This is a genomic window from Microbacterium sp. 1154, assembly GCF_031455375.1.
Classification (GTDB): Bacteria; Actinomycetota; Actinomycetes; order Actinomycetales; family Microbacteriaceae; genus Microbacterium.
Map to the genome: position 1 here is coordinate 230075 of NZ_JAVDSN010000001.1, position 54917 is coordinate 284991.

General features: G+C 70.7%; 58 protein-coding genes and 2 riboswitches (2 of these 60 running past the window's edge). Of the genes, 34 read left to right on the forward strand and 24 right to left on the reverse strand.

The features are described from left to right. A protein-coding gene (locus J2X55_RS00925) for a cell wall metabolism sensor histidine kinase WalK (protein ID WP_115916924.1) crosses the window boundary here: on the forward strand, positions 1 to 488 show its 3' end. 1195 nt of this gene lie to the left of the window's left edge; the window shows 488 of its 1683 coding nt (coding positions 1196–1683); its start codon lies beyond the left edge, outside the window; its stop codon occupies positions 486 to 488. Positions 489 to 539: 51 nt separating this feature from the next. On the opposite strand, the gene rlmN is transcribed toward J2X55_RS00925, so the two are convergent. Beyond that, the gene (gene rlmN / locus J2X55_RS00930; protein WP_309821523.1) at positions 540 to 1823 is read right to left on the reverse strand and encodes a 23S rRNA (adenine(2503)-C(2))-methyltransferase RlmN; all 1284 of its coding nucleotides are present in this window, start codon (positions 1821 to 1823) and stop codon (positions 540 to 542) included. Positions 1824 to 1996: 173 nt separating this feature from the next. Between rlmN and J2X55_RS00935 the strand changes: the two genes are divergently transcribed. From J2X55_RS00935 to J2X55_RS00950, 4 genes are all read left to right on the forward strand, one after another. Further along, positions 1997 to 2905: a PRD domain-containing protein gene (locus tag J2X55_RS00935; protein WP_307457571.1), complete on the forward strand. Its 909-nt coding sequence runs from the start codon at positions 1997 to 1999 to the stop codon at positions 2903 to 2905. 191 nt (positions 2906 to 3096) lie between these two features. Then, on the forward strand, positions 3097 to 4953 hold the full coding sequence (locus J2X55_RS00940) for a beta-glucoside-specific PTS transporter subunit IIABC (RefSeq protein WP_309821524.1): 1857 nt from the start codon (positions 3097 to 3099) through the stop codon (positions 4951 to 4953). 18 nt (positions 4954 to 4971) lie between these two features. Next, entirely contained in the window at positions 4972 to 6387 is a 1416-nt protein-coding gene (locus J2X55_RS00945) for a glycoside hydrolase family 1 protein (protein WP_115916918.1), read from the forward strand. 60 nt (positions 6388 to 6447) lie between these two features. After that, positions 6448 to 7305, forward strand: coding sequence for a Cof-type HAD-IIB family hydrolase (locus J2X55_RS00950; protein WP_115916916.1), 858 nt, complete (start codon positions 6448 to 6450; stop codon positions 7303 to 7305). 137 nt (positions 7306 to 7442) lie between these two features. Here the strand turns inward: J2X55_RS00950 and J2X55_RS00955 are convergent, their stop codons facing one another. From J2X55_RS00955 to J2X55_RS00970, 4 genes are read right to left on the reverse strand one after another with little or no spacing between them, the layout of a single operon-like run. After that, the gene (locus J2X55_RS00955; protein WP_309821525.1) at positions 7443 to 8294 is read right to left on the reverse strand and encodes an NAD(P)-dependent oxidoreductase; all 852 of its coding nucleotides are present in this window, start codon (positions 8292 to 8294) and stop codon (positions 7443 to 7445) included. Continuing rightward, positions 8291 to 9067 (reverse strand): enoyl-CoA hydratase/isomerase family protein, encoded by a 777-nt coding sequence (locus tag J2X55_RS00960; RefSeq protein WP_309821526.1) that lies wholly within the window; start codon positions 9065 to 9067, stop codon positions 8291 to 8293. The genes J2X55_RS00955 and J2X55_RS00960 overlap by 4 nt, the downstream gene beginning before the upstream one ends. Then, positions 9064 to 9825, reverse strand: coding sequence for an SDR family NAD(P)-dependent oxidoreductase (locus J2X55_RS00965; protein WP_309821527.1), 762 nt, complete (start codon positions 9823 to 9825; stop codon positions 9064 to 9066). The genes J2X55_RS00960 and J2X55_RS00965 overlap by 4 nt, the downstream gene beginning before the upstream one ends. 45 nt (positions 9826 to 9870) lie before the next feature. Next, positions 9871 to 10782 carry a hypothetical protein gene (locus tag J2X55_RS00970; RefSeq protein WP_309821528.1) on the reverse strand — a complete coding sequence of 304 codons (912 nt, stop codon included), beginning with the start codon at positions 10780 to 10782 and terminating at the stop codon, positions 9871 to 9873. A 192-nt stretch (positions 10783 to 10974) separates the two neighbouring features. Between J2X55_RS00970 and J2X55_RS00975 the strand changes: the two genes are divergently transcribed. Next, positions 10975 to 11469, forward strand: a complete 495-nt coding sequence (locus tag J2X55_RS00975) for a GNAT family N-acetyltransferase (RefSeq protein WP_309821529.1) — start codon at positions 10975 to 10977, stop codon at positions 11467 to 11469. 82 nt (positions 11470 to 11551) lie between these two features. Here the strand turns inward: J2X55_RS00975 and J2X55_RS00980 are convergent, their stop codons facing one another. From J2X55_RS00980 to J2X55_RS00990, 3 genes are all read right to left on the reverse strand, one after another. Beyond that, on the reverse strand, positions 11552 to 12337 hold the full coding sequence (locus J2X55_RS00980; protein WP_210111414.1) for an energy-coupling factor transporter transmembrane protein EcfT: 786 nt from the start codon (positions 12335 to 12337) through the stop codon (positions 11552 to 11554). Continuing rightward, a complete protein-coding gene (locus tag J2X55_RS00985; RefSeq protein ID WP_309821530.1) occupies positions 12334 to 13782 on the reverse strand; it encodes an ABC transporter ATP-binding protein in 1449 nt (482 codons plus the stop codon). The genes J2X55_RS00980 and J2X55_RS00985 overlap by 4 nt, the downstream gene beginning before the upstream one ends. Further along, positions 13782 to 14417, reverse strand: coding sequence for an ECF transporter S component (locus J2X55_RS00990; protein ID WP_309821531.1), 636 nt, complete (start codon positions 14415 to 14417; stop codon positions 13782 to 13784). Before J2X55_RS00990 ends, J2X55_RS00985 begins: the two co-directional genes overlap by 1 nt. Beyond that, positions 14409 to 14519, reverse strand: a riboswitch (TPP riboswitch). Its footprint overlaps the gene before it by 9 nt. 37 nt (positions 14520 to 14556) lie before the next feature. Here J2X55_RS00990 and J2X55_RS00995 point away from each other — a divergent pair. The 10 genes from J2X55_RS00995 to thiD all read left to right on the forward strand — a co-directional run bounded on the left by J2X55_RS00995 (position 14557) and on the right by thiD (position 25795). Beyond that, a complete protein-coding gene (locus J2X55_RS00995) occupies positions 14557 to 16374 on the forward strand; it encodes a D-alanyl-D-alanine carboxypeptidase (RefSeq protein ID WP_309821532.1) in 1818 nt (605 codons plus the stop codon). 3 nt (positions 16375 to 16377) lie between these two features. Then, positions 16378 to 16734 (forward strand): GntR family transcriptional regulator, encoded by a 357-nt coding sequence (locus J2X55_RS01000; RefSeq protein WP_115916897.1) that lies wholly within the window; start codon positions 16378 to 16380, stop codon positions 16732 to 16734. Between the two features lie 482 nt (positions 16735 to 17216). After that, positions 17217 to 18557: a DUF222 domain-containing protein gene (locus tag J2X55_RS01005; RefSeq protein ID WP_309821533.1), complete on the forward strand. Its 1341-nt coding sequence runs from the start codon at positions 17217 to 17219 to the stop codon at positions 18555 to 18557. Positions 18558 to 18629: 72 nt separating this feature from the next. Then, positions 18630 to 19295 (forward strand): SDR family oxidoreductase, encoded by a 666-nt coding sequence (locus J2X55_RS01010; RefSeq protein WP_309821534.1) that lies wholly within the window; start codon positions 18630 to 18632, stop codon positions 19293 to 19295. 353 nt (positions 19296 to 19648) lie between these two features. Then, a complete protein-coding gene (locus J2X55_RS01015; RefSeq protein ID WP_309821535.1) occupies positions 19649 to 20050 on the forward strand; it encodes a hypothetical protein in 402 nt (133 codons plus the stop codon). Positions 20051 to 20073: 23 nt separating this feature from the next. Then, positions 20074 to 21381 carry a S8 family serine peptidase gene (locus J2X55_RS01020; RefSeq protein ID WP_309821536.1) on the forward strand — a complete coding sequence of 436 codons (1308 nt, stop codon included), beginning with the start codon at positions 20074 to 20076 and terminating at the stop codon, positions 21379 to 21381. Further along, complete coding sequence (locus J2X55_RS01025) at positions 21378 to 22748, forward strand: hypothetical protein (RefSeq protein WP_309821537.1); 1371 nt, start codon at positions 21378 to 21380, stop codon at positions 22746 to 22748. Before J2X55_RS01020 ends, J2X55_RS01025 begins: the two co-directional genes overlap by 4 nt. Before the next feature lie 53 nt (positions 22749 to 22801). Next, a riboswitch (TPP riboswitch) is annotated at positions 22802 to 22893 on the forward strand. Beyond that, on the forward strand, positions 22885 to 23688 hold the full coding sequence (thiM, locus tag J2X55_RS01030; protein WP_309821538.1) for a hydroxyethylthiazole kinase: 804 nt from the start codon (positions 22885 to 22887) through the stop codon (positions 23686 to 23688). (Overlaps the previous riboswitch by 9 nt.) After that, positions 23685 to 24362: a thiamine phosphate synthase gene (locus tag J2X55_RS01035; RefSeq protein ID WP_115916883.1), complete on the forward strand. Its 678-nt coding sequence runs from the start codon at positions 23685 to 23687 to the stop codon at positions 24360 to 24362. The genes thiM and J2X55_RS01035 overlap by 4 nt, the downstream gene beginning before the upstream one ends. Continuing rightward, positions 24359 to 25795, forward strand: a complete 1437-nt coding sequence (gene thiD, locus J2X55_RS01040; RefSeq protein WP_309821539.1) for a bifunctional hydroxymethylpyrimidine kinase/phosphomethylpyrimidine kinase — start codon at positions 24359 to 24361, stop codon at positions 25793 to 25795. The genes J2X55_RS01035 and thiD overlap by 4 nt, the downstream gene beginning before the upstream one ends. A 63-nt stretch (positions 25796 to 25858) precedes the next feature. On the opposite strand, the gene J2X55_RS01045 is transcribed toward thiD, so the two are convergent. From J2X55_RS01045 to J2X55_RS01055, 3 genes are all read right to left on the reverse strand, one after another. Further along, complete coding sequence (locus tag J2X55_RS01045; RefSeq protein ID WP_115916880.1) at positions 25859 to 26041, reverse strand: DUF5302 domain-containing protein; 183 nt, start codon at positions 26039 to 26041, stop codon at positions 25859 to 25861. Between the two features lie 38 nt (positions 26042 to 26079). Next, complete coding sequence (locus J2X55_RS01050) at positions 26080 to 27006, reverse strand: DnaJ domain-containing protein (protein WP_309821540.1); 927 nt, start codon at positions 27004 to 27006, stop codon at positions 26080 to 26082. A gap of 91 nt (positions 27007 to 27097) precedes the next feature. Further along, positions 27098 to 28186 carry an enoyl-CoA hydratase/isomerase family protein gene (locus tag J2X55_RS01055; protein WP_309821541.1) on the reverse strand — a complete coding sequence of 363 codons (1089 nt, stop codon included), beginning with the start codon at positions 28184 to 28186 and terminating at the stop codon, positions 27098 to 27100. Between the two features lie 109 nt (positions 28187 to 28295). On the opposite strand from J2X55_RS01055, the gene J2X55_RS01060 reads away from it, so the two are divergent. From J2X55_RS01060 to J2X55_RS01070, 3 genes are all read left to right on the forward strand, one after another. Then, positions 28296 to 29561 carry an ATP-binding cassette domain-containing protein gene (locus tag J2X55_RS01060; RefSeq protein ID WP_309821542.1) on the forward strand — a complete coding sequence of 422 codons (1266 nt, stop codon included), beginning with the start codon at positions 28296 to 28298 and terminating at the stop codon, positions 29559 to 29561. Continuing rightward, the gene (locus J2X55_RS01065) at positions 29558 to 30376 is read left to right on the forward strand and encodes an ABC transporter permease subunit (RefSeq protein ID WP_115916874.1); all 819 of its coding nucleotides are present in this window, start codon (positions 29558 to 29560) and stop codon (positions 30374 to 30376) included. Before J2X55_RS01060 ends, J2X55_RS01065 begins: the two co-directional genes overlap by 4 nt. Before the next feature lie 76 nt (positions 30377 to 30452). Then, positions 30453 to 31271 (forward strand): TSUP family transporter, encoded by an 819-nt coding sequence (locus tag J2X55_RS01070; protein WP_309821543.1) that lies wholly within the window; start codon positions 30453 to 30455, stop codon positions 31269 to 31271. Positions 31272 to 31437: 166 nt separating this feature from the next. On the opposite strand, the gene J2X55_RS01075 is transcribed toward J2X55_RS01070, so the two are convergent. Then, entirely contained in the window at positions 31438 to 31827 is a 390-nt protein-coding gene (locus J2X55_RS01075; protein ID WP_115916870.1) for a hypothetical protein, read from the reverse strand. A gap of 120 nt (positions 31828 to 31947) precedes the next feature. On the opposite strand from J2X55_RS01075, the gene cofG reads away from it, so the two are divergent. The 6 genes from cofG (at position 31948) to J2X55_RS01105 (ending at position 39814) form a co-directional block, all read left to right on the forward strand. Further along, complete coding sequence (cofG, locus tag J2X55_RS01080) at positions 31948 to 34443, forward strand: 7,8-didemethyl-8-hydroxy-5-deazariboflavin synthase CofG (RefSeq protein WP_309821544.1); 2496 nt, start codon at positions 31948 to 31950, stop codon at positions 34441 to 34443. Beyond that, on the forward strand, positions 34440 to 35909 hold the full coding sequence (locus tag J2X55_RS01085; protein WP_115916866.1) for an NAD(P)/FAD-dependent oxidoreductase: 1470 nt from the start codon (positions 34440 to 34442) through the stop codon (positions 35907 to 35909). Before cofG ends, J2X55_RS01085 begins: the two co-directional genes overlap by 4 nt. A gap of 18 nt (positions 35910 to 35927) precedes the next feature. Then, the gene (gene fgd / locus J2X55_RS01090; protein WP_309821545.1) at positions 35928 to 36938 is read left to right on the forward strand and encodes a glucose-6-phosphate dehydrogenase (coenzyme-F420); all 1011 of its coding nucleotides are present in this window, start codon (positions 35928 to 35930) and stop codon (positions 36936 to 36938) included. Between the two features lie 191 nt (positions 36939 to 37129). Continuing rightward, entirely contained in the window at positions 37130 to 37765 is a 636-nt protein-coding gene (cofC, locus tag J2X55_RS01095; protein WP_115917514.1) for a 2-phospho-L-lactate guanylyltransferase, read from the forward strand. A gap of 401 nt (positions 37766 to 38166) precedes the next feature. Next, positions 38167 to 38748 carry an RNA polymerase sigma factor gene (locus J2X55_RS01100; protein WP_309821546.1) on the forward strand — a complete coding sequence of 194 codons (582 nt, stop codon included), beginning with the start codon at positions 38167 to 38169 and terminating at the stop codon, positions 38746 to 38748. Further along, a complete protein-coding gene (locus tag J2X55_RS01105; protein WP_309821547.1) occupies positions 38741 to 39814 on the forward strand; it encodes a CU044_5270 family protein in 1074 nt (357 codons plus the stop codon). The genes J2X55_RS01100 and J2X55_RS01105 overlap by 8 nt, the downstream gene beginning before the upstream one ends. A gap of 58 nt (positions 39815 to 39872) precedes the next feature. On the opposite strand, the gene cofD is transcribed toward J2X55_RS01105, so the two are convergent. Beyond that, positions 39873 to 40838 (reverse strand): 2-phospho-L-lactate transferase, encoded by a 966-nt coding sequence (cofD, locus tag J2X55_RS01110; protein ID WP_309821548.1) that lies wholly within the window; start codon positions 40836 to 40838, stop codon positions 39873 to 39875. Between the two features lie 91 nt (positions 40839 to 40929). Here cofD and J2X55_RS01115 point away from each other — a divergent pair, with 91 nt between their 5' ends. The 8 genes from J2X55_RS01115 to J2X55_RS01150 all read left to right on the forward strand — a co-directional run bounded on the left by J2X55_RS01115 (position 40930) and on the right by J2X55_RS01150 (position 45588). After that, a complete protein-coding gene (locus J2X55_RS01115) occupies positions 40930 to 41136 on the forward strand; it encodes a hypothetical protein (RefSeq protein ID WP_309821549.1) in 207 nt (68 codons plus the stop codon). A gap of 97 nt (positions 41137 to 41233) precedes the next feature. After that, a complete protein-coding gene (locus J2X55_RS01120) occupies positions 41234 to 41635 on the forward strand; it encodes a YbaB/EbfC family nucleoid-associated protein (RefSeq protein ID WP_181904632.1) in 402 nt (133 codons plus the stop codon). Positions 41636 to 41640: 5 nt separating this feature from the next. Beyond that, a complete protein-coding gene (locus J2X55_RS01125; RefSeq protein ID WP_056224595.1) occupies positions 41641 to 41955 on the forward strand; it encodes a hypothetical protein in 315 nt (104 codons plus the stop codon). Next, positions 41952 to 43280, forward strand: coding sequence for a hypothetical protein (locus J2X55_RS01130; RefSeq protein WP_309821550.1), 1329 nt, complete (start codon positions 41952 to 41954; stop codon positions 43278 to 43280). Before J2X55_RS01125 ends, J2X55_RS01130 begins: the two co-directional genes overlap by 4 nt. 70 nt (positions 43281 to 43350) lie before the next feature. Next, the gene (locus J2X55_RS01135; protein WP_115916856.1) at positions 43351 to 43716 is read left to right on the forward strand and encodes an SseB family protein; all 366 of its coding nucleotides are present in this window, start codon (positions 43351 to 43353) and stop codon (positions 43714 to 43716) included. Between the two features lie 55 nt (positions 43717 to 43771). Continuing rightward, the gene (locus tag J2X55_RS01140; protein WP_115916854.1) at positions 43772 to 44254 is read left to right on the forward strand and encodes a hypothetical protein; all 483 of its coding nucleotides are present in this window, start codon (positions 43772 to 43774) and stop codon (positions 44252 to 44254) included. Between the two features lie 457 nt (positions 44255 to 44711). Then, entirely contained in the window at positions 44712 to 45233 is a 522-nt protein-coding gene (locus tag J2X55_RS01145; protein WP_309821551.1) for a hypothetical protein, read from the forward strand. 82 nt (positions 45234 to 45315) lie between these two features. Then, positions 45316 to 45588, forward strand: coding sequence for a hypothetical protein (locus tag J2X55_RS01150; protein ID WP_210075910.1), 273 nt, complete (start codon positions 45316 to 45318; stop codon positions 45586 to 45588). On the opposite strand, the gene J2X55_RS01155 is transcribed toward J2X55_RS01150, so the two are convergent. From J2X55_RS01155 to hemQ, 6 genes are all read right to left on the reverse strand, one after another. Beyond that, positions 45589 to 45720, reverse strand: a complete 132-nt coding sequence (locus tag J2X55_RS01155) for a hypothetical protein (RefSeq protein ID WP_309821552.1) — start codon at positions 45718 to 45720, stop codon at positions 45589 to 45591. Between the two features lie 76 nt (positions 45721 to 45796). Further along, the gene (gene hemL / locus J2X55_RS01160) at positions 45797 to 47137 is read right to left on the reverse strand and encodes a glutamate-1-semialdehyde 2,1-aminomutase (RefSeq protein WP_309821553.1); all 1341 of its coding nucleotides are present in this window, start codon (positions 47135 to 47137) and stop codon (positions 45797 to 45799) included. Positions 47138 to 47244: 107 nt separating this feature from the next. Further along, positions 47245 to 48228, reverse strand: coding sequence for a porphobilinogen synthase (gene hemB, locus J2X55_RS01165; RefSeq protein ID WP_309821554.1), 984 nt, complete (start codon positions 48226 to 48228; stop codon positions 47245 to 47247). Beyond that, the gene (locus tag J2X55_RS01170) at positions 48225 to 49040 is read right to left on the reverse strand and encodes a uroporphyrinogen-III synthase (RefSeq protein ID WP_309821555.1); all 816 of its coding nucleotides are present in this window, start codon (positions 49038 to 49040) and stop codon (positions 48225 to 48227) included. The genes hemB and J2X55_RS01170 overlap by 4 nt, the downstream gene beginning before the upstream one ends. Continuing rightward, on the reverse strand, positions 49037 to 50038 hold the full coding sequence (hemC, locus tag J2X55_RS01175) for a hydroxymethylbilane synthase (protein ID WP_309821556.1): 1002 nt from the start codon (positions 50036 to 50038) through the stop codon (positions 49037 to 49039). The genes J2X55_RS01170 and hemC overlap by 4 nt, the downstream gene beginning before the upstream one ends. Beyond that, positions 50035 to 50706, reverse strand: coding sequence for a hydrogen peroxide-dependent heme synthase (hemQ, locus tag J2X55_RS01180; RefSeq protein WP_309821557.1), 672 nt, complete (start codon positions 50704 to 50706; stop codon positions 50035 to 50037). The genes hemC and hemQ overlap by 4 nt, the downstream gene beginning before the upstream one ends. 137 nt (positions 50707 to 50843) lie before the next feature. On the opposite strand from hemQ, the gene J2X55_RS01185 reads away from it, so the two are divergent. Then, positions 50844 to 51632 carry a DUF4239 domain-containing protein gene (locus tag J2X55_RS01185; RefSeq protein ID WP_103208060.1) on the forward strand — a complete coding sequence of 263 codons (789 nt, stop codon included), beginning with the start codon at positions 50844 to 50846 and terminating at the stop codon, positions 51630 to 51632. A 188-nt stretch (positions 51633 to 51820) separates the two neighbouring features. Here J2X55_RS01185 and J2X55_RS01190 read toward each other — a convergent pair whose 3' ends face one another. The 5 genes from J2X55_RS01190 to hemE all read right to left on the reverse strand — a co-directional run. Next, a complete protein-coding gene (locus tag J2X55_RS01190) occupies positions 51821 to 52099 on the reverse strand; it encodes a hypothetical protein (protein ID WP_115916837.1) in 279 nt (92 codons plus the stop codon). Next, a complete protein-coding gene (locus J2X55_RS01195; RefSeq protein ID WP_309821558.1) occupies positions 52089 to 52499 on the reverse strand; it encodes a phage holin family protein in 411 nt (136 codons plus the stop codon). Before J2X55_RS01195 ends, J2X55_RS01190 begins: the two co-directional genes overlap by 11 nt. A 3-nt stretch (positions 52500 to 52502) precedes the next feature. Next, positions 52503 to 52904: a hypothetical protein gene (locus tag J2X55_RS01200; RefSeq protein WP_181906402.1), complete on the reverse strand. Its 402-nt coding sequence runs from the start codon at positions 52902 to 52904 to the stop codon at positions 52503 to 52505. 112 nt (positions 52905 to 53016) lie between these two features. Then, the gene (gene hemG / locus J2X55_RS01205) at positions 53017 to 54525 is read right to left on the reverse strand and encodes a protoporphyrinogen oxidase (RefSeq protein WP_309821559.1); all 1509 of its coding nucleotides are present in this window, start codon (positions 54523 to 54525) and stop codon (positions 53017 to 53019) included. Continuing rightward, positions 54522 to 54917 carry the 3' end of a uroporphyrinogen decarboxylase gene (gene hemE, locus J2X55_RS01210; protein ID WP_115917510.1) on the reverse strand. Its footprint extends 642 nt past the window's final position, so the window shows 396 of its 1038 coding nt (coding positions 643–1038); its start codon lies off the right edge, out of view — the gene reads right to left on this strand; it ends in the stop codon at positions 54522 to 54524. Before hemE ends, hemG begins: the two co-directional genes overlap by 4 nt.

Sequence of the window (54917 nt, forward strand, 5' to 3'; positions counted from 1 at the left end):
GAGACGTCCTGCGTCTCGCGGTCGAGCAGTTCACCGTGGTCGCCGAGCGGACCGGCATCACCCTCGACGCACGCGCGGGGGCGGATCTCTCCGCCGAGGTCGATCCGCGGCGCCTCGGGCAGGCCATCGAGAACCTGGTGGGCAACGCCCTCAAATTCACCGGTCGAGGAGGAACGGTGACGGTTCGCGTGGAGCGGCAGGACGGCGACACGATCTGCATCTCGGTGGCCGATACCGGTATCGGAATGACCCCCGACGAACAACGGCGCATCTTCGACAGGTTCTACCGGGCCCAAGCGGTCCGGGAGAACGCCATCCAGGGCATCGGGGTGGGCTTGTCCATCGTGAAGACCATCGTCGACGCGCACGGCGGAGAGATCACCCTCGTCAGCGCACCCGGCGTCGGCACCACCGTCCGGGTCGAGCTCCCCGTCCGCCCCGCTGTCGCGCCCTCATCCGCGCTCGCCGCGGCGACCACGCCGTACTGAGGCGACGAACGCCCCCGCCCTGAGGGGTCGGGGGCGTTCGCAGGAAGGGTTTCAGCCGACCGGCGTCGCCTCTGCGGCGGCCTCGTCCGCTTCGGTCGCGACGAGCTGGCCGCACGCGCCGTCGATCTCTTTCCCGCGGGTGTCGCGGAGGGTCGTCGGGATGCCGGCGTCATTGAGGCGTCGCACGAACTCGTTCTGCACGGGCACCTCGGATGCCGTCCAGATCGAGCCCGGCGTCGGGTTCAGCGGGATGGGGTTCACGTGCACCCAGCCGCGTCCGCGGGCGTTGAGCTTCTCGGCCAGCAGGTCGGCACGCCAGGCGTGGTCGTTCATGTCCTTGATGAGCGCGTACTCGATCGAGACACGGCGGCCGGTCTTGTCGAAGTAGGCGCGGGCGGCATCCAGCGCCTCGTCGACCTTCCAGCGGGAGTTCACCGGGATGAGTTCGTCGCGCAGGTGGTCGTCGGGGGCGTGCAGAGAGAGGGCGAAGGTCACCGGGATGTCCTCGTCGGCGAGCTTCTTGATCGCGGGGACGAGTCCGACGGTCGACACCGTGATGCCGCGGGCGCTCATGCCGAGGCCGTGCTCTTTGTCGACCATCACCCGCACGGCCTGCATGACGCGCGCGTAGTTGGCGAGCGGCTCGCCCATGCCCATGAACACGATGTTCGACACGCGGTCGAGCGAGTGGTCGGAGCTCTTCTTGCCGCCCAGTCCCCCGGCGGCGATGAGGGCGTTGGCGCGCACGATCTGCTCGATGATCTCGGCCGCCGACATGTTGCGGGTCAGCCCCGCCTGGCCGGTGGCGCAGAACGGGCAGTTCATGCCGCAGCCGGCCTGGCTCGACACGCACAGCGTGATGCGGCCGGGGTAGCGCATGAGCACCGACTCGACGAGCGCGCCGTCGTGCAGCTTCCAGAGGAACTTGATCGTGTCGCCGCGGTCGGTCTCGAGCCGGCGCACCTCGGTGAGCAGCGGCGGCAGCATTCCCGCGACGAGCTCTTCGCGGCCGGATGCCGGGAGGTCGGTCATGTCGGCGGCATCCGACGTGTAATGCGTGAAGTAGTGCTTCTCGAGCTGCTTCGCGCGGAAACCCGGGAGGCCGAGCTCCTTGAGCGTGGCGACGCGCTCGTCGTGCGTGAGGTCGGCGAGGTGCACCGGCGGCTTGCCGCGCTTGGGGCTGGCGAACTGCAGCAGCGGGCGACCGGTCTCGTCCTTGGCCTGCTGCCATCCTTCGGTCTTCGGTCGCACCTGGCGGATGCCGGTGTTCGCCGGGGCCCCCTCGGGGCGCACCGGGCGGTGCGTCGTCGTGCGCACGGGGGGCTGGTCAGTCATGGTTTCCAGGGTACCGGGGCTCGCCTGCGTCGCGGCTGGGCGCATCCTCCCCGCGCGTGGGGTCGATTTCTGTCGCCTGGGGCTACCCGAAGCGACAGTTTGTCGGCCCCTCCGGCGCGGACGCATGCAGAACAGCACCGCTCCGGCAGATCCGCCACCCTAAACTGCATCCCATGCCCGGTGCCGGTGACGTCTCCCTCCCGCCCGGCGGCGTGCAGAAGCTTCTGAACAACAACGTCGTCGTGGCGATCGACGGCGACGGCCGCGAGCGCGTGCTCATGGGTCGGGGAATCGGCTTCCAGCTCAAGCACGAGGGCCGCGTCGATCCCGCGAAGGTCGAGAAGACGTTCGTCCTCGAGCAGGGCAGCGACACCGCTCACGCCCAGAAGCTCCTCACCGACGCGCCGTACGCGCTCGTCGAGGCGGTCCTGCACGCCGTCGACCAGGCCGAGCGCGACCTCGGTCGCGACCTGGGGCGCCGGCTACCGCTCGCGGTCATCGACCACATCACCTATGTGATCGAACGCCTCGATCAGGGCATCCGCATCCCCGGCACATCCATGCCCGAGCTACGGATCCTCCACCCCGACGAATCACGCGCCGCGGAGCGCATGGCGACCTCGATCGCGGCATCCCTCGACCGTGAGCTCCCGCCCGAAGAGGGCGTGTTCCTGACGATGCACCTGCTCAACGCCACGCGCGACGAGCCCAACGGCACCGCGGCCCTGCTGTTCCGTCGGGTGCAGCACGTCGTGCGCACCGTCGAGACCGGCCTCGGCGTCGCGCTCGACACCGAGAGCCCCGACTACGCGCGGTTCATCCTGCATGTGCGCTTCCTGCTGCAGCGGCTCGTGAACCGCGCGATGCTCGCGAGCGGCGACTCGTCGTTCTTCGAGTTCGCCAAGCACCGTTATCCCCGGGCCTTCGGCATCGCCGAGGCCGTGAAGGCCTACGTGCTCGCGGCGACCGGGTCGACCCTCACCGACGAAGAGGTGCTCTACCTCACGGTGCATGTCGAGCGCCTCGCGACGAGCCTGGGTCGCGCCGACGACAGTGGCGGCCCCGACGCCCCGGTGCTATAGTCACCGTCGCAGGCGTCATAGCCTGCCGACGATTTCCGGATTGTTACCGCGCGAGCGGGCAAGACCTGAATCCACATCGCTGACGAGCGATGAACGGATTCGGGTCTTTTTTATTGCCCGAAACACCCGGCAGCGTCGCCACAGAACATTCGAACAGGCCGCATCGATGCGGCGAAAGGCAGGCGGTTCCGATGGCGGATCACGCGAAGACGGCGGCGGGGGTCCTCGCCGGTGTCGGTGGAGAGAGCAACGTCCAATCCCTCGTGCACTGTGCGACGAGGCTCCGGTTCGTGTTGAAAGACGAGGGCAAGGCGGATGCCGCGGCGATCCGCGCCACGCCTGGCGTCATCACCACGGCCCAGGCGGGCGGTCAGTACCAGGTGGTAATCGGCAACGACGTGCCCGACGTGTACGCCGCGATCCAGTCGCAGACCAAGCTCGGCGGCGACGCCGAGGGAGGCGAGAGCGGGGCGAAGGGTAACCTCTTCAACCGGTTCATCACGATGATCTCGTCGATCTTCACGCCGATCCTCTGGGCCCTCGCGGGCACGGGTCTGCTGAAGGCGTTCGTCGCCGCCGCCGTCACCTTCGGATGGCTGGATGCCACGAGCACGACCTACACGATCCTCAACGCGCTGTCCGATGCGTTGATCAACTTCCTGCCGCTGGCGCTGGCCATCACCGCGGCCCGCTACTTCAAGGCGTCGGAGTTCACCTCCTTCGCCATCGCCGGCGCTCTGGTGTACCCGACCATCACGGCGCTGAACGGTCAGCCCGACATCACCTTCTTCGGCATCCCGGTCACGATGGTCAGCTACGTCTCGAGTGTCATCCCGGTGATCATCATCGTGTGGCTGCAGAGCTACGCCGAGCGCTTCCTGCTCAAGGTCCTGCCCGGCGCGGTGCGCCGCTTCCTGACCCCGATGATCGTCGTGCTCGTCGCCGTGCCGCTCGTCTTCCTCGTGATCGGCCCGATCTCGAGCCTCGTCGGCGGCGGCCTCGCGGCCGGCATCGGCTGGGTCTTCGAGACCCTCCCGTGGCTGGGCGGCGCGATCATGGGCGGGCTGTGGCAGGTCTTCGTGATCTTCGGTCTGCACTGGGGTCTCGTGCCGCTGTTCCAGCTCGAATACCAGACCACCGGGCAGATTCTGCTCCTCGGCCCCGTGTTCGCCGCCGTGCTCGCCCAGGCGGCCGCCGTCGCCGGCGTGCTGGTGCGCACCCGCAACAAGAACCTGCGCTCGCTCGCCGCTCCGGCCACACTGTCGGGCTTCCTCGCCGGCATCACCGAGCCCGCGATCTACGGCATCAACCTCCCCCTCAAGCGCCCCTTCGCCTTCGGCGTCGTCGGCGGTGCGCTCGGCGGCGCGCTCATCGCGATGGGCGGGGTGTTCTCGAAGGCGTTCGTCGTGCCCTCCGGTCTGGCTCTTCCCGCCCTGCTCGGTAACGGCAACATGATCATGCTCGGCATCGGTCTGCTCGTGGCCATCGTCGTCCCGTTCGTGCTGGTCGTGGTGTTCGGCTTCACGGACCCGGTCGACGCGGCCGCCCCCGCCACCCCGGCGGCCACCACCGACACGGTGGTTCTCAGCCCCGTCGACGGCACCGTCGTGCCGCTCACCGAGGTTCCGGATGCCGCCTTCGCCGACGGCTCGCTCGGCAAGGGCGTCGCGATCCGTCCGACCTCGGGCGCGGTCTACGCCCCCTTCGACGGCACCGTCGTCGCGGCCTTCCCGACCGGCCACGCGGTGGGCCTGCGCGGAGCGGACGGCGTCGAACTGCTCATCCACGTGGGTCTCGACACCGTCAAGCTCGGCGGAGAGCACTTCACGCTGAAGGTGCAGTCCGGCACCGAGGTGAAGGCGGGCGACCTGCTCGTCGAGTTCGACGGCGACGCGATCGAGAAGGCCGGCTACGACCTGATCACGCCGGTCATCGTCACGAACGGCGATCTCTACCCCGACATCGCCGACACGGCATCCGGTCCTCTCTCGCACGGCGAGACGCTGTTCCGCGCCGTCTCCGTCGATTCCCTCACCCCCGCCCGCTGACCCCTGGAGGCACAGAACATGACGAACACCCCCTTCCCCGACGGGTTCCTCTGGGGCGGTGCCACCGCCGCCAACCAGATCGAGGGCGCATACGACGCGGACGGCAAGGGCCTGTCCGTGCAGGACGTGATGCCTCGCGGCATCTCGGGCCCGCGCTCCGAGACCCCCACCGCCGACAACCTCAAGCTCGTCGGCATCGACCACTACCACCGCTACGCGGAGGACATCGCGCTCTTCGCCGAGATGGGGTTCGGCGTCTACCGCTTCTCGATCGCGTGGAGCCGCATCTTCCCGAAGGGCGACGAGACCGAGCCCAACGAAGCGGGCCTGGCGTTCTACGACCGGATCCTCGACGAACTCGACAAACACGGCATCGAGCCGCTCGTGACGATCTCGCACTACGAGACGCCACTGCACCTCGCCGAGCAGTACGGCGGTTGGACCAACCGCGAGCTCATCGGGTTCTACGAGCGGTACGCCCGCACGCTGTTCGAACGGTTCGGCGGCCGGGTGAAGTACTGGCTGACCTTCAACGAGATCAACTCGCTGCTGCACGCGCCCTTCATGAGCGGCGGCATCCCGATCCCCGAGGGCGGCGTCCCCGAGCAGCAGCTGTACCAGGCGATGCACCACGAGCTCGTGGCATCCGCCCGCGCCACCCGGATCGCCCGAGAGGTCGCTCCCGAGGCGAAGGTCGGCTGCATGGTGCTGTCGATGCCGATCTACCCGCTGACGCCGTCGCCCGACGACGCCGTCGCCGTCATGGAGGCCGACCACGGCAACCTCGTCTACGGCGACGTGCACACCCGCGGCGCCTACCCCGGCTACTTCCTGCGGACGCTCCGCGAGAAGGGCATCGAGCTCGACATCACCGACCAGGACCGCGACGACCTGACCCACACGGTCGACTTCGTCTCGTTCAGCTACTACATGTCGATCGCCGAGACCGCCGACCCCGCGAAGAAGGTCGCCGGCGAGGGCAACATCATGGGCGGCGTCTCGAACCCGACGCTCGAGGCGAGCGAGTGGGGGTGGCAGATCGACCCCGTGGGCCTGCGCCTGGTGCTGAACCAGTTCTGGGACCGGTGGCAGAAGCCGCTGTTCATCGTCGAGAACGGTCTGGGCGCGCGCGATCAGCTCGTCGAGGTCGACGGCGAGAAGACGGTCGTCGACGACTACCGCATCGCGTACCTCAACGACCACCTCGTGCAGGTCGGCGAGGCGTTGGAAGACGGCGTCGACGTGCTCGGCTACACCTCGTGGGGCTGCATCGACATCGTCAGCGCCAGCACGGCCCAGCTGAGCAAGCGATACGGTTTCATCTACGTCGACCGCAACGACGACGGCAGCGGAACCCTGCAGCGGTACCGCAAGAAGTCGTTCGGCTGGTATGCCGACGTCATCCGATCCAACGGCGCCTCCCTCACGCGCTGACCCCCGTTCGGATCGGCCCCGGGTTCCACGCCCCGGGGCCGATCCCCTTTTGGAGTGCACATGACCCGCATCGCCTTCCTCGACGTCGACGGCACGATCCTCGAACACGGCTCGGTCATGGCGCCTTCGACCGCGACCGCCATCCACAAGGCACGAGCGAACGGTCACCTCGTGTGGCTCAGCACCGGTCGTTCCGCCGGCGACATCCACCCCGACGTCCTCGCCATCGGCTTCGACGGCGCGATCACCAACGGCGGGGCCTACGCGACGCGGGCTGCCGGCCCCGACGCGGTCGAGACGCTGGTGGAGCGCCCGATGCCCCGAGCCGACGTCGACACGCTCGAGCGGTACTTCGAGGCCCACGGCATCCACTACTTCCTCCAGACCCACGGCGGGGTGTACGCCAGCGCCGGCATGGGCGCGGTGATGGGCGAGTATCGGCGCGAGCGCCACGAGCGGCGTGCCGCGGAGCTCGAGGCCCAGGGCCTTCCGCCCGAGCAGCCGCTGTGGCGCGAGCCCCGACCGGTGTCCGAGGTCGACCGCGCCGCCGTCGCCAAGGCCGTGTTCGTCAGCCCTTCCACCGACACCGTCGTCCACGCAGCCGCAGCCCTCGGCGACGGCTTCCACGTCATCCCCGGCTCGATCCCCCTGCCCGGCGGATCGAACGGCGAGATCGGTCAGGCCGGGGTCACCAAAGGTTCCGCGATCGTCGAGGTGCTCGCGGAGCTCGGCATCGAAGCGGCGGATGCCATCGGCATCGGCGACAGCTGGAACGACGTCGAGATGTTCGAGGTAGTGGGCACGCCCGTCGCGATGGGCAACGCCGAGCCCGAGCTGCAGAAGCTCGCCGGTCGCGTGACGACCGCCGTTCTCGACGACGGCGTGCACAACGCGTTCGCGGAGCTGGGTCTGATCTGAGGCGCGACCTCGCCCGTCGACACAGACCCACCGCGACCCGGCGCCCCTCCCACGCATAAACGCGATTCGCACGCATAAACGCGAGCACCGCGCGTTTATGCGTGCGAGAGGCGTTTGTGCGCGGAAAGCCCCGGCGCTCAGTCGAGGAAGATGTCCGGGTACATCGCGGCGTCCGGGGTTCCCGGCACGGCGGCGTAGCCCGAGAGGTCGGTCACCCCGGCTCGCTCGAGCACGTCCTCGACGATCAGGGTCTGCCCGGTCAGCTCGCGCGACGGGGCGGTGAGCACCTCGTACGCGGCATCCGCGTAGATCTCCGGCGTGCGCGACACGGCCATGAGCCGGTCGCCGCCGATGACGTTCTGCACGGCGGCGGTCGCGATGGTCGTGCGCGGCCAGAGCGTATTGGCGGCGATGCCGGCGTCGGCGAATTCCGACGCCAGGCCGAGCGTGGCCATCGTCATGCCGAACTTCGCGAGGCTGTACCCGGTATGCGCACCGAGCCACTTCGGCGTGACGTTCAGCGGCGGCGACAGCGAGAGGATGTGCGGGTTGGCCGCGTCGCGAAGCTGCGGCACGGCGGCGCGCGACAGCAGGAAGGTGCCGCGGACGTTGACGTCCTGCATGAGGTCGTACTTCTTCGACGCGAGCTCGAGGGAGCCGGACAGGTCGATGACGCTGGCGTTGTTCACGACGATGTCGATGCCGCCGAACTCCCCCACCGTTCGCAGCACGGCTTCGGTGATCGATTCCTCGTCGCGGACGTCGCCGACGATCGGCAGCGCCTGCCCACCGGCCGCGCGGATCTCCTCGGCGGCGGTGTGCACGGTGCCGGGAAGCTTCGGGTGCGGGGTGTCGGTCTTGGCGAGCATCGCGATGTTCGCACCGTCGCGGGCCGCGCGCAGCGCGATCGCGAGGCCGATGCCACGACTGCCACCCGACATGAGGAGGGTCTTGCCGGCCAGCGGAGCGCCGGACGAGGGCGTGCTCATGAGCGTCCTTTCGCGGAGACGGCGGCGAACGCGGCGACACGCGCCTTCGCCTCGGGGGTGTCGAAAGAGGCACCGATCGTGGCGGCCTCGTCGGCGAGGTTCTCGGCGAAGGTGCGTCCCGCGCCCATCCGGACGAGGCGCGTGGCCTGACCGAACGCGGCCGTCGCTCCGTCGAGCCAGAACCGCGCGATCTGCTCGACGCGCGTGACCAGATCTGCGGATGCCACGACCTCGGCCACGAGACCCCAGTCCAGCGCCTCCGCGGCGGTGAGCATGCGGTCCTGCAGCAGCAGCTGGAGGGCCCGCCGCTGACCGATCGCCGCGGGCAGCAGGGTCGAGACGCCCAGGTCGGGCGTCAGTCCGATGTTGGCGTACCGGCTGACGAAGCGCGCGTTGTCGCTCGCGACGATGTAGTCGGCCGTGAGCATGAGCCCGAGCCCACCGCCCGCGACCGCGCCCTGGACGGCCGCGACCATCGGCAGCGGTGCCTCGGCGAAGGTGCGGATGCCGTCGTGGATCGCTTCCGCCGTCTCGGTCACCTCGGCGCCCGAGGAGCCGGTCGTCGCCATGGCCACCACGTCGCCGCCCGCGCAGAAGGCGGGGCCGTTGGCATCCAGGATCACCGCGTGCACGGAGGAGTCGGAGGTGACGTCGTGCGCGACCGCGCGCCAGCGGCGCGCCATCGGGAAGTCCATCGCGTTCAGCGAGGCGGGGCGATCGAAGGTGACGCGGGCGAGTCCGTCCTCGATGCGGAGCAGGATGCCGTCGGTCATTTCGGCGCCATTCGGATCGCGCCGTCGAGGCGGATCGTCTCGCCGTTCAGGTAGCCGTTGTCGACGATCGCGAGCACCAGGCGCGCGTACTCGTCGGGCGCGCCGAGGCGCGAGGGATACGGCACCTGTTGGCCGAGCGAATCCTGCGCCGCTTGCGGCAGGCCCTTGAGCATCGGCGTCTCCATGATGCCCGGGGCGATGGTGACGACGCGGATGCCGTGGCGAGCGAGCTCGCGCGCGATGGGCAGGGTCATGGCGTGCACGCCGCCCTTGCTCGCGGAGTACGCGGGCTGGCCGATCTGCCCGTCGAAGGCGGCGACGCTCGCCGTGTTGACGATGACCCCGCGGTCACCGTCCGCGGTCGGATCGGTCTTCGCCATGACCGCGGAGGCCTGCGCGATGACGTTGTACGTACCGACGAGGTTGACGCGCACGACCCGCTCGAAATCCTGAAGCGAAGCGGGGGTGCCGTCGCGGTCGAGCACCTTGGCGGGCGGGGCGATCCCCGCGCAGTTCACGACGACGCGCAACGGTCCCGCCTCTGCGGCGAGAACGGACGCGGCGGCGATCTGCTCGGCGTCGGTGACGTCGGCCCCGGCGAAGGACCCGCCCAGCTCCTCGGCGACGGTGGCGCCGTTCGACGACGGCAGATCGACGATGGTGACACGGGCTCCGGCCTCGGCGAGTCGGCGCGCGGTGGCGAGGCCGAGGCCCGAGGCTCCCCCGGTGACGAGGGCCGATGCTCCTGCGATGTCCATGCATTCTCCTTCGAAGCTGAAACCGAGTACCACTTTAGTCGAGACTCAGGACCGCGCCGAGCCCCTCTTCCTCTTCGCTCGGCGCCCCGGCTGCGTACGGACGGCCGCGGTGGTTGCGCCATCGACGAGCAGGATCGTCTGCTCGGCCTCCCAGCCGTACGCGGTCTGCAGACGGGCACCGAGCGTAGAGACCGCGTCGGGCACGACCGTCTCGGCGCCGCGGGGCACGTCGGCCGCGCCGGGGTCGAGATCCCGGGCCGCGGCGCGCAGGTCCGCCACGAGACCCCGCAGACGGTCGGGCCCGTAGGCGGCGGATGCCAGGTCCCAGTCACCCACGACCACCGCTGCCCCCGAGGGATACGGCACGGACTCCCTCTCGCTGCGCGGCCCGAAGCGCAGGCGCACGACCGCCGCGCCGATCGCGATCACCGCGAGCGCACCGAGGATCGTCGCGGGGGCGAACGAGAAGGCGGAGAGGTACAGCGCCGAATCCCACCCGACGACGGCCCCCACGACGGCGCGCAGCAGCGAATAGACGGCGAAGACACCGTTCGTGAGGGCGATAGCACGGAGCGGACCGAAGGGCTCGATGCGAGAGTGGCTCGCCACCCACGCGCACGCGCCGCAGGTCGCGGCGAGAGCGACGGCCTTCACCGCGAGAGAGCCGGGAAGCGGAACGGTGGCGGTCACCACGGCGACGACGAGCGCCAGAGCCAGAGTCACGATCGACGTCTTCCGCGCGGGCCGTTCGTCGAGGGCTCTGAGCGCAATGATGAGCAGAGCGGGCGCGAGCACCATCCCCACGTCCCCGAGGACGAGGGTCAGGATGCCACCGCCCGCGCCGTAGATGAAGTACATCGCACTGGAGCCCGCGGCCGTCACCCCCGCGACGGCGGCGAACCGCAGGAAGAGCGTCATGGGGCCCGGGGTTCCGAGGCGCGGGAGGGCGACGAACATCACCGCACCCGCAACGGAAACACTGACCGCGAGTATTCCGAACGACAAGCCCATGGCATCCCCCGTGCTCATTCTGCCGCCGTCCGCACCGAACGTCCCCCGCGCGCAATGCGTGCGGACACGACCCGCAGACGCCGGCGTCGACGGCACCACCCGCGGGGCGTCCGCGCGTCGGCCACCTAGGCTCGACGAGTGACTCCCCCCGGTTTCCGCATCGAGAAGGTCGACGTCGACGACCCCCGTGCCGTCGAACTCCGCAGCGTCTTGGACGCCGACCTCGACGAGCGGTACCGAGACGCCGACGCCGACGACACCCCCGCGATCGCCGCGAAGCGCGCCGAGGCACTTGCCGTGCACCCCGAACAGGTCGTCGCGACGCTGTTGGCGCTCGACACCGACGACACCCCTCTGGGGCACGTCATCCTCCGCCGCCTCGGCGAGGAGTGGGAGCTCAAGCGGCTCGTCGTGGTGCCCGCGGGCCGTCGGCGCGGCATCGGCTCGGCGCTCACCGCCGAGGTCGTCGACCTCGCGCGGCGCGGGGGCGCCCGACGCGTGATCTTGCAGAGCGGCCGCATGCAGCCCGAATCGCTGCGCGTGTACGCCGTCGCCGGGTTCACACCGATGGCCGTGTACGAGCCGTACCTCGAGACCATGCCGCGCTCGCTCTGCTTCGAGTACGTGTTCTGACGAGCCCCGCTGCGTCGAGTGTCCACGACACGCCGCACCGTCTCGTGCCTTCGCGGCGTGCTCCGGACACTCGACGCCGGGCTCACGTCCCCACCACGCGGAACGCCCCCGACAGCACCGCCGCGGCGAGCGCCACGACGATGAGCGCGACCGCGGCGCCGAGGGCCACGGCATCCCGAGACGACAGCGTCGACGGACGCGCCCACGTCCGTTCGATGTCGGAGCCGAACCCGCGGGCCTCCATCGCCGTGGCCAGCTTCGTGCCACGGCGCACGGCGAAGACCAGCAGCACGAACGCCATCGAGAAGAAGCGGCGGAGCGCCCCGCGATCGCCCAGGCCCCGGGCGCGACGGGCCAGGCTCATCGTGCGCCAATCGTCGACGAACAGCCCGACCGTTCGCGCTCCCGCGAGCACGCCCAGCACGAACCGGCTGGGCAGCCTCGCCACCTGCGCGAGGGCGTCGGCGAGCTCGGTGGGGTCGGTGCGGGCGAAGAGCAGGATGATCGGCATGGCCAGGGCCACGACGCGAACCAGCACGGCCAGAGACAGGGCGATCGAGGCGTCGCTCACCGTGGCGAAGAGGAAAGTGCCGTAGACGGTTCCTCCCGGCCGGGCGTAGAGCAGCATGCTCACCGCGGCGACGGGGGCGAACACGATCACGGGCACGAGGCGCTTCAGGACGGTGGCGTACGCCACCCCCGTCAGCGGTACGCACAGCAGCTCGAGGATGAGGGCCGTTCCCGCGCTGACCGCGTCGATCGACACGAGCAGGGGAACCGCGAGCACGAGGACCATCACGACCTTCGTCACGGGGTTCACCCCGTCGAGCCAGGCCGTCCGGGGGCTGTCGTCGACGAGGGCCGTCATGCGGCATCGCCCAGCCGGATGCGGTGCTGTCCGAGGTGACGCACCACGTCGGCGTCGTGCGTGACGGCGACGACCGTGCGCCCGCGCTCGACCTCCCGCTGGAGCAGGGCGACGAGCTCGATCCATCCGCGGCGGTCCTGGCCGAACGTCGGCTCGTCGAGCACGATGACGGCGGGCGAGGCGGCGAGCACCGTCGCGACCGACAGGCGTCTCTTCTGCCCTCCCGACAGCGTGAAGGGATTGGCCAGGGCGAGGGATGCCAGATCCAGACGCTCCAGCAGCTCGTCGACGGTGCGGTCGACCTCCGCCGGCGGCCGGCGCAGGGCACGGGGTCCGACGGCGAGCTCGTCGCGGAGGGTCGAGGCGAGGAACTGGTGCTCGGGCTCCTGGAAGACGGTGCCGATGCGGGTGAGCAACTCGGTCGACCTCCAGCGCGAGGGACGCCGGACTCCGCGCGCCGCGAGCTCCTCCGCGGCGGCGACCTCGCCCGCGAGCTCGGGGAGCAACCCGGCGAGGGTGAGCGCGAGGGTGGACTTGCCGGCGCCGTTCGGCCCCGTGATCACGGTGCCGGCGCCGCGCGGCAGTTCGACGTCGAGCCCCGAGGCGACGACCGTGCTCTTCTCGCGCCCGATCGACAGTGCGGACGCCCGCAGAACGGCATCCGGTGTCCGAACGGGCTCGAGCACGGGCAGCTCGACCGCGCGCCCGGGCACCCACACCCCCGCCGCGGCGAGCGCATCACCGTGCTGCGCGAAGACGCGCTCGGGTGGACCATCGGCGAGGACGCCGCCTCCGGGCGCGAGCACGACGACACGGGTCATCAGGTCGGCCCAGACCGCCGTCCGATGCTCGATGAGCACGACCGTGGTGCCCTCTCGCGCGACGACCCGCTCCACGGCGCGACGGACCTCGGCGACGCCCTCGGGGTCGAGGTTGGCCGTGGGTTCGTCGAGCAGCAGGAGTCCCGGTCGCATCGCCAGCACGCCCGCGAGGGCGAGGCGCTGCTTCTGCCCGCCCGACAGCGCCTTCGTGGGGCGATCGAGGGGGACGGCGAGACCGACGGATGCCACGGCCTCGGCCACGCGCGCCGGGATCTCGTCCGCGGGGACGCCGAGGTTCTCGCATCCGAACGCGACGTCGTCGCCCACCTTCGACAGCACGATGCCCGCCTCGGGGTCCTGCAGCACGAGGCCGATGCGTCCGCGCTGCACCTCGGGCGCCTCGCCGTCGACGAGGATCCGCCCGTTCGCCTCGCCCTCGTCGCTCCCGCCGAGCAGGCCCGCCAATCCCGCGAGCAGGGTCGACTTGCCGGCACCCGAGGCGCCGAGCAGCAGCACGCGCTCCCCGGGTTCGATGACGAGGTCGACCTCGCGCGTGGCGGGGAGCTTACGGCCGGCGTAGCGCCAGCCCCAGCCCTCGACGTCGACGCGTGCGGGGCCCGCCATCAGACGTCGCGGCGCGCTTCCCGGCCCGCGGCGAAGCGGCTGAGCGCTCCGGTGGCGGCGAGAGCACGAACCAGCAGCCAGCCGACGAGACCGGCCAGCAGAGCGCCCGAGACGGCGAGCGTGCCGAGGTAGATGAGGTTGAACTCGAGCGACTTCTCGATGTTGGGGGTGAGGAACAGCTCCAGCACCCAGGCCCCGACACCGGCGCCGACACCCGCGAGCATCGCGACCGGGAGCGTGAACCGCAGGTACAGGAAGGCCAGGAAGATCAGCTCGGCACCCAGGCCCTGCGCCAGGCCCGAGAAGATCGTCGTGATGCCCCACACGTTGCCGATCAGGGCCGACACGATCGCCGCGATCAGCTCGACGAGCAGTGCCGCGCCGGGCTTGCGGATCACGAGGCCGCCGATGACGCCGCCGATCAGCCAGATGCCGACCGCGATTCCGCCGAGGCCCGGGGTGACGCCGTCCATCGCGGTGAACCAGAGGCCGCCGACGGTGTTCCAGCCCCAGAAGAGCAAGCCGATCGCGACACCCAGGACGGCGGCGACGACGATGTCGACGACGCGCCACGAGAAGCGGTCGGCGGTGGCGACCGATGAGCGGTTCGCGAGGGCAGACGGGGACGTGTGCATTTCTCTCCTCCCTGCGCCGGCATGATCCGGATCAGGTTCGACGGTCGAAGCGTGGATTCGCTTCCTCTCAGCCCGGCTCACCGGACTCCCGTGGTTGTCGTGATGAGTATAGGGGGGTGTCGCGGGGTAGCGTGGGCGGGTGCACGAGCAGACCCCGGCCTCACGGCGTGCGCTGCGTGCACAGGATCCTTCGCCTCGCGCGGCGACCTTCGGCGACCATCGACCCGCGCTGTCCACGACGGTCGATCTCGGCCCGGCCCTGTCGACGCCGGATGCCGCGTCCCCGGCGATCCGGTCCGAGGGGCCGGAGCACGGCGGCGTGGTGAGCGGCGGAGTCTCCTCCGGTGGGGCGGCTGGCGCGGCGACGGGGTTCGGGACGACCGAGCCCGCGGCATCCGATGCCCCCACCGGGGACTCCCCTTCTGTGTCCACCCAGGGCGCGACGGCAGGCGGCTCCCCCGCCGCAACCGGAACCGGGACCACCGGGCCCACGGCATCCGATGCCCCCGTGGCCACCCAGGGGACGACGGCAGGCGACTCCCCGGGCGCAACCGGACCTGGGACGACCGAGCCCGCGGCATCCGATGCCCCCGTCGGCGGCGCACCCGCCGGGCCTCTCCCGGTCGCGCTCGGCGCGCTGCTCTGGGTCGATCCCGACGATGCGGCAGCGCCCCGACCCGCCCCGACCTTCGTCGTCTCAGGTGCCACCGCGCGCTCGGCCGATCTGCTCGCCGGCGCGCGGCGACCGATCCTGCGGCCCGGGACCGTCATCCCGACGCTCCTCTTCGTGTTGATCATCGCCGCCTACGCCGCGACGACCCTGCTCTGGCCGCTCAACGCCGTCATGCCGACGACCCGGCCGGTCGCCGTGCAGCCCATCGCGGCCGCAACTGCCGTTCCGGCGTGGCCCGCCGAGGGCGAAGCGGCGATCGCGCTCGACGGGGTCCCCGACACCCTGTCCTCGTCGGCCAGCGCACCCGAGTCCATCGCGAGCATCACCAAGGTCGTCACGGCGCTCGTCGTTCTCGATCGGTTGCCGCTGGCCCCGGGCGAGCAGGGCAAGACGTACACCTTCACGCAGGCCGACAGCGCCGACTACTGGCAGTACCGTGCGCGCGGAGAGTCCTCGCTCGACGTCCCCGTCGACGGAAGCCTGACCCAGCTGCAGATGCTGCAGGGCATGCTCATCGCGTCCGCCAACAACTACGCGCAGCGCCTCTCGACAGACCTCTTCGGGTCGGATGCCGAGTTCGCGGCCGCCGCGACCCAGTACCTCTCGCAGCGGGGCATCGAGGGCATCACGATCGTGAACCCCACCGGCATCGAAGCCGGCAACACGGCGACCCCGGCCGCACTCATCGCGCTGGCCGAGCGGGCGCTCGCCAATCCCGTGATCGCCGAGATCGTCCGGACGCCCGAGCTGACCCTGCCCGGTGCCGGCTCGTTCAAGAACGGAAACGCGCTGCTCTCCGACCCCGGCGTGATCGGAGTGAAGACGGGCACGCTCGATGCCTGGAACCTGCTGACCGCGAAGGACATCACCGTCGGCACGGCGACCGTGCGCGCGTACGCCGCCGTGCTCGGTCAACCCGGTCCCGACAGCCGCAACCAGGCGGCCCGAGACCTCTTCGCCCGCATCGAGCAGGAGCTGCAGCCGCGGCCGTCGGTCCCGGCCGGCACGCTCGTGGGCAAGGCCCAGACGCTGTGGGGTCCCGACATCGATCTCGTGACGGCGTCCGACGCCACCGTCGTGCTGTGGAACGGTGGAACGGCGCAGACGTCCACGTCCTTCACCCTCGGCGACACCACCGAGGCCGGCCAGACCGTCGGGACGCTCACCGCGACCGGTCCGGTCGACGCCGACACCGTCGACGTGAAGCTCACCGAAGAGATCGAGCCGCCGAGCCCCTGGTGGCGCCTCACGCACCCACTCGACCTCCTCGGTCTGAACGACTGAGCCATGGATCTCTCCGTGGATGCCACCTCCTCGACGCCGCCGTTCGAGCAGGTGCGGGCGCAGGTCATCGCGCAGATCGAGGCCGGTGAACTCGTGGCCGGGACGCGGCTCCCGCCCGTCCGTGCGCTCGCCACCGACCTCGGCCTGGCCGCCAACACCGTGGCGCGCACCTACAAGGAGCTCGAAGAAGCGGGATACGTCGAAACGCGCGGTCGCGCCGGCACGTTCGTGAAGGGTGCCGACGCGGCATCCGCTCGGGCCGCCGTCGCGGCACGCACGTACGTCGAGGCGGTGCGACGCCTCGGGGTGTCGCCCGATGACGCGGTCGAGCTCGTGCGGGCGGCGCTGCGGGATCGCTGACGCGGGCGATGGGCCGCGATGCGCGGCGGGTGGGCCGCGGTGCGCGGGCCGCGGCGCGGGGCGATGGGCCCCGGTGCGCGGGCACGGCGGGCGGGCCGCGGTGCGCGGGCACGGTGGGTGGGCCGCGGTGCGCGGGGCGGTGGGCTGCGCGTGAGCGGCCGGTCGGCATGGTGCGCGGTGGCCGAGAGTTCGAGAGTCGTCGGGCCGGCGAGCGCGAGGCTGCCAGTGACCGGCTCGCTCGACCGTTCTCGCATCGGGTGGGCGACTCTCGTAGCTGCCGCTCATCGCGACGGGACAAGGTAGGCCGGCCAGCTCGGGCCGCGGCCGAGGATCCGTCGCTCCTCGATGGCGTCACCTGTTCGAGCCATCCCGTCCGCCCTCCCGGCCGCACCGTTTCTCCCCAGGCCGACGCCCTGAGAAGTTATCCCCACCTGGGATTTTCTGATCAATCGAATGTCGGAGGTCACCGCTAATCTGCACACATGCACGACGAACCCTCCCCGACGAACTCCGACGGGCCTCGCCTGCTGTCGGCGCTCGTCGACGAGGTCCGCCGCGCCAGCACCGCCCTCGCCGCTGCCGAAGCCTCCCGTACCCGCGCCCTCGCCGAGGCCGGCCATCTCGCCCTCGAGGTCATGGCGGGGCTCTGCGCGTCCTCCCGAGCCGCCGAACTCGCGCTCCGCGAGGTCGCGGCCGAGATCGCCGCGGCCGAGAGCATCTCGGACCGTACGGTGCAGACCCAGATCGGTCGCGCCATGGCCCTTGTCGACGATTACCCCGAGACCCTCGCCGCCTGGGAAGAGGGAAAGCTGACCCGCGCCCACGTGGGAGTGATCCTCGACATCGGCTCCCCGCTTCCGGTCGAGGTCCGCGGTGAGTTCGACGAGGTCGCCGTGACCACCGCCGAGGGTCTCAGCCCCGGGCGGTTGCGCTCTCGCCTCGCCGCACTCGCCGAACGCCTGCACCCCACCACTCTCACCGAGCGCCACCACCGCGGCCGCGACACCCGCTGCGTGCGCATCACCACCGGTCCCGACGGAATGTCGGACCTCGTCGCCACCCTCCCCACCGTCCTCGCGGTGGGGATCTACGACCGCCTCACCCACCAAGCCCGTACTCTCATCGACACCCGCCTTGACGACCCCATCGCCTCCACCGACGAACGCACGACGGCGCAGCTGCGGGCCGACATCCTCGCGGACCTGCTGCTCACCGGCTCCCCCGAAGCCGATCCCACACGCACCGATGACGGGCCCGGCACCCTCGGCGCCATCCGCGCGCGCGTTCAGGTCGTCGTCCCCGCCCTCACCGTCCTGGACCGCGACGGTGAGAACACCGACCCCGCCGAACTCATCGGCCACGGCCCCATCGATGCCACCACCGCCCGCGCCCTAGCCGAGGCCACCACGCTCCCCTGGGACCGGGTCGTCACGCACCCCATCACCGGGGCGGTCCTGCACACCGACACCTACCAGCGCACCACCGCCATCGACCGACACCTCCGCGCTCGCGACCGCCACTGCCGATGGCCCGGCTGCACCGTCCCCGCCATCCGCTGCGAAGTCGACCACACCCACGACTACGCCCTCGGCGGGTCCACCGACGTCGCCAACCTCGCCCACCTGTGCCAGCGCCACCACACCCAGAAGCAGTTCACCCGCTGGGCCGTGAAGCAGCTCCCGGGCGGAACCCTGCAATGGACCAGCCCCACCGGCCGGACCTACACCGACGAGCCCCTCCCCTACTCCCCCGCCGTCCGGTTCCTTCCCGACGACCCACCCCCGCCCGACCCCGACGATGACGGATCATCGCCGCCTTTCTGATGCGCGATCGCGCTTTCCGCGGGCTGCGTCTTCGCGCGCGCCTGGGCCTGCCGGGCCGTTACGCTCGGCCCCATGCCTCTCGCCTTGGTAACCGGAGCAGCGCGCGCTGACAGCATCGCCGCGGGTATCGTTCCGCGTCTCAGAAGCGACGGCTGGGACGTGGTGACGAGCGACCTCGTCGACGGCGACTACCCCTGCGATCTCGCAAGTGCCTCGGGCCCCACGCGTCTCGTGGAGCGCGTATCGAGCGACCGCGGGCCGATACAGGCGCTGGTGTTGAGCCACGCACACGACATCGAGTCCGGAATCCTCGACACCACCGCCGAGAGTTTCGATCGCCACACAGCCGTGAACGCCCGTGCATCTCTCCTGATGATCGCCGCATTCGCCCGGCAGGTCGACGCCACCGGTGGCGCGATCGTCGCCTTCACGAGCGACCACACCACCGGCAACCTGCCGTACGGAGCCTCGAAAGGAGCTCTCGATCGGATCGTCATCTCGGCTGCACGCGAACTCGGTCCGCGCCGCATCTCCGCCAACGTCGTCAATCCGGGCCCCATAGACACCGGATGGATGGACGACACCACGCGCGATGCAATGCCCGCCTACCATCCCCTGGGTCGACTCGGGACGCCCCGGGACATCGCGGGCATCACGGCCTTCCTCCTCTCCGACGAGGGGCGCTGGATCAGCGGCCAGCTGCTGCACGCGGACGGCGGGTTCTCCGCGCGCTATTGACCGCGTCCGGTAGCCCGCTCCCGAGGCTGACCGCGTCGGGTAGCCCGCTCCCGAGGCTGACCGCGTCGGGTAGCCCGCTCCCGAGGCTGACCGCGTCGGATAGCCCGCTCCCGAGGCGCGGCTTGCACGGCGGAACCGCTGCTCTCTGGGGAGCAGGTCGGGCGAGACCGCAGATACCGGGGTCGAAGCTGACGCCCGGCTAGACCGGGCCCCGCGAGGGCGTCGGCGGTTGTGGATAACCGACTTGCACGTTCCGGCGGATACGCGATTATGGAGTCGCAAGCGAAACCGGGGGGCGACGCTCTCGCCAGTGGTCGGGCCCCGTTCGTGCCACGCGCGAGAGGAACCTGGACATGGTCGGAATGATCCGAGTCGACGACGGAGTGAGCGACTATCACGTCTCACGGATCCGACAGGCGAGCGACGACCTGCCCAACGATGCGGCGATCACCGTCGTTCACGGCAACCGCGAAGAGGACGCTCCCGAGGCGTATACGAAGAAGCTGGAGAGCGTCGCTGAGGAGATCGCTGCACGAGTGCAGGAGGTCCGTGAGTTCGCCCTGCGCAATGCCGACGCGCTCGCGCAGGCAGTCTCCCTGCTCCGCGAGCGAGATCAGATCAGTGCCGGTGAAGCTCGAAGCGCGGCTGCGCTCATCGACGACATCGCCAACGGAACGACTCCGGCGGTCTCGTCGACACCAGCACCCGCTCCTTCCGGCGACGCCGCTGCCGCGCGGTCAGGGTTCGGCGGATGAAGCGCCACGGGAGAACTCGAGCGATGGCGAGCCTCGGCGTCGCCGCTGTGGCGATGCTCCTCACCTCAGTTCCCGCGGAGCCCGCGACCGCAGCGGATGCCGGTGAATGGTGGTACGACGCGTACGGTGTTGCAGCCATCCACAACGAGGGATGGACGGGCGCCGGCGTGAAGATCGCGGTGATCGACAGCAACATCAACCCCGACCTCCCCGTCTTCGCAGGTCGCAATCTGAAGGTCGACCCTCGCCCGCTCTGCGCCGAGGTTTCTTCACCGACCACGACAGAACGCACCGTGGGGGCCGGACACGGCGCGACCGTGGTTGCGCAGATCATCGGTAGCGGACAAGGACCCGGCGGCATTCGCGGAATCGCGCCGGATGCCGAGGTGACGTTCTACAGCCTCGGAACCCAGACGGACGAAGAGCCCTGCACGGCCGCCGAGTACGGAGACCAGCTCACCGCCGTCGCGCTCGGCGTTCAGCGCGCCCTCGACGACGGCGCAGATATCATCACGACCTCGGTTGCCGGGGGGAAGGAGCCAGGGGACTCAGACGTGATAGCGAACGCCATCGCAAAAGGCGTCATCGTGGTCGCATCGGGCCCCAACCCCACCACGCGAGACCTTGCCGGACTCCGCGAGTATCAAGGCGTGATCGTCGCGTCGGCGGTCGATGAGGCGGGCCAGCTGAACACCTACGACGACGGCCGCTCGCTGGTCTATCCGCGCACCGCCGTAGTCGCCCCCGGGGTGGGTCTCACCACAGTGGGCAGCGCGAGCGGCGGCTGGGACAGCGCCGGGCGAGGATCAGGATCATCCTTCGCCGCGCCTCTCGTCGCGGGAACTCTCGCCCTGGCAGAGCAGCGCTCGCCTCAAGCCACGTCCAACCAATTGGTTCAGGCGTTGCTCCGCAATACCGGCAGAGAACCGCATGAATTGTCGGATGACCGGAGCAGTGGTTACGGCTTCGGCTTGGTGTGGCCGGCCAATATCGTCGGAGTGGATGCCACGACATACCCCGACGACAACCTGCTGGTCGGACGAGTCGAGGCGGCTCCGACCGCCGCGCAGATCGAGGAGGCTGCCGCACGGGGCTCCGCATATCCCCCGGTGGCCGAACCCTCCGTGACCTCTCCGACAGACGTCCGTCCCCGTTCCGACGACGATCCGAAGAGTAGTCCGGCGGAACCGGACATCATGCTGATTGCCGTCTTGAGCGCGCTCGGCCTGATCGTCATCGCAGCCGGGGCGGTAGTTGCCATCACCGTGACTCGGAGGAATCGGACGAGACGTGTCGCGCAGGACACCCGAGAGAGAGTTGAGCAGCCGTGACCGGTCGGTACGAGCAGGCGTTGATCAATCTCGCCGAAGGTGGAGCACCATTCGACGTGCCCGCGACGCGAGACCTCATCGAAAAGTTGAGCTCGCTCCGGAAGGTCGTCTCGGGCGCCGCTGAGCTGCCGGGCATCGAAGGCGAGGCCGCCGGGGCAGCGAAAGCAAAGTTCGACGCGGCGGCGGAGACGATCGGGCAGCAGATCGCGTATCTCGAGGGAACGCTCGACGATGCCCTCCGCCTGGCGAACGGACTGCGGGACGCAGCCCGCGAGAAGCTTTCGGCGTTGCCAGCCGGGAGCTTGTCGGGCGGCCAGGAGACCGTCGTCCGTTCTGCCGCGGTCGGAACGACGCTGTTTCTCGGGCCTATCTCGCTGCTGGCTGGAGAGGGAGCGGTGCAGGCCTTCAACGCCTACCTCGCGCAACAACGCGAGCAACAGGCGCAAGGTGACTTCACCACCATCAGCCAAACTCTGAACGGGATGTCGCCACCGGTGCCGCCGCCGGCCGCGCTTTCCAGCGAGGGCGGGCGATCGGTCGAGCTTGAGGATGGCCCTGCCGATCCGGGCACGAACGATCCCGGCCAGCGGCCAATCGGCGGCGGTGACCGAAGTGGAAACCAGAGTGTCCCCGTCCCTCGTGGCCCCGCGCCCGTCGGAGACGCTGCCACGCCCGTCCCCCCGCCGGCGCATCTCGTCCCCTCTCCCGACGCCCCCCGTGGCCCCGGTATCGACCTCGGACAGGTCCCCCCGCACTACACCCCGCCCACGCCGGACGGCTCCATCTCCGGCATCGGTACCCTGCCCGGACACATCTCCGGCCCCGGCTCGATCGGCGGTTCCTTCCCCGGTGGTGGCATCTCCGGCGGAGGCGCAGGCCTCGGTTCGGGCCTCTCGGCGGGACTGATCGCAGGGGGCGGTGGCGCCGCCGCGCTGAGCCGGTTGAGCTCTGGAAGGGGCGCGAGCACCGCGGCTGCCGGACGCCCGATCAGCGGCAGCGGGGGCCTCCTGGGCAAGAGCGGCGCCTCGGCCACCGGTGCCGGACTCAGCGCACGCTCGGGCACCGGCTCCCTGGTCGGCGGTGCCACAGGCGGCACGGGTACGTCCGGAACCGGCGCGAACGCCGCCGCGGCGGGCAGCCGCGGAGCCGGAACCTCGGCCTCCACCGGTGGAGCCGGCGGCACGGCGGGCGGCGGCACGGCCGGCGCCGCCGGCAGCCGAGGCGCCGGGGGCATGGGATCGGGCTCACGCTCCGACCGCCGCGACGAGCGACGCGGCCTCGGCGGCCCCATCGCACCGCGTCTCGAGGACGACGACGAGACCGCACCGCGTTCCGAGAACGCCGCCGCGGGCTCACGCGACGACTGAAGCGCGGCGAACGAACCACGGCATCCGGAGGCCGACGACCTGCTAGCGTGCCAGGCAGTGACACGGGGTGCCCACCAGGGCTGAGAACACACCCGTCGAACCTGATCTAGTTCGTACTAGCGAAGGGATGTCGCGAATGGTCGTTCGCACGTCGTCGTCTCTGTCCACCCCCGCCGAAGCGCTCCGCGCGCTCCGCGAAGCCACTCCGCTCACGCAGTGCATCACGAACGCGGTGGTGACGAACTTCACCGCCAACGCGCTCCTGGCCCTCGGCGCTTCGCCCGCGATGTGCGACATCCCGGGCGAAGCCGGCCTGTTCGCCGGCATCTCCGGCGGAGTGCTCGTCAACCTGGGCACCCCCACGAGCGAGCAGAGGGATGCCGCCCGCGAGGCCGTCGCCGCCGGAACGCCCTGGGTCCTCGACCCGGTCGCCGTCGGCGCCCTGCCCGTGCGCACCGCCCTCGCGCGGGAGCTCCTCGATGCGCACCCGGCGATCATCCGCGGGAACGCGTCCGAGATCCTCGCCCTCGCGGGAACCGGCGCCGGCGGACGCGGCGTCGACGCCACCGACTCCCCCGAGAACGCACTCGACGCCGCCCGCTCCCTGGCGCTCCGCACCGGCGGTACCGTCGCCGTCTCGGGAGAGACCGACATCATCGTGGATGCCGACCGCACCGCGCGCGTGAGCGGAGGCAGCGCCCTGCTGACCAAGGTCACCGGCGGAGGCTGCGCCCTCGGCGCCGCGATGGCGAGTCTGCTCGCCGTGGCCACCGCCTTCGACGCGGCGACCGCCGCGAGCGCGATCTGGGCCGTGGCGTCGGAGCGGGCGGCATCCCGAACGAGAGGGCCCGGATCCTTCGCGGTGGCATTCCTCGACGAACTGGCGGCCCTGCAGCCCGCCAACCTCGAGGGCCGCGTCGACGACGAGGTCGCCCGATGACCGACGATCTGTCCCTGCATCTCGTCACCGATCACCGTGTCCCGTTCGCACGCCTGCGCGACCTCGTCGACGCGGCGGTCTCGGCCGGCGTCACTGTTGTCCAACTGCGCGACAAGGTCGCCGGCGGCAGCGAACTCCTCGCGCGCACGCTCGACCTCGCCGACGTCGTCGCCGGACGCTGCGCCTTCGTCGTCGACGACCGCCTCGACGTCGTCCTCGCCGCGCGCGAACGCCTGGGCCGTACAGACGGCTCCGGCCGAAACGGCGCGCGGGTCGACGGCATCCACCTCGGCCAGAGCGACATCCCCGTCGACGCGGCGCGCGCCCTGCTCGGCCCGGATGCCCTCGTCGGGTGGACGGCGAACACCCCGGCGCACCTCGCGACGGCCGAGGCGTTCCCCCACGGAACCATCGACTACCTCGGCGTCGGCGTCATCCGGGCGACGTCGACGAAGCCCGACCACCCGCGTCCGCTGGGCATCGACGGGTTCGGCGCGCTCGCGGCATCCACTCCCCTCCCGTGCGTCGCGATCGGCGGAATCGGCCTCGACGACGTCGCCGCCCTCCGCCGGGCCGGCGCCGCGGGAGTCGCGGTCGTGTCGCTGGTGAGCGAAGCCGACGATCCGGCAGCGACCGTCCACGACCTGCGCTCCGCGTGGGAGGGCGGAGCATGATCCCCCGCGTCCTCAGCATCGCCGGCACCGACCCCACCGGCGGGGCGGGCATCCACGCCGACCTGAAGTCGATCGCCGCGTTCGGCGGGTACGGCATGGCGGTCGTCACCGCCCTCGTCGCCCAGAACACCCTCGGCGTCCGGTCGGTCCACGTGCCGCCGACGACCTTCCTCGACGAGCAACTGCGTGCCGTCAGCGACGACGTCACGATCGACGCGGTGAAGATCGGCATGCTCGGCTCGACCGAGGTCATATCGACCGTCGACCACTGGCTCACCGCGACGCGACCGCCGATCGTCGTCCTCGATCCCGTCATGGTGGCCACGAGCGGCGACCGCCTGCTCGACGCCGACGCCGAAGACGCCGTGCGCGCACTCTGCCGCCGCGCGGATCTCGTCACGCCGAACCTCCCCGAGCTGGCGGTGCTCGTGCGCGAACCGCGTGCGACGACGTGGGAGGCCGCCGTGGCCCAGGCGCGACGCCTCGCGGCCACGGCCGACACCGTCGTCCTGCTCAAGGGCGGGCACCTCGACGGGGAGCAGAGTCCGGATGCCATCGTCGACAGCGCCGGTGTCCACCCGGTGAAGGGCCGCCGCGTCGACACCCCGCACACCCACGGCACGGGCTGCTCACTGTCGTCGGCGATGGCGACCCTCGCCGCGCACGGCCTGCCCTGGACCGAGGCCCTCGCCCGCGCCAAGCGCTGGCTCACCGGCGCCCTCGAGCACGCCGAGGCGCTGCACGTCGGCCGGGGAAACGGACCGATCGATCACCTGCACGAGCTGCGCCCCCACATCGACCTCGGCGGGTCGTGGAGCAGAGAGCGGTGGGATGCGACCGCCTCGATCCGCGCCGACGTCGACGCGTGCGGATTCGTGCGGGGTCTGGCATCCGGCACCCTCGATCGCGAGGCGTTCGCCTGGTATCTGGGTCAAGACCTGCAGTACTTGCGCGAATACGCACGGGTGCTCGCGCGCGCGGCGGCCCTCGCTCCCACGGTCGAGGAGCAGCGGTTCTGGGCGACTGCCTCGGTGTCGTGCCTGGTCGAGGAGGCGGCCCTGCACCAGTCGCACGTCGATCCCGCGGGGCTCGAATCCGCCCCGGCGACCCGGGCCTACACCGACCACCTGCACGCGGCAGCGGCCGCGGGGTCGTACGCGGTGCTGGTGGCCGCGATCCTGCCCTGCTTCGTCCTGTACACCGACATCGGCGTGCGCTGGCGGGGCACCTTCGACGCCGACCATCCCTACGCCGATTGGCTCACGGCCTACGGCGACGAGACGTTCGCCGCGTCGTCCGCCGAGGCGGCGCGCATCGCGGATGCCGCAGCGCGGGCGGCATCCCCTCCCCTCCGGCGCGAGATGGCCGCGGCCTACGACCGATCGATGGAGCGCGAACTCGCGTTCTTCGAAGCGCCCCTCGAACGCACGTGAGGTGCCGGGGATCCCGCTCGCGAGAGGGATCCCCGGCACCTCGGGTGACGACGGGTGGGGGACTCAGCCGCTCTTGCGACGGAATTCCCGCTTGGTGACCGCTCCGTGCGTGCCCTGCACGGCGGAGTGGCCGTCGAGGTGCGCCTGACCGGAACGGTGCTGACCGTTCTTCTTCTCCAGCGCTTCCTTGAACTTGCGCTTCATGTCGTCGGATGCCGTGGCACCCGAGGTCTCGTCGGTACTCATGCCTCCACCCTAGGGAGGTCCCGGCTACCTGTCGCGGGTCAGACGTGCCGCACGCGCTGCTGCAGACGGGTGCGGATGTCGAACAGTTCGGTACCGCCGACCTCGCGACCCCCGGTGATCCCCCGCCGGAGCAGCGTGGTCAGCGCGCTGCGGGTGACGAGGGCGACGGGTGTTCCGCGCACCTTGCCGAGTTCGGTGATCGCATCGAGCACGGCGTCGTCGGGGAGCACCACCATCGCTCCGCTGAAGCGGACGCCCGCGGCACGCGCGATCACGCGTGCCCGAGACACGAGCTCGGTCACCGGCGAGCCGATGACGTTCGCTCCGGTGATCTCTCCGCGGCGCACGCCCACCGGGCCGCCGAAGTCCTCGCTCAACAGGGCGTAGAGGCCGCTGGGTCCGAGCACGAGGTGGTCGAGCTTCTGCTCCGGGTCGCGCCCGTCGCGGTCGGCGAACACGTCGTGCCACACCGTGTACCCCATGCCCAGCTCCGAGACGAGACGCGCGGTCTCTTCCTCGGCGAGCGCGTCGGCGAGGATGTGGCGGATCTCGGGAGGAGCCGAGCGAACGAGCGAGGGATCGTAGGGGTCGGGGATCTCGACGCCGCGCCCCACCCATTCGCGGATGAGTCCGAGGTACCGCTCGCGACGCCACCCGCCGGGCTGGCCGTGCGATCGGGCGCGCGGGCGCGTGTCGGCCGGACGGGAGGGAGCGGATGCCGGCACCCCGCCGCCCCATTCCCCTGGAGCCGTCCCGCGACCACGGTCGTAGGCGCTCCGCGCCTCGGGCGTTCCGACGAGCTCCCAGGCGCGCTGCACCTGGACGAACAGCGCGGCGTCTCCCCCGGTGTCGGGGTGCGTCTCGCGCAGACGCACACGGTAGGCCCGTCGTAGGCCCTCATCGTCGATGTCGGCCGCGACGCGGAGCACCTCGTATGCCGAGGACGACATGGGACTGTCGAACACGTGCGTCATCCGTTCTGCCGCGTGGACGCGGCGCCCCTCAGGCTAACCCGGCTCGGCTGTGCACGGCCCGGGCGACGAGATCACGCCCGCGTCACCACAGCGCGGGCTCGGGGGTGAAGGCGAACGCCTCGGCGACGCGCTCGGGGGGAAGGTCCTCCAGGCGCGCGGGAGTCCACGACGGAGAGCGATCCTTGTCGACGACCTGCGCGCGGATGCCCTCGACGAGGTCGGGCTGGGTGAGCGCGAACCACAGGACCAGGCCGTACTCCTGAGCGAGCGCGGCGCGCAGAGACGGCAGGGCGCGTGCCCGACGGACCGCTTCGAGCGTCACGGCGAGCGCGGTGGGCGCCGACGACGCGAGCAGCTCGGCCGTCTCGCGCGCTTCGGCCTCGGGACGCCGACGCAGACGCTCCAGGATGCCGAACACGTCGTCGGCCGCGAAGGCGTCGTCGACCCACGCGCGGGCGGCCTCAAGCCGCGAAGGTTCCGGGGTCTCGTCGAACAGCAGCACCAGCTCGGTGGGGCTCGACGGGTCTGCGCGGTTCTCGAGCGCCTCGTAGAGCGCCTCGAGGTGCGCGGTGGGCACCATGTGGTCGGCGAAGCCGGCGTACACCGCGTCGGCGGCATCCATCGTCCCGCCCGTGAGGGCGAGGTACTCGCCGAGACGGCCGGGAGCGCGAGCCAGCAACCACGATCCGCCCACGTCGGGCGTGAACCCGATGCGGGTCTCGGGCATGGCGAGGCGGGAGCGCTCGGTGACGATGCGGATCGCCGCGTGACCGGCCAGCCCTATGCCACCGCCCATGCAGACGCCGTCGGCGATCGCGACGACGGGCTTGCGCGAGATCGCGATGCGATGGTCGAGGGCGTACTCCTCACGGAAGAAGGCGTGCACCTCGTCGACGCGGCCCGCCGTGACCATCTCGTGGAGCGCCCGCACGTCCCCGCCGGCACAGAAACCGCGATCCCCGGCACCGTCGAGCAGGATGACGTCGACGTCGGTGTCGTGCTCCCAGCGGTCGAGCGTGAGGTTCAGCGCGCGGATCATCTCGAGGTCGAGGGCGTTGATCGCTCGCGGGCGGTTCAGCGTCAGATGTCCGAGACCGCCGCGGCCCCGGACCAGGACGCTGTCATCGGCGGCGTCGCTCGCGCTGACGTCTTCGGTTCGCTGTGCGTGCACGGTGCCACGTTACACAGCCGCTCCGCCGCGCCCTCGACTGTGGATAACTGTGTTTTCGCCCCCGGATCGGGGAAGATGGGAAGAACGCACGCAGAACGAAAGGTGCCGTATGCCCGACGGACAGGTGCTGGAGCTCGCCGGGCTCACCAAACGCTTCGGCTCGGTCTCCGCCGTCGACGATCTCTCCGCCCGCGTCGAGCCCGGGCAGGTCACCGGCTTCCTCGGCCCCAACGGCGCCGGCAAGACCACCTCGCTGCGCATGCTGCTCGGGCTGGTGCGCCCCACCTCGGGCACCGCGACGATCGGCGGCAAGCACTTCAGCGAGCTGTCGTCGCCGCTGCAGACCGTCGGCGCCGCGCTCGAGGCCTCGAGTTTCCACCCCGGGCGTTCCGCCGCGAACCACCTCAAGGTCTACGCCCGCGCCGCGGGGCTCCCGGCCTCTCGGATCGACGAGGTGCTCGGTCTCGTCGGGCTCGCCGACGTCGCCGGCCGGCGGGTCGGCGGCTTCTCGCTCGGCATGCGCCAGCGCCTCGGGCTCGCCACGGCGCTCCTCGGCGACCCGGGCGTCGTCGTCCTCGACGAGCCGTCGAACGGCCTCGACCCCGAGGGCATCCGCTGGATGCGCTCGCTGCTGCGCCATCTGGCCGAAGAGGGGCGGACGGTGCTCATCTCGTCGCACCTGCTGGCCGAGGTGCAGCAGACGGTCGACGCCCTGCTGATCATCTCGCGCGGCCGCCTGGTGTTCCAGGGCGGTATCGAAGACCTCGCCGACCCCGACGAGTACGCCACCGTGGTCGACTCCCCCGACCGTGCGGCCCTGTCGGGTGTGCTCGACGGGCGCGGGATCGACTACCAGCTCCTGCGCAACGGCTTCACGATCCGCCACCACGACCCGGCCGAGATCGGCGCTCTGGCCGCCGGCGCCGGCATCGCCCTGTCGAACCTGCAGAGCAAGGGCGCGAGCCTCGAAGACATCTTCCTCGAGCTCGTGAGCGGCGTGCGCGTGCACGAGAGCGCGGGCGCGGCTCCCGCCGTCTCAGCGGTCCCGGATGCCGAGACCCCGGCCCCCGCGGCCGACATCGACGCCTTCCCGGTACCGACCGGTGAGCCGGCCCCGGCCGTCAGCCACGACGCTCTCTCGCCGGAGTCCCCGGCCCCGCACGACGACGCGCGTCCCTCCACCGCTCTCGTCGCGGTCCTGGCTCCGCCGCGCGCGCTGCGTACCGCGGCCGAGGTTCCCGAGGCGGGTCCTCGGCAGTCGTACGCGGTGGCGTCGACCGGTGTGATCGACATCGTCGCGCCCGCCGACCACGCCGCGAGCCGGCCCGACGAACAGTCCGCCGACCAGCCCGCCGACCGGGAGGTGCAGCGATGAGCCTCGTCGCCGCCACGCGCTCCGAGTACACCAAGCAGTTCAGCACCGCCGGTTGGTGGGTGCTCGCGATCGTTCTCGTCGCCTACGTCGGCTTCACCGCCGCCGCGCTCGCCTTCGTCTTCGGCGGCCTCGCCTCGGGTGAGCTCACGGGGGCGAACGGCCCCGCGATGTCGAGCGCCGGTGTTCCCTCCCTCGTCTACAGCTCGGCCACCGCGGTCGGCTACGTCTTCCCGCTGCTCGTCGGCACCCTCATGGTGACGACCGAGTTCCGCCACAAGACCCTGACCCCGACGTTCCTGTCGACCCCCCGCCGCGGCGTCGTCCTCGTCGGCAAGTTCGTCGTCGGCATCGTGGTCGGGCTGCTCTACGGCATCCTGGGATCGATCGCCGCCGTCGCCGCCGGCGCGGGAGTGCTGAGCGTCTTCGGCATCGACGCGCAGCTCGGAGCGTCCGACACCTGGGTGCTGATCGGGCGCATGCTGCTCGCCTTCGCGCTCTGGGCCCTGGTCGGTATCGGCGTCGGCACGGTCGTGCGCAACCAGGTCGCCGCGATCGTCATCGTGCTGGCCGTGACCCTCTTCATCGAGCCGATCGTGCGCACCGTCGGCGGGCTCGTCGAGGGCTTCAGCGGCGTCGTCAGATGGTTCCCCAGCGCCGCGAGCGATGCCCTCGTGGGGCAGACGATCTTCGGCACCATGGGCACGGGTGATGACAGCAGCCTCGAGTGGTGGGTCGGCGGGCTCGTCCTCCTGGGGTACGCGGTCGTGTTCCTCGTCATCGGCCTCTTCACCACCTGGCGCCGCGACATCGACTGAGCGGGTGCCGCGCGCCGCGAGTGCGCGCGGTGTCCCCGCATTTGGTCGGCCCCTCCGGGGTCGGTGAGAATCAACCGTGCTCGATGGACCGGTGATCGCCGAGTGGCTTCCCGTTTCGGTGGCAGCCCTCGTGCTGCTGTTGATCGCCGCGGGGGTGGCCGGCTGGGTCGACGCCGTCGTCGGCGGCGGCGGGCTCATCCAGCTCCCCGCGCTCGTGATCGCCGTCCCGAAAGACGTCGCGACCCCGTTCATCCTCGGCACCAACAAGCTGTCGTCGTTCTTCGGAACACTGTCGGCCAGCTGGGTGTACCTGCGTAAGATCCGGGTGCAGCTCGTGCTGCTGATCCCCCTCGTGGCCGGGGCGTACGCGGGTTCCACGGTCGGCGCGGCGCTCTCGCGATTCGTCCCCCGCGAGGTGCTGACCCCGATCGTGCTCGTGGCGGTGATCGCCGTCGCGCTGTACACCCTGCTCAAGCCCCAGATGGGCCTGCACCACGAACCTCGGCACGACAAGGCGGCGGCCATCGCCTGGCGGGCGGCGGCGATCGGTCTCGCGGTCGGGTTCTACGACGGCATCCTGGGTCCGGGGACGGGCTCGTTCTTCGTCATCCTCATCGTGAGCGTGCTGGGCTACGGATTCCTGCAGGCGAGCGTGAACGCCAAGATCGCGAACCTCACTACGAACCTCGCCGCCCTCGCCGTGTACGGCGTGCACGGAGAGATCCTGCTCGTGCTCGGACTCGCGATGGCGGCGATGAACATCACGGGCGGCTTCATCGGTGCGCACATGGCGACCCGGCGCGGCAGCGGCTTCGTGCGGGTCGTGTTCCTCGTGACGCTGTCGATCCTGATCGTCAAGCTCGCGTGGGACACCGTGGTGCAGTTCACGTCGTAGCCCCGGCTCGCGGGAGCGGCGTCTCAGGCGTCGCGGTATCCGTTGAGTGTCCAAAACACCCGGACGTTTTGAAAATCCGTCCGGGTGTTCTGGACACTCAACGTGCGGAGGGGGCGCGGGCGCCGGCGGGTGCCGGCCCGGAGCACCGGTGCCGGCCCGCGCGCCGTCAGCGCACGATGTCGGCGACGTTCTCCGGCTCGGATGCCACGTCGAGACGCAACGCCTTCAGCAGCGCGACCCCGTGCTTGGTCGTCAGCACCAGGCGTTCGAACTCGTCGTGGCCCGACAGGTCGACGACGACGCTGGGCTTGCGGCCCCGGATGATGACGAAGTCGTTGCCCCCGGCGGACTTCCAGGTGCCGGCACCGACGGCGACGGGCAGGTTGATGCCGGGGTTGGGCACGCCGCGGATCCAGGTCCACGCGTCGTCGGTGAGCTGCACGCGTTCGATGTGCTCACGCGGGACGACGATGTTGCTCTTGCGGAAGGACATCGCACGCTCGGTCGGCGAGAGCACGACCTCGAGCTGCGTCGAGTCGAGCAGCAGGGTCACCATGCCTTCCATCCTGCCAGCGTCCGGCAGCCGACACCGGCCTCTCATCTCACAGGAGCGCAACGATCACCCGGCTCCCGCCGTCGCGACCCGGATGTCGGAGGTGCGGGATAGCCTGGGGAGATGAGCACGGGCAGCGTTGCGCCGCGAGTCGCACCGGCCCGAGGCGCCTCGATCGACGACCTTCTGGCGGCGATCTCGACGGGGCATCGTCCCGATGTCGACGAGACCGAGAGGCTGCTCGGGGCCCCGCTCCCCGCGCTCTTCCGTGTCGCGTCGCGTCTGCGCGACGAGGGTCTCGAGCGCTCCGGCCGGCGCCGCGTCATCACGTACTCGCGCAAGGTGTTCGTACCGCTCACGACGCTCTGCCGCGACCGATGCCACTACTGCGTGTTCGTCGACACCCCCGGTCAGCTCGCCCTGCTGCGCAAGCCTGCGTACATGAGTCCGGAGCAGGTGCTCGCGGTCGTGCGCCAGGGACAGGCGCTGGGCTGCAAAGAGGCCCTGCTCACCCTCGGCGACCGCCCCGAAGAACGCTGGCCCGAAGCACGGGCGTGGCTCGACGAGCACGGGTTCGCCTCGACCATCGATTACGTCGCCCACATCGCCCGGCTCATCACCGCCGAGACCGGCCTGCTCGTGCACGCCAACCCCGGCGTGATGCATCCCGAAGAGCTCGCCGCCCTCCGCCCGGTCTCACCGTCGATGGGCATGATGCTCGAGACCACCTCGCGGCGCCTGTACGAGGAGCCCGGGCAGGTGCACTTCGGCTCCCCCGACAAAGACCCCGCGCTGCGCCTGAAGGTCATCGACGATGCCGGGGCTGCCGGCATCCCGTTCACGACCGGCATTCTCGTGGGCATCGGCGAGACCGTGCGCGACCGAGCCGAGTCGCTCGTCGCTCTGCGCGAGATCGACGATCGCCACGGTCACGTGCAAGAGGTCATCGTGCAGAACTTCCGCGCGAAGCCCCGCACCGCCATGCAGGGCGCTCCGGATGCCGACATGCACGATTACCTGGCCGCGGTCGCCGTCGCACGGCTCGTGTTCGGCGCCGACATGCGCATCCAGGTCCCCCCGAACCTCTCCGACCCGCGCGAGCTGGGGCTGCTGATCGAAGCGGGCATCGACGACTGGGGCGGGGTCTCACCCCTCACCGCCGACCACGTCAACCCGGAGCGCCCGTGGCCGCAGATCGACGACCTCGCCGCCCAGACGGCGACCCGCGGTTTCGTCCTGCGCGAGCGTCTCACCGCACACCACGAATACGTCACGGATGCCGCTCGCTGGATCGACCCCGCGCTGCACGCCCCGGTTCGGGCGCTGGCGGATGCCACGGGACTCGCGGCCGACGTGATCCCGCGGGGCGCGGGCGTCCCCGCGACGAACACGGGTGCCCCCGCGACGGGAGGAGATTCCGCCGAGGGAGGATCCATGAGCCCCGAAGCGCCCTCCGCTCCGGGTTCCTCCTCCGCAGACGGCAACGCCCCCGGCCGCGACCCCGGCGTGAGGCGGCTCGCCGAGCGGGCGGCATCCCGAGCCTCCGACCTCGACGACGACGACTGGGTCAGGCTCCTGCGGGCGACCGGCAGCGAGCTCGACGAACTCACCGCGGCCGCCGACGACGCCCGCCGCTATACCGTCGGCGAACCCGTCACGCTGGTGCAGAACCGCAACCTCACCTCGACGGGGTTCCGTCGCGGCGGTCGCACGGGCGCGGGCGAATTCGACCTCGACGACGCGGAGCGGATCGCGGCGGATGCCGCCGACCTGGGGGCGACCGAGATCTGCGTCCAGGGCTCTCTTCTGCCGACGGAAGACCCGTCGGCGTATCTCGACCTCGTGAGGGCGGTGAAGCGCGGGGCTCCCGGCATCCACGTCCATGCCTATCGTCCTGCCGACGTCCGCGACCTCGCCGAGCGCGCGGGCCTGGGGCTCGACGGTGCCCTCGCGGCGATGCGCGAGGCCGGCGTCGACACCGTCCCCGGCACCGGCGTGAAGATCCTCAGCGAACGTGTGCGCCCGCTCGTCGCCCCCGGCGACCTCGAGATCGACCACTGGGTCGAGGGGATCTTGGCGGCCCACCGAGCCGGATTCCGCTCGACGTCGGTGCTGTTCTACGGCCACGTCGAGACCGCCGAAGAGCGCATCGCGCACCTGCGACGCCTGCGCGAGATCCAGAGCGAGACGGGCGGCTTCGCCGAGTTCGTGCCGATCCCGCTGCCCGGGGGCGACGTCGCCCTGGTCGAGGGACGCAGCAAGATCGACGAGCACCGCGCGATGGTCGCCGTGTCGCGCCTCGCCCTGTCGGGGAGCATCTCGCATGTGCAGATCCCGTGGACCCGCGTCGGACGCGAGACCGCGGCCGTGCTGCTGCGCTCCGGCGGCGACGACCTGGGCGGCACGCTCTCCGACGGTCGGGTCCTCCCCGACACCGGCATCGAGCAGGGACTCGAGCTGCCCGTCGGCGCGGCCGAACGCATCGCGCGCAGCCTCATGCGCCCCTTCCGTCTGCGGACCACCGACTACCGGGTGGCCGTCCCCGCGGCGGATCCCAGGGCGCCGTACATCGAGACCAGCGGCGGCACCCGCTTCACGATCACGCGGCCCCGCGCATGAGGGTCATCGACGCCGTCGTGGTCGGGGCCGGTTTCGCCGGACTCGCGATGGTCGGCGCCCTGCGGCGGGCCGGGCGCGACGACGTGGTCGTGCTCGAACGCGCGAGCGACGTGGGCGGTACGTGGCGCGACAACACCTACCCGGGCGTCGCGTGCGACGTGCCCGCGCACCTCTACAGCCTCGCCGCACACCCCCACGCGGGGTGGTCGCGCACCTTCGCGCCCGGCGGCGAGATCCAGGACTATCTGCGCGGCGTCGCCGAGCGCGAGGCCCTGGGCGATCGGTTGCGGCTGCGCACGCCGATGCTCGGAGCGCGGTGGGATGCCGAGGGCTCGGTGTGGCGCATCGACACCGGCGCCGAGCCGCTCGTCGCCCGCTCCCTCGTCCTCGCGTGCGGTCGCCTGACCGAGCCGAACGTCCCCGCCATCGCCGGGCTCGAGTCGTTCCCCGGGCCGCTGTTCCACTCGGCCCGGTGGGATCACGACGTCGACCTCACCGGTAAGCGGGTCGCGGTGGTGGGCACCGGCGCGAGCGCCGTGCAGCTCGTGCCCGAGCTCGCCCGCACCGCCGCCCACGTCACGCTCTTCCAGCGCACGCCCGCGTGGATCGTGCCGCGCGGGGGCGACGACATCGCGCCCGCCGAGCGCGAGCGCCTCGCCGCCCACCCCGGTGAGATGGCGCGCCTGCGCGCGCAGCTCTACGCCGAGGGCGAGGAGCGTTTCGCCTCGCGTTCGGGTGATGCCGCGGCATCCACCGCCGCCCGCGCCATCGCGCTGGGCCACCTGCACGCGCAGGTCGCCGACCCCGCGCTCCGCGCCGCGCTCACCCCCGACTACGCCTTCGGCTGCAAGCGCGTGCTGCTCTCGGACGCGTTCTACCCCGCCGTCGCCTCGGAGGCCGTGAGCCTCGAGCCGACGGCCCTCGCGCGCGTCGACGGCTCCACGCTCACGGCCGCGAGCGGCGAGACGTACGAAGCCGACGTGCTCGTGCTCGCAACCGGGTTCGCCGCCGCCCAGCAGCCGTACGCCGATCTCGTCCACGGCGACGGAGAGACCCTCGCCGAGCACTGGTCCGAGGGCATGACCTCGTTCGGCTCGACCGTGGTCGCGGGCTTCCCCAACCTGTACGTGCTGAACGGCCCCAACGCCAGCCTCGGCCACAACTCCGCCGTGCTCATGGCCGAGGAGCAAGCCGCATACGTCGTGCGGACCCTCGCCGAGCGCGACCGTCGCCCCGACCGCGCGGTGCGCGTGCGCCCCGACGCCGAGGCGGCCTATACCGACGAGATCGCCGCGGCCGCGGCATCCACCCCCTGGCTGACCGGCGGATGCCGCAACTGGTACATCGACGAGCGTTCGGGGCGGCTGACCCTGCTGTGGCCGGGTACCGTCCAGGCGTTCCGCGAACGTCTCGCCGGCACCGACGGCTCAGAGTTCGAACCCGTGCACAGCCCCGTGCGCGGCTGATACCCAAGGAGACAGGTCATGAGCGTTCCGCTGAGATTCGGGTACAAGGCATCGAGCGAGCAGTTCGGTCCGAACGAGCTCCTCGAGTTCGGCGTGCTCGCCGAGAAGATGGGCTTCGACTCCGTCTTCCTCTCCGACCACCTGCAGCCGTGGATGCACGACGGCGGCCACGCCCCGAACGCCCTCCCCTGGCTCGGTGCCCTGGGAGCGCGCACGGAGCGCGTCATCATCGGCACGAGCGTGCTGACCCCGACGTTCCGCTACCACCCGGGGGTCGTCGCGCAGGTGTTCGCGACCCTCGGCGTGATGTACCCGGGTCGCGTCGTGCTCGGCGTCGGCACCGGAGAGGCGCTGAACGAGGTCACCCTCGGTCTCGAGTGGCCCGAGCCGCCGGAGCGCTTCCAGCGGTTGAAAGAAGCCATCACGATCATCAACGAGCTGTGGGCGGGCGAGCGCGTCACCTACGAGGGCACGTACTACTCGGTCAAGGACGCCACGATCTACGACCGCCCCGAGCAGAAGGTGCCGATCTACATCGGCGCCTCGGGCCCGGCCGCGACGCGCCTGGCCGGCCGCATCGCCGAGGGCTACATCACCACGAGCGGCAAAGATGCCGAGCTGTACACCGACAAGCTGCTCCCCGCCCTCGACGACGGCCTGTCGAAGGCCGGTCGCACGCGCGACGACGTCGACACCCTCATGGAGGTGAAGGTGTCGTACCACCCCGACCACGACACCGCGATGGAGAAGACCCGCTTCTGGGCGCCGCTCGCCCTCACCGCCGAAGAGAAGATGAGCGTCCACGACCCCATCGAGATGCAGCGCCTGGCGAACGAGCTGCCGATCGAGCGCGCGGCGTCGCGCTTCATCGTCTCGACCGACCCCGACGAGCACGTCGAGCGCATCGCGCAGTACGTCGACCTGGGTTTCCGCCACCTCGTGTTCCACGACCCCGGACACGACCAGGAGGAGTTCCTGCGCATGTACGGCGAGGAGATCCTCCCGCGCCTGCGCAAGCGCTTCGGCTGAGGCTCCGGCGCCGGACGCGTGCGTTCGCGCTGGCGTCGAGATCATGCCCGTTCGCCGAGATGACCCGCAGGTGAGCCCCACCCCGGGTCATCTCGGCGAACGCGGGTCACCTCGCCGACCCGCGTGCACGTTTCGCGGCGCCCCGCCACCCCCAACCGGAAATGTCGGCGCCTCGGCACACAATGGAGGCGATGAGCACCCCTGACACCTCCGGCTGGACGATCATCGTGCCGGTGAAGCCCGCCTCGGTCGGCAAGACACGTCTCACCGACGTCGGCACCGACCGCGAGGCCCTCGCGCGCGCCATCGCGCTCGACACCATCGCAGCAGCAGCCGCGGCCGACCTCGTGTCGCGCGTGATCGTCGTCACCGACGACGAGGGCGTCCGTGCCGAGTTCCGGCGGTCCCGCACGATCGAAGTCGTGGCCGAGGGAGACACCCGCGGGCTCGACGCCGCCATCGCCCTCGGCGCGGCCGCTGCGGGAGTCGGTTCGCCCCGCGCAGCCCTGCTCGGCGACATCCCCGCCCTGCGCCCCGCGGATCTCGACGCCGCGCTCGAGCTCGCGGCATCCGTCGAACGGGGTCTGGTCCCGGATGCCGAGACCACCGGCTCCACCCTGATCACCGCTCGCGCGGGAGCGGTGTGGGTCTCGGCCTTCGGCCGCGACTCGGCCGCCCGTCACCGCCTGCTCGGCTGCACCGACCTCGCCGTCGCGCGCGACTCGACCCTGCACCGCGACGTCGACACCGCCGCGCAGCTGTCCGAGGCCGTGGCGCTGGGTGTGGGCCCGCGCACGGCGGCTGTGCTGGCGTCCGCGGCGGCCTGAGGTCCGCGCGGCGCGCGAATCTGCGCATCGAAATCGGACGATCGCGCCAGAATCGGACCGGAACGCGCGCGGCATCCGATTCCGGTGCGATTCTCCGACTTCGCGAAGTCCGCGCCTGCCCCGGCGGTCACGCGCCGAAATCGGACGATCGCGCCGGAGTCGGACCGGAACGCGCGCGGCATCCGATTCCGGTGCGATTCTCCGATATCGTGAGCCCCTGACGCCACCGCGGCGACGCGAGTGTCGCCTGATCGCCGGCTCCCGAAGAGTCCGGATGCCGCTGTGCGAGCCACGCACCGGTCCGCGAGCCCCGAGGCCCGCCGCGCCGCCTCCCCGACCACGGCCGCGGAAATTCCACCGACGAATCGAGAACTAATCCCGCCGATCGGACAATACCCAATGTGAGCACCCACGACGGCGACATCATCGTGCGGTCCCTGACACACGGGGCCGTCTTCGCCGATCTCTATGACCGGCACCAGCGAGTGGTGCACCGTTACGTCGGCAGACGGCTCGGGGCGGCGTTCGCCGAAGACGTGACGTCCGAGACGTTCCTCGTCGCCTTTGCGCGTCGCGCTTCGTTCACCGGTGGCCTCGACGCACGCCCGTGGCTCCTCGGTATCGCCACCGTCCTGATGCAGAAGCACTCTCGACTCGAGGCCCGGGCCTGGCGCGGAATGCTCGCGGCCGACATCGCTCGGGTGCACGTCGACGACATCGAGACAGCCGATGAGCGGATGGATGCCGACGGGCTCGCCCCTCACCTCGGGAGCGCCCTCGCCGACCTTTCACGTGGTGACCGCGACGTGCTGTTGCTGCACACGTTCGGCGACCTCGACTATGCCGGGATCGCCGAAGCCCTCGGCATCCCTCTGGGAACGGTCCGTTCACGTCTGAGTCGCGCCCGCCGAAAGGTCCGCGCCGCCATCACCCCGCACGTCACACCGGCTCCGAGCCGAGAAAGAGAGCACCACGGTGGATGAGATCTCGCTGCTGAACCGCGTCCGGGCCGATCTTCCCGAGCGTCACCCCGATGACGTGATCCGCGGCCGCGCCGCGCTGTTGCGCGCGATCGACGCTCCCCCGGCAGCCACCGCCGCCCGCCGCCCGCGTCAGCGGTGGATCTGGATCGGGTCGGCCGTGGCGGCGACCTGCGCCCTCACCGGCGTCTTCGTCTTCGGCGGAGCACTCGGCGCTCCGGGCGGTGCGGACCCCGCCGCAGCCGCGGTGCTCGGCTCGGCCGCGACGGCCGCGCGCGACGTCGTCGATCCGGTCGTCGGCCCGGGGCAGTACCTCGAGGTACGCACCGACGCGCTGTACGCCGCCATGGGCACCACCGAGGCGGACGCAGAAGCCGCCCGACGCGAGAACGACGGCAACCTCCGGGACGGCGACCTGACGACGTTCCTCGAGCGCGATCTGCGAGCCCTCTGGGTGCCGGCCGACCGATCAGCCGACTGGATCGAGGTCCGATGCGCGCGCGAGCCCGTGCACACGTTCGGTCCCCGTTCGGAGACGTTCGCCGCTGAGGCCGGGGGCCTCGAACAAGACGCACGTCAGGTGTTCCCGGGAGGAAAGACCGAGAGCGGCTATTCCATCGTCACGCTCGATGCCGATACCGCCGCCGAGCTCCCCCGCGACCCACGGCAACTGCTCGAGAAGATCTACCAGGACAACGGGGCCGCCGGACCATCGCGCGACGGGGAGGCCCTGGTCTGGATCGCCGATCGCCTTCGCTCGGGGACCGTCTCGGCCGAGCTGCGCTCGGTGTTCTACGACACAGCCGCGCTCATCCCCGGCGTCACCATCACCGAGCAGCAGGCCACGCTGAACGGTCGGACCGGCACCGCGATCGGCCGCGATGAGGGAGCGAACGGGTTCCGCCAGGACATCATCATCGATCCCGAGACCGGGGCGTTCATCGGCGAACGGCAGGTCCTTCTGCATCCGGTCGCCGACATGCCGGCGGGCACGGCCACCGGCTCGACCTCGGTGACGACCACCGTCGTCGACGCTGCACCCGAGGGGACGAGCCTGTGCGCGGGGTGACGGGAATTGGACCCGCGGCCCTGCTGCTTCCCCCAACCCACAGCGTGACCGTGGCGTCTCAGGCCCGCAGCGCCGCCTCGGCGATCGCTGCCGACGACTCCTCGTCGCGCATCCACAGCGGCGTCACCACGGCCCGAACTCCCGCCGCCTCGACCTCGGGCGCCGCGGCCGCATCCTCTTCGGCCACCAGCCACGCGTCGAGCACGCCGCCCGCCGACCGCGCGCCGTAGTGCCGCGCGACAGCCGCGGCCGAGGTCTCGACCCCGATCGCCGTCAGGCACACGTCGGCCATGCCGCGCACGACCCGCCCGCCGATGATCGGCGAGACGCCGACGACTTTCGCCGACGTCTCCCGTACGGCATCCCGAATCCCAGGCACAGCCAGGATCGGCCCGATGGACACGACGGGGTTCGACGGCGCGATCAGCACCACGTCCGCCGACGCGATGGCATCCGTCACGCCCGGCGCGGGTGCGGCATCCGCTATCCCCGGGTTCTCGAAGGCGAGCGGGGTGAGCTTCGCCCGGTGGCGCGTCCACCACTCCTGGAAGTGCAGACGCCCGCCGTCTTCGAGCAGCACGTGCGTGTCGACCTCGCTGTCGGTCATGGGAAGCATCCGGATGCCGAGCGGCCACCGCTCCGCCATGCGCGCGAGCACCTGGGTCGGGGTGTGTCCGTCACGAAGCCACCCGGTGCGGGCCAGGTGGGTGCCGAGGTCGAGGTCGCCGAGGGTGAACCACGGCCAGCCCGCGCCCCACGCCTGGAATTCCTCGTTGACGCGCTCGGTGTCACCGGCGCGGCCCCAGCCGCGCTCGGTGTCGTTGACCCCGGCGAGGGCGTAGGTGATCGAGTCGACGTCGGGTTGCAAACGGACACCGGAGAGCCACAGATCGTCGCCCGTGTTGACGATGACCGTGGCCTCGGCAGCGCCCAGCCGGCGAAGGGCGGCGCGGACGCCGAGGGTGAACTTCGACCCGCCGACTCCACCGGCGAGCACGACGACACGGGGCTGGGGAGGACGCATTGGTTCAGTCTTTCACCCGATCTGCGGTGCTCGCCGTCGGTGTCACCGTTGATCGCCCTGGAGTTACGATCACTCGGGTGAGGAGCCATGAATGAGCGAGGATCTAGGATGCCAGACCTGCCTGATGCACTCGGGAAAGCCGTATCAACCGCGATTCGTCCTCGCCACCTCTCCGTCTGATCTGCTGTATCGGTGCGACTTCTGCCGGACGTGGTGGATCGGAACGCAGCGCTACCAGAACCCCGTGTCACCGGATGCCGCTCGAGCGGCATTCCCCGAAGCGCGCATAGACGGCTGAGACGCCTCACCCGGATGGCGCCAGCACGAACGGCGCCAAAATGAAAGTTCTCACATCTTTGACCCAGGTCACGGACTCGAGGACTACCATCACCCGAGTGACAGACCTCTTCTCTTCTCGCGAGGCCGAGGCGGCTATTGCCCGGATCGAGCAGCAGGTGGCCGAAGCGCAGACGCGGGCAGCGCAGGCGCAGCAGGTGCAGGCCGACATCGATGCGGTCCGCGCTTCAGCGACCTCTCCGCGTCGCGAGGTCACGGTGACCGTCGACGCCGCGGGGCGTCTGGCCGGTATCCGCCTCGCCGATGCGGCGTACGAGCTGCGTCCCGATGCTCTGGAGCAACTGATCGTCGAGACCGCCGGGCGCGCTCAGGTGCTGGCGGGTGAACAGGCTCTGGAGATCACGCGGGTCGCGTTCGGCGCTGATTCGCCGATCGTCGGTCACCTCGCGGGCGAGCTCGATCGTGAGCCCCCGTCTCAGCCCATGGGCTTCCGGGTCTGACGCGCGTGGCCGATCGCATCGCCGTCGACTCCGAGCTCATCGGCTCGCACGCCTCGCGGCTGAGCGCCGTGGCATCCGACATCTCCGTCGCCCGTGACGCGGGATCGTCCGGCGGATTGAACGCCGAGGCGTTCGGGGTGCTGTGCTCGTTCCTCGTGCCGCCCGCGACGATGGTGGCCGACGCCGCGCGGTCGTTGATCGGTGCCGCCGAAGACATGGTGCGCCGCTCCGCCACCGAGATCGTCGGCGTCGGCAGCGACATGGACGCGTACGAGCAGAAGGTGCTCGAGTCGATCCGCGCGTTGGAGACGGGCCTGTGAGCAACGCGCTCGTCGCAGGTCCCGTCGACACGGCGACGCCGTTCAGCGGTGCCGGCCTCCTCGATTCCGGGACCCAGTTGGCATCCGCCATCGAGTCCGGCAACTGGGTCGAGGGCGGCCTCGCGGCCTTCAGCACGGTCGTCGACACCGTCGCCACCGCCATCGACCCGCTCGGCTCGCTCATCGCCGCCGGCCTCGGATGGCTCATCGACCACTTCGAACCGATCAAGGGCTGGTTCAACGACCTCACGGGAGACGCCGGCGCCGTCGCCGGGTTCTCGCAGACGTGGACCAACGTCCAGAACCAGCTCAACAGCTCCGCCGACTACCTCGACCGCGTCGTCAGCGACCTCGACGACATGGCCGGCGAAGCGATCGAGGCCTACCGCCGCTTCCAGACCGACGCCGCCGCCCACATCCGCGCGTCGGGCCAATGGGCGGGCGCCATGGCCACCGGACTTCAGATCGCCTCGACGATCGTCCAGGTCGTCCACGACCTCGTGCGCGACATCCTGTCCCAACTCGTCGGTTCAGCGATCTCGTGGGCCACCGAAGCCGTCGTCACCGTTGGCATCGCCACCCCCTGGATCATCTCGCAGGTCTCTTCCCGCGTCGCCAGCTGGACCGCGAAGATCAGCGGCAAGCTCACCGGTCTGCTGCGCTCGTGCGGCAAGCTCGGCGACCTTCTGAGCGAGCTTCGGGCTCTCATGAGCAAGGGAGCCGGACTGCTTGGAAGCGTGCCGCGGCGCGCGCCCCGCGGGGAAGCACCCCCGCGGGTTCCGCGCTACTCCGAAGAAGCTTCGCGCGCACCGCTCGACATCCAGCCGGGCGAAGCGCTCACTCCCTCGCACCTCGCCGAGATGGATGCAGCCGGCTATCACTCGTCACTTTTCGGCGATGGCGCTGTTCATTACTACGACGTCGACAACGCCAATCTCGGTGCCCCGAACGGAGACGTCTGGGCCATGCCTGTCTCTGATGCTGCCCGCATCGACAGCGCAAGCGCAGCCGCGAAAGAAACGGGCATGGCACCTCAGGCGGCCGACGCCTACATGAACGGCGGCGACGTCTACGCGGTTCACTTCCCGGTCGACCCGCGTGACCTCCGCCGCCCGGTACTCGAAGATGCGCAGGGCAACCCGAACTTCTACCACGACCCCACGAGCACCGATCCGACGTACGGCCACACAGCGGTCGTGATGGACTCCGGGTACCTCGTGAACCAGACGAGGGAGACGATCTATCCCGGCGGCGCGCCCGTTCCCCCGGGATCCGTCCTCACCAAGCTCGTGGACGGATCATGGCAGGTCGTGAGGAAGTATTGAGTGACACCGGGCTCGCCCCCACGTCATCTCGGTCATCCGTTTCATCGCCCGCCACATAAGGAGAACTCTGATGGCTTCAGTGCTTGAGACAGCAATCGCCCGAGCGCGATCGGGCCAGCTCACCATGCAGTCGGTGCTCTGGACGTTCGCGGCAAGCACGCTCTACGTTCCGAGCGGGGCGGATCCGGGAGAGACGTTCAAGGACTTTCAGCCCGTGCTGTTCCCGAAAGACGACCACTCGATGATGGCCGTCTTCACGTCTCCTCAGGAGGCCGAGCGCGTCGCCCACCTTGCGCCGTTCGTCGTCGCAATGTCGGGGAGCCAGCTTTTGCTGCAGTCCCCGGCAACGCAGGGCCTCGTCGTTAATCCCGGGTCGAACCTGGGATTCGACATCGAACCAGCGGGGATTGCGAAGTTCCGAACCGAACTGGCGTGACGGCACCCTGATGCCACCGACAGACCTCGGATGCCCGGCGTGTCTCGACCTCGCCATGCGCGAGCAGCAGCCGAAACTCGTGCTCACGACATCACCCGATGACTTCCTTTACCGCTGCGACTACTGCCAGACGTGGTGGACGGGGAACAGCCGGTTCCGGAACCCCGTCACCGTTCGCGAAGCCGAAGCGCGCTTCCCTGGGCACGGTGTTGCACGCTCACCCGCAGTCGACGATGCGAAACTGAGCGACGCTATCGTGCTCTACACCGGCTGGTGTGTCTCACCGGAACCGATCGATGATCTGGGAGCCGTGGTCGCCCGATTCGGTGATGACGCCTCCGACCTCACCCCGGTGCTGACCGCGTTCATCCGCGGCTCGGCGTCCGTCGCGTTCCACGAGGTCGCGCCCGCGGACGACGGCCTTCCTGGACGCGTTCGCACGAAGCTTGCCGCGATCATGCCGCGCCTGTCGGAAGATGCAGTGGACGCGCTGGCGTGGCGATGGCCGACCGTGGTTCCGCAAACCTCGCCGTTCTAGAGCACACCGCCCGCGCCAGGCGTCAGGAACAGAGCTGACCGCAGCGCACCGCACGAAAGTCGAAGCCGTTTATGCAGGACCTCGCCTTCGAAGAACTCTGCGGTCTCCTCCGCGACGAGTTCGGCTCGGCTCCCGTGTCTAGCCCGGATTACCCGCACGTCGGCGACGGGCAACCCGTCCTGGGCACTCTCGTCCTCCTGAGCGAGGGATCGGCCGGGTTTGCAGTCGGGACGCAGGAAAGCGGCCACTGGGTCGAACTCGCGCGATTTGATTCTGAAGCAGCCGCGTGCGCCTTCGTCTTGGACGCGATTCGGAGAAGCCGTCGACCGGGTGCGCCTCTTGACGCAGCGGAAAGAGCCAAATCCGAACGAATCAACCGCGATACGGATCGAGCCTTGCGACGGTCGCTCGGTCTTTAGGTCCGCGCCAGCACACAACGGAAAGGAGAGAGCCTCCGATGGTCAATGCCGCCGAAGCCGCGCGGAGTTTTCTGAGCGCTCTCGAGAAGCTGCCCGCTCACACCGGAATCGTCTTCCACGGCCTCCCGTTCATCCCTCAGCTCACACCTGCCCGGTGGACCCGCGGCGTCACCGCCACGAGCGAGGACCCGCGCATCGCGACAGAGAACTTCTCCACCCCCGCGACCGCCGCCATCGTCAGCCGCACAGGACGCCAGATCGTTGCCTTCTCCGCCCACCCCGCTGAGCAGGAGGTCGTCCTGCCTCCCGAAGTCGTCCTTCTCGAGGTAGCGCGCACCAGTCTCCCCGACGGCCGTCCCGTGGTGATCGTCGAACAACTCGCGAAGCACGATCCGACCAGTAACCTCCCGCCGACCCGCAACGACCTGATCACTCTGGTGAACGAGGTACTGAGGTCGGCGCAAGCCCTCGAGCCAGCACCGGTCACCACCCCGGGCAAGTTCGTCGAACCACTCTTCTTCCTCGACGACCGCGCCGCAGAGAACTCGAGCACCTCGTGAGCGAGGTGGTCAGCGCGCCCCTGCCGAGCACAACGCCAAGGGAACAGTGGGTTGCCCCGGTGAGTTCAGCGAAGGACGCACCATGACCTCCCTCGACACCGCCCTCACCGCCTACATCTGGGCCGACGGCTCCGCCGTCCCCGGCCGGCATCCCGAATCCGTCCCCGACCGAGCCCTCCGCGACCGTGTCGAGGGCCTGATCGAGCGAATGGATGCCGTGACCCCCGGCGCCGACGCCACGGATCTCGCGGCGTGGGCCGACCGCACCGTCCGCGCGATAGCGAGCCAGTACGGCGACGTCGGCGAGGCCGGCATCCGGGCCCTCTCGGCCCTGCTCAGCTGGACCTGGCGCTGATCAGACCTGACCGCGCGGGCACGGCTGCCAGGTCGCACGACGGCGCCGCGGGGCCATGGAGGTGGGCCACCACGACGCGAGTCGCGACAGCACCGACGAGAAGGCGGTGGGCTGGGGCCGTGCGGGGAGCATGACTCCAGCCTCTCGACCGGGCCTGCCCCCGCGCATCATCGCAAAGGACGAAACGCATCCCCCTCGGGGATGATCCCTACTGCGCGAGCAGCGTCGGATCCAGCGCTTCGGCCGCCGCTTTCGCGGCCACGGGCAGCGCCTCGAGCACGCGACCGAGAGCGACCTCGTCGTGCGCCGCCGTGAGGAACCACGCCTCGAACACGCTCGGGGGCAGCGAGATGCCGGCATCCAGCATCGCGTGGAAGAACGGCGCGTACCGGTACGACTGCTGCGTGAGCGCGGTGGCATAGTCGCGCGGCACGTCGGGGAGGAACGCGACGCCGAACAGCGAGCCCGCGCGCGGGACGGCGTGCACGACGCCCTCTGCCGTCAGTGCGTCATCGAGCGCATCGGCGATCTGCGTGGCCGCGGCGTCGACGGCGGCATACACCTCGGGGGTGGCGAGCCGGAGCGTCGCCAGACCCGCGGCGACGGACAGCGGGTTCCCCGACAGCGTTCCCGCCTGGTACACCGGCCCCAGCGGCGCGAGGTGGTCCATGATCTCGGCGCGACCGGCGAGGGCTGCGAGCGGCATGCCACCACCGATGACCTTGCCGTAGGTGAGGATGTCGGGCAGATACCGCTCGCCCTGCGAAGCCTGCAGACCCCAGAACCCGGCGGGGTGCACGCGGAAGCCGGTGAGCACCTCGTCCATGATCAGCAGGGATCCGTGGCTGTGCGCGATGTCGGCGAGCGCGGCGTTGAACCCGGGCAGCGGCGGGACGACGCCCATGTTGGCTGAAGCGGCCTCGACGATGATCGCCGCGATGTTCTCGCCGTGCACCGCGAAGACCTCGCGCACCGCGTCGAGGTCGTTGTACGGCAGCACGAGCGTCTGCGCGGCGATCGGCGCGGGAACCCCGGCCGAACCGGGCAGCGCGAGCGTGGCGACCCCCGAACCGGCCGCCGCCAGCAGCCCGTCGGAGTGCCCGTGGTAGTGCCCGGCGAACTTGATGAGCAGATCGCGGCCGGTGACGCCGCGCGCCAGACGGACCGCCGTCATGGTCGCCTCGGTACCGGTCGACACCAGGCGCACCTTCTCGATCGGCTTCAGATCGCCGACCTGCACGCGCTGCGCGACGAGGTCGGCCAGCTCGACCTCCGCTCCGGTCGGAGCGCCGAAGGACAGACCTCGGGATGCCGCGGACTGCACCGCCCCGACCACCTCGGGGTGCGCATGGCCGAGGAGCGCCGGACCCCATGAAGCGACGAGATCGACGTACTCACGACCCGCGGCATCCGTGATCCGCGGGCCGGACGCCGACTGGACGAACCGCGGCGTTCCGCCCACGGAACCGTACGCGCGCACGGGCGAGTTCACGCCACCCGGGATGACGTCCTTGGCGCGGGCGAACCACTGGTCGTTGAGATCGGTCATGGCATCCATTCTTCCGGGCGCCCCCGCGTGAGGGGTCGAAAAGTGTCGCTTCGGCGCCGCCTGGGCGAGAGAAATCGACCCCTCACGCGGGGAAGGGTCGGGCAGGCTCAGAGCTCGGCGCGCAGCCAGCGGGCGGCCTCGACGGCCCAGTACGTCAGGATCGCGTCGGCGCCGGCACGGCGGATGCCGAGCAGGCTCTCCATGATCGCGCCCCGTCGGTCGATCCAGCCGTGAGCGGCGGCAGCCTCGACCATCGCATACTCGCCCGACACCTGGTAGGCCCAGACCGGCACGTCGACCGACGCCTTCACGTCTGCCAGGACGTCGAGGTACGGCAGGGCCGGCTTGACCATGACGACATCGGCGCCCTCTTCGACGTCGAGCAGCGCCTCGCGTACTCCCTCGCGGCCGTTGCCGGGATCGAGCTGGTACGAGCGGCGATCACCCTTCAGCTGCGAGTCGACGGCCTCGCGGAAGGGGCCGTAGAACGCGCCCGCATACTTGGCCGAGTACGCCAGGATCAGGGTGTCGGTGAACCCCTCGGCATCCAGCGCCTCACGCACCGCACCGACCTGGCCGTCCATCATTCCCGACAGTCCCAGCATGGCCGAGCCCGCGCGCGCCTGCGCCAGACCCATCGCCGTGTAGCGATCGAGCGTCGCGTCGTTGTCGACGGCGCCGTCTTCGCGCAGCACGCCGCAGTGGCCGTGATCGGTGAACTCGTCGAGACACAGGTCGGTCTGCACGACCACCGCGTCGCCGACCTCGGCCACGACGGCCTCGGTGGCGAGGTTCAGGATGCCGTTCGGGTCGTCGGCCCCGGAACCCACCGCGTCACGCGTCTCGGGCACGCCGAAGAGCATGACGCCCCCGATGCGCTGTTCGGCCGCCTCGGCCACCGCACGCCGGAGGGAGTCGATCGAGTGCTGCACGATGCCGGGCATCGACCCGATCGGACTCGGCTCGGTGATGCCCTCGCGCACGAACAGCGGCAGGATCAGCTGGGAGGGGACGAGGTGCGTCTCTCGGGCGAGACGACGGACGGCGGGGGTGCGGCGCAGGCGCCGCGGGCGGTGCTCGGGGAAGCTCATGGGGTCGATTCGTCGGTGTTCAGGGGGAAGCGGGCGACGGCGTCGATGAGGGAGTCGACCGTCTGGGTCTCGGCCACGACGTCGACGCTGAGCCCGGCGCGCTTGGCGTCCTTGGCGGTGCGCGGGCCGATAGCCGCGATGACGGTGGATGCCGGAACCTCGGGGAACTGCTCGACGACCTGTTCGGCGACCGAGCCACTCGTGACGAGGATGGCGTTGATGCGCCCCGACTGCACGTCGCCGGCGATCTTCTCGGTGACCGGAACGCCCACCGTGCGGTAGGCGACGACGCTGCGCACGTCGTGTCCGGCCTCGATGAGAAGGCGAGTGAGCACCGGCTTGGCGATCTCGCTGCGGAGCGTGAGGACCTTGCGCGGCTCGGTCTCGAGCTCGATCATCTGCTCGGCCATGCCCTGGGCCGAGTTGTCGCGTTCGGGCACGAGATCGACGTGATAGCCGACGGCCTGCATGGCGGCCGCCGTGGTCTCACCGACGACCGCGACCTTCGTCTCGGAGGGGATCACCGCCTTGTAGGCGTACAGCACGTCGACGGTGGTGGCGCTCGTGAGCGTCAGCCAATCGAAGGCCCCGGCGGCGAGATCGGCGAGGGCCTCGTCGAGCGTTGCCTGGTCGTTCGTGGGGGCGAAGTTGATCAGCGGTGCGATCACGGGCACGGCCCCGAGCTGGCGGAGGCTGGCGGCGACGCCGTCGCCCCAGGGGCCGCCTCGCGGCACGAGGACGCGTCGACCGGCAAGGGGTTTCGGCACGCTGCCCGTCGAGGGGCTCGGCGTGTGCTGATGGCCTTCGTTCATGTGGTCGACTCTCGTGGTACCAGATCGGCCGCCCCGCGTTCGAGCAACCGACGCGCGGCGTCTTGGCCCGCTCGCGTCGCTTGCGCGATCGGTCCCCCGTCGTCGGCAGCATCCGCTCCATTGCCACTGCCCGTAGTGTCCCCACCATACCCCGGGTCGAGACGCACCGTCCGGTCGATGCCGATCCTTTGCGACCCGTCGAGCGCGTAGACGACCGCGCGCAGACGCAGGTCGCCCTCGGCGAGCGAGGCGTGCGTGCCCACGGGTGCGCTGCACCCGGCATCGAGCGCCGAGAGGACGGTGCGCTCGGCGGTGATCGCCACGCGCGTGAGCTCGTCGTCCAACGGCGCGAGAGCAGCGTAGATCTCGGGATCGATGTCCTCGCGGGTCTCGACGGCGAGCGCCCCTTGCCCGGGCGCGGTCGGCCACTCCGACAGACCCAGCTCTTCGGCGAGAAGGCCGCCGAGGTCTCCGCCCAGCCGCGAGATACCCGCGGCCGCGAGGATCACGGCATCCAATTCTCCGTCGCGCACCCGCGCCAGACGCGAGTCGACGTTGCCGCGGATGTCGCGGATGTCGACGCGGGGGTTGTGGCGAAGGGCCTGAGCGATGCGGCGGGGCGACCCGGTCCCCACACGCGCCCCCGGGGCGAGCGAGCCCAGCGGGGTGCCGTCACGGGTGACGACCACGTCGCGCGCGTCCGCCCGTGCGGGCGTGGCCGCGATGACGAGACCCTCGGGCTGCTGCGTGGGCAGGTCTTTGAGCGAGTGGACGAGGAAGTCGCAGCGATCCGCCGCGAGAGCCTCACGCAGACCGTTGGCGAACACCCCGCGCCCGCCCAGCTGCGACAGCGAGGCGCGGTTGACGTCGCCCTCCGAGACGATGGGCACCAGTTCGACCGGACGACCGGATGCCGCGGACACGGCGTCGGCGACCATCTGCGACTGGGTCATCGCCAGGTTGCTGCGGCGAGTGCCGAGGCGCAGGGGCGCGGTCACTGAAGGATCTCGGGGATCTCGTCGAGAGTGACCAGCCGACCGGTGTAGAACGGCACCTCCTCGCGCACGTGGCGACGGGCCTCGGTGTACCGCAGGTCGCGCATCATGTCGACGAGATCGGTGAGCACGTCGGCCTCCATGGGGAGGAGCCACTCGTAGTCGCCGAGGGCGAACGAGGCCACGGTGTTGGCGATGACGCCCTTGTACGCCGAGCCCTTCTTGCCGTGCTCGATGAGCATCTCGCGGCGCTCGGCCTCGGGCAGGAGGTACCACTCGTAGCTGCGCACGAAGGGGTACAGGCACAGCCACTGCTGCGCCTCGATACCGCGGAGGAAACCGGGCACGTGCGAGCGGTTGAACTCCGCGTCGCGGTGCACGCCCATCGCGTTCCAGGTGGGGAGCAGGTTCTTGAGCAGGTCGGTGCGGCGCAGGCGGCGCAGGTCGCGCTGGAGCGCCTGGGGGTCTTCGCCATACAGCCAGACCATGAGGTCGGCGTCGGCGCGCAGGCCGCTCACGTCGTAGAAGCCGCGCACGGTGACGCCGTCGGCCTCGATCAGCGAGACCAGGTCGGCGAGTTCGGTCGCGTCGGTGGCGGTGACCGCGTTCTCGGGATCGCGGTGGAAAACCGCCCACAGCGTGTACACGGAGGAAGAGCTGTCGTCGGGCATACCTCCAGTCTCGTCCGGTCGGGGCGGCGGTCCAAACCGGTTGACTCACCGACGAACCACCACCACGTGCGCACGCCGCTCCCCCGTTGGTACTGTGCGACGACGGCGTCGGAGGACGTCGAGCGAAAGGCGTGCCGATGTGGTTGTACGACCTCCCCATGTACCTGGGGCTGCCGCTGTTCATCGTCCTCGTCGTGGGCGGCTCGTGCGCGATCCTGCTGGCGCTGCGGAAGTGGGTTCGCCGGGCGGCGCCTCGCGGTGAGGAATGGGACCGCGTCCTCAGCTACGCGGTCGGCGTCTACGGCGTCTTCTACGGTGTCACCCTCGCTCTCATCGCCACGGCGGCGTACAGCAACTTCACCGAGGTCGACGGCGTCGTTCTCGAGGAGTCGTCGTCGCTCGCCTCGCTGTACCGCACCGCGGCGCTCCTCCCCGACCCGCAAGGCGACGAACTGCAGGCTCAGATCACCCAGTACGCCCGCAACGTCATCGACCTGGACTGGCCCCGACAGCGGCGTCTGGAGATTCCCGCCGAGACGGATGCCAACGTCTCGGCCATGCAGCGGGCGATCGGCGCCGTGCAGCCCACGACGGCCGCCGAGACCCTCTACGTTCAGCAGTCCCTCGATCAGTTCCAGCTGCTGGTGGAGAACCGCCGCGACCGCATCGCGCTCACCCACCTCGCGCTGCCGAGTGTGCTCTGGATCGTGCTGGGCGTCGGCGCGGTGCTCAACGCGATCCTCCTCGGGCTGATCGAGGTGCGGAACCTGCGGGTCCACCTGTTGATGTCGAGCATGCTCGCGCTGTTCGTGGCCCTGTTGCTGTACGCGATCGCCGGGTTCGACCACGCCTACGCGGGCCCGATCGCCGTGACACCGGAGTACTTCGAAGACCTGTTGAAGGGTCTCTTCGCGAACGAACCGTAGGCGGGGCCGGGCGTTGGGCCACGGCATCCGCTCATGAACCGTCCCGCGGAGACCACGGCCGACACACCGCGGCAATGCCCCTCGTACCGGCGCGTCGCGGACGAGGTCCGCAGGACGGCCGGGCTCGGGTAGCGGGAGCGACGAAGCGGCCCGACCCCCGGGAGGGAGACGGGCCGCTTCGGACGATTTCAGCGCGTGTAGGCGCGGACGATGCCCCAGACGGCCAGGCCGACGAGCGAGGCGACGCCCGCGACGGCGGCGGCAGCAGCGCCGGGGTTCTGCTGGGCCTTCCGGCGGACCTCGTGCACCTTGCGGTCGACGGCTTCGCTCGCGCGACGCGGGGCGTTGGCCTTGACCTCGATGGCGGCCAGAGCGGCCTTGAGCTCGGCGCGGGCCGACTTCACCGGGTCGGTGATGCCCAGGGGCACCGCCGTGCGCGGGACGGGGACGGGACGATCAATACTCATCGCGGGCCTCCTTCACGATGCGGACGTCTTCGGAGATGGCCTTGCCGGGGTTCTCGCGCTTCGACAGCTTCTTGAAGCGCAGGTAGCCCAGCAGGGCGAGGATCGCGGTGATCACGATCATCACGCCGAACACGACCAGCGCCGACAGCCAGACGGGCCACCACGACGACAGCCCCGCGATCACGAACGCGAAGAAGACCGGAACGGCCCAGAAGACGACGATCAGAGCGCCGACGAACCAGCCGGCGCCGATCCCGGCGTCTTTCGCCGTGCGCTGCGCCCACGCCTTCGCGCCGTTGATCTCGGCGACGACGAGGTTGCGCACCAACTCGGGGATGTCGCCGATGAGGGTGAACAGACTGTCGTCGGAACGATCGCGGAATCCGCGCGGAGTGGTCATGCGTCAGCTCCCGGACGAGGTGGAGCCGCTCTTGGCCGCCTGCGCGCGCGTGGTGGCCGCCTTCTCCGCCTGCTTGGCGTCGTCGACGGAATCCTCGACGACATCGGCCACCTCGTGGGCCGACTGCTTCGCGGCGCGTCCCGCGCGCTCGGCGCGCTCCTGCACGGTGCCGGAACCGGACGCCGCGCCGGTGACCGACTTCGCGCCCTTCCACACCACGCCGGGGACGGACTTGAGAGCGGAGACGCCGAACGCCTTCACCTTCTCGACCTGTCCCTGAACGACGGGCTGGTCCCAGACCTTGCCGGCCTGAGTCTTGATCTGCTCGTACCGGTCGCGGCCTGCGCGTGCACCGAGCACGTAGCCCGCCACGAGTCCGACGACGAGTGCTGCTTTGCCCCTCATGGGGTCTCCTCACGCTCGATCCAGTGCTGGTCGAATCTCACAGTAGTCACGTATGCCGCGATCGGCATCCACCCTTGACAGGCGGCGCGGCATGGTCGAGTGGCTATCGCGGTCAGGTGGACCAGAGCGCGTCGCTGCGGACGCGGTCGGCCTCGTCGCGGGCATCGGGGATGACCTGGGCGAGGCCAGTGCCCGAGATCCACGCACCGGTGGCCCCCAGTCCGGGCACCGCGCGCACGGCGCCCCGCGCGGCAGCGGTCTCGGCCGCCCGCCCGATGGTCGCGGCGGGCTGCGACTGCACGTAGCGCACCCGATGGGCATCGCGCAGAGCGGATGCCGACAACTCGACGCCGAGCATCGCCGAGGCCTCCGACAGTGCCAGGGCTGCAGCCGCTTCGTCGTCGAGGGCCGCGGTCGCGGGCTCTTCGCCCTGTGCTCCGAACGAGACGCGCACGACGTGGATGCCGGGCTCGGCGGCATCCCGAACCCAATCCCACTTCGCCGTGGAGTGCGTGAGCGCTTTGGCGACGTGGCTTCCGGGAACGGTGAGGACGCCCGTTCCGCGCGGAGCCGGGTCGAGAGCGGGGGCGTGGACGACCAGGGTCACCACCTCGACGACCGGGGCGACCGGGTCGCCCACCTCGAGACCCGGCACGACCGGCGCCAGCAGTTCGCGCGCGGGCCCCTCGGGGAGGGCGACGATCACGGCCCGCGCGGGCAGCGGCTCGTCGTCGGCAGAGGTCGCGACCGTCCAGCCGTCGTCCGTCCGGGTCAGAGCACGGGCGGAGACCCCCGTGCGCAGCTCGACGTCGCTGTCGCGCAGGCCCGCGACGAGGGCGTCGACCAGGCGGGACATGCCCCCGGCGATGCCCTCGACGGCGCCGCCCGGGGCGGGAGTCTTCGCGGCGCCGTCCGAGACGACGGGAACGTCGGATGCCGGGGCGTCGGCGGGACGCGCGGCGGCACGGCTCGCACGCAGGTCGGCGACGGCGCCCGTGAGCGACCCGGTCCGCGTGAGCGCGGCGTTCAGACCCGGAGCCGCCAGGTCGATGTCGATGTCGTCCGGGCGGGCCGAGTAGACCCCGCTCGTGACCGGGGCGACCAGTCGGTCGAGCACCCGCGCGCCCAATCGCGATCGCACGAGCTTGCCGAGGCTGTGCGCGTGGCCGATCGTCAGCGGCGGGCGGAGCCGATCGAGGTACGCGCGCCATGAACCCGACCAGCCGATGACACGTCGTACGTCGGGCGCGAAGGGATTGTCCGGGATGCCGAGCACCCCGCCCTTCGGCAGCGGCGCCGCCCCGACTCCCGGGACACCCGCGACCCACGCGCCCGCGGGGTTCGGCGAGACGATGTCGTCGGACAGGGCGAGCTCGTCGAGGAGCTTGCGCACGATGCCGCCGCGGGTCGCGAAGCTCTCGGCACCCACGTCGAGCGTCATCCCGCCGACCTCGGCGGTGCGCAGGACACCGCCGAACACCTCTGAGGCCTCGAGGACCGTGACCTGCAGGCCGACCTTCGCGCACTCGCGCGCGGCGACGAGACCCGAGATGCCACCCCCGACGACGACCACGCGCGTCTCGTGCGCGTGGCGGACGAGACGGTCGAGGGGCTCGCTCACGCGTCTTCGCCGTGTGCGCGGGCGACGATGCGCGTCAGCACCTCGGGGTCGGCGTCGGGCGGCACGCCGTGACCGAGGTTGAGGACGTGCGCGCGCGCCGCACGACCGCGGGCGAGGACGTCGTCGACGTGGGCGGCGAGGACGGGCCACGGGGCGCCCAGCAGGGCCGGATCCAGGTTGCCCTGCAGCGTCACGTCGGGGCCGACGATCGCCGCTGCCTCATCGAGCGGCATCCGCCAATCCACACCCACCGCGTCGGCGAGACCGCCGAGGCGCATGTCGTCGAGGAAAGCGCCGGTGCCGACGCCGAAGTGGATGCGGGGCACCTCGATGCCCTCGAGGGCGGCGCGCGAGTGCGGGGCGATGAACTCGCGGAACGTCGCGGGCGACAG

Bases quoted from the DNA above. Each gene is read 5' to 3' on its own strand.
- J2X55_RS00935 (WP_307457571.1), top strand. From the start codon at position 1,997: ATGCCCGGTGCCGGTGACGTCTCCCTCCCGCCCGGCGGCGTGCAGAAG.
- J2X55_RS00955 (WP_309821525.1), bottom strand. From the start codon at position 8,294: ATGAGCACGCCCTCGTCCGGCGCTCCGCTGGCCGGCAAGACCCTCCTC.
- J2X55_RS01045 (WP_115916880.1), bottom strand. From the start codon at position 26,041: ATGAGTACCGACGAGACCTCGGGTGCCACGGCATCCGACGACATGAAG.
- J2X55_RS01155 (WP_309821552.1), bottom strand. From the start codon at position 45,720: ATGCTCCCCGCACGGCCCCAGCCCACCGCCTTCTCGTCGGTGCTGTCG.
- cofC (WP_115917514.1), top strand. From the start codon at position 37,130: ATGAGCACCCCTGACACCTCCGGCTGGACGATCATCGTGCCGGTGAAG.
- J2X55_RS01185 (WP_103208060.1), top strand. From the start codon at position 50,844: ATGTGGTTGTACGACCTCCCCATGTACCTGGGGCTGCCGCTGTTCATC.
- J2X55_RS00945 (WP_115916918.1), top strand. From the start codon at position 4,972: ATGACGAACACCCCCTTCCCCGACGGGTTCCTCTGGGGCGGTGCCACC.
- rlmN (WP_309821523.1), bottom strand. From the start codon at position 1,823: ATGACTGACCAGCCCCCCGTGCGCACGACGACGCACCGCCCGGTGCGC.
- J2X55_RS00985 (WP_309821530.1), bottom strand. From the start codon at position 13,782: ATGGCGGGCCCCGCACGCGTCGACGTCGAGGGCTGGGGCTGGCGCTAC.
- hemQ (WP_309821557.1), bottom strand. From the start codon at position 50,706: ATGCCCGACGACAGCTCTTCCTCCGTGTACACGCTGTGGGCGGTTTTC.
- J2X55_RS01000 (WP_115916897.1), top strand. From the start codon at position 16,378: ATGGATCTCTCCGTGGATGCCACCTCCTCGACGCCGCCGTTCGAGCAG.
- J2X55_RS01135 (WP_115916856.1), top strand. From the start codon at position 43,351: ATGGCTTCAGTGCTTGAGACAGCAATCGCCCGAGCGCGATCGGGCCAG.
- J2X55_RS00970 (WP_309821528.1), bottom strand. From the start codon at position 10,782: ATGTTCGTCGCCCTCCCGCGCCTCGGAACCCCGGGCCCCATGACGCTC.
- J2X55_RS01015 (WP_309821535.1), top strand. From the start codon at position 19,649: ATGGTCGGAATGATCCGAGTCGACGACGGAGTGAGCGACTATCACGTC.
- J2X55_RS00940 (WP_309821524.1), top strand. From the start codon at position 3,097: ATGGCGGATCACGCGAAGACGGCGGCGGGGGTCCTCGCCGGTGTCGGT.
- cofD (WP_309821548.1), bottom strand. From the start codon at position 40,838: ATGCGTCCTCCCCAGCCCCGTGTCGTCGTGCTCGCCGGTGGAGTCGGC.
- J2X55_RS00960 (WP_309821526.1), bottom strand. From the start codon at position 9,067: ATGACCGACGGCATCCTGCTCCGCATCGAGGACGGACTCGCCCGCGTC.
- J2X55_RS01085 (WP_115916866.1), top strand. From the start codon at position 34,440: ATGAGGGTCATCGACGCCGTCGTGGTCGGGGCCGGTTTCGCCGGACTC.
- thiD (WP_309821539.1), top strand. From the start codon at position 24,359: ATGATCCCCCGCGTCCTCAGCATCGCCGGCACCGACCCCACCGGCGGG.
- fgd (WP_309821545.1), top strand. From the start codon at position 35,928: ATGAGCGTTCCGCTGAGATTCGGGTACAAGGCATCGAGCGAGCAGTTC.
- J2X55_RS01075 (WP_115916870.1), bottom strand. From the start codon at position 31,827: ATGGTGACCCTGCTGCTCGACTCGACGCAGCTCGAGGTCGTGCTCTCG.
- J2X55_RS01145 (WP_309821551.1), top strand. From the start codon at position 44,712: ATGGTCAATGCCGCCGAAGCCGCGCGGAGTTTTCTGAGCGCTCTCGAG.
- J2X55_RS01010 (WP_309821534.1), top strand. From the start codon at position 18,630: ATGCCTCTCGCCTTGGTAACCGGAGCAGCGCGCGCTGACAGCATCGCC.
- hemL (WP_309821553.1), bottom strand. From the start codon at position 47,137: ATGACCGATCTCAACGACCAGTGGTTCGCCCGCGCCAAGGACGTCATC.
- thiM (WP_309821538.1), top strand. From the start codon at position 22,885: ATGGTCGTTCGCACGTCGTCGTCTCTGTCCACCCCCGCCGAAGCGCTC.
- J2X55_RS01020 (WP_309821536.1), top strand. From the start codon at position 20,074: ATGGCGAGCCTCGGCGTCGCCGCTGTGGCGATGCTCCTCACCTCAGTT.
- J2X55_RS01140 (WP_115916854.1), top strand. From the start codon at position 43,772: ATGCGCGAGCAGCAGCCGAAACTCGTGCTCACGACATCACCCGATGAC.
- cofG (WP_309821544.1), top strand. From the start codon at position 31,948: ATGAGCACGGGCAGCGTTGCGCCGCGAGTCGCACCGGCCCGAGGCGCC.
- J2X55_RS00990 (WP_309821531.1), bottom strand. From the start codon at position 14,417: ATGCACACGTCCCCGTCTGCCCTCGCGAACCGCTCATCGGTCGCCACC.
- J2X55_RS01190 (WP_115916837.1), bottom strand. From the start codon at position 52,099: ATGAGTATTGATCGTCCCGTCCCCGTCCCGCGCACGGCGGTGCCCCTG.
- J2X55_RS01195 (WP_309821558.1), bottom strand. From the start codon at position 52,499: ATGACCACTCCGCGCGGATTCCGCGATCGTTCCGACGACAGTCTGTTC.
- J2X55_RS01200 (WP_181906402.1), bottom strand. From the start codon at position 52,904: ATGAGGGGCAAAGCAGCACTCGTCGTCGGACTCGTGGCGGGCTACGTG.
- J2X55_RS00950 (WP_115916916.1), top strand. From the start codon at position 6,448: ATGACCCGCATCGCCTTCCTCGACGTCGACGGCACGATCCTCGAACAC.
- J2X55_RS01065 (WP_115916874.1), top strand. From the start codon at position 29,558: ATGAGCCTCGTCGCCGCCACGCGCTCCGAGTACACCAAGCAGTTCAGC.
- J2X55_RS01150 (WP_210075910.1), top strand. From the start codon at position 45,316: ATGACCTCCCTCGACACCGCCCTCACCGCCTACATCTGGGCCGACGGC.
- J2X55_RS01170 (WP_309821555.1), bottom strand. From the start codon at position 49,040: ATGAACGAAGGCCATCAGCACACGCCGAGCCCCTCGACGGGCAGCGTG.
- hemB (WP_309821554.1), bottom strand. From the start codon at position 48,228: ATGAGCTTCCCCGAGCACCGCCCGCGGCGCCTGCGCCGCACCCCCGCC.
- J2X55_RS01115 (WP_309821549.1), top strand. From the start codon at position 40,930: ATGAGCGAGGATCTAGGATGCCAGACCTGCCTGATGCACTCGGGAAAG.
- J2X55_RS01005 (WP_309821533.1), top strand. From the start codon at position 17,217: ATGCACGACGAACCCTCCCCGACGAACTCCGACGGGCCTCGCCTGCTG.
- J2X55_RS01060 (WP_309821542.1), top strand. From the start codon at position 28,296: ATGCCCGACGGACAGGTGCTGGAGCTCGCCGGGCTCACCAAACGCTTC.
- J2X55_RS01035 (WP_115916883.1), top strand. From the start codon at position 23,685: ATGACCGACGATCTGTCCCTGCATCTCGTCACCGATCACCGTGTCCCG.
- J2X55_RS00980 (WP_210111414.1), bottom strand. From the start codon at position 12,337: ATGACGGCCCTCGTCGACGACAGCCCCCGGACGGCCTGGCTCGACGGG.
- J2X55_RS00965 (WP_309821527.1), bottom strand. From the start codon at position 9,825: ATGGACATCGCAGGAGCATCGGCCCTCGTCACCGGGGGAGCCTCGGGC.